The 56546-nt window shown below is 63.4% G+C and carries 53 protein-coding genes and 1 tRNA gene (2 of these 54 cut by a window edge); 25 read left to right on the top strand and 29 right to left on the bottom strand.

Features of this window, described 5'->3' with window-relative positions:
• From ACTJK4_RS07605 to ilvD, 4 genes are all read left to right on the top strand, one after another.
• A protein-coding gene (locus tag ACTJK4_RS07605; RefSeq protein WP_440817229.1) for an ABC transporter substrate-binding protein crosses the window boundary here: on the top strand, positions 1-862 show its 3' portion. 308 nt of this gene lie to the left of the window's left edge; the window shows 862 of its 1170 coding nt (coding positions 309-1170); its start codon lies off the left edge, out of view; it ends in the stop codon at positions 860-862.
• A 21-nt stretch (positions 863-883) separates the two neighbouring features.
• Positions 884-1768: an NAD(P)-dependent oxidoreductase gene (locus tag ACTJK4_RS07600; protein WP_440817227.1), complete on the top strand. Its 885-nt coding sequence runs from the start codon at positions 884-886 to the stop codon at positions 1766-1768.
• Positions 1769-1834: 66 nt separating this feature from the next.
• Positions 1835-1919: transfer RNA gene (locus ACTJK4_RS07595), tRNA-Leu, on the top strand.
• 201 nt (positions 1920-2120) lie between these two features.
• Complete coding sequence (ilvD, locus tag ACTJK4_RS07590; protein ID WP_232040779.1) at positions 2121-3980, top strand: dihydroxy-acid dehydratase; 1860 nt, start codon at positions 2121-2123, stop codon at positions 3978-3980.
• Positions 3981-4061: 81 nt separating this feature from the next.
• Here the strand turns inward: ilvD and dkgB are convergent, their stop codons facing one another.
• From dkgB to ACTJK4_RS07575, 3 genes are read right to left on the bottom strand one after another with little or no spacing between them, the layout of a single operon-like run.
• A complete protein-coding gene (dkgB, locus tag ACTJK4_RS07585; protein ID WP_440817224.1) occupies positions 4062-4868 on the bottom strand; it encodes a 2,5-didehydrogluconate reductase DkgB in 807 nt (268 codons plus the stop codon).
• Positions 4869-4892: 24 nt separating this feature from the next.
• Positions 4893-6095 carry an MFS transporter gene (locus tag ACTJK4_RS07580; protein ID WP_260802012.1) on the bottom strand — a complete coding sequence of 401 codons (1203 nt, stop codon included), beginning with the start codon at positions 6093-6095 and terminating at the stop codon, positions 4893-4895.
• Positions 6092-7036, bottom strand: coding sequence for a TIGR03571 family LLM class oxidoreductase (locus ACTJK4_RS07575; protein ID WP_440076167.1), 945 nt, complete (start codon positions 7034-7036; stop codon positions 6092-6094). The genes ACTJK4_RS07580 and ACTJK4_RS07575 overlap by 4 nt, the downstream gene beginning before the upstream one ends.
• Positions 7037-7281: 245 nt before the next feature.
• Between ACTJK4_RS07575 and ACTJK4_RS07570 the strand changes: the two genes are divergently transcribed.
• Positions 7282-7719, top strand: a complete 438-nt coding sequence (locus ACTJK4_RS07570; protein ID WP_232040783.1) for a MarR family winged helix-turn-helix transcriptional regulator — start codon at positions 7282-7284, stop codon at positions 7717-7719.
• 4 nt (positions 7720-7723) lie between these two features.
• A complete protein-coding gene (locus ACTJK4_RS07565) occupies positions 7724-9541 on the top strand; it encodes a chloride channel protein (protein ID WP_440817219.1) in 1818 nt (605 codons plus the stop codon).
• 9 nt (positions 9542-9550) lie between these two features.
• Here ACTJK4_RS07565 and ACTJK4_RS07560 read toward each other — a convergent pair whose 3' ends face one another.
• Together ACTJK4_RS07560 and ACTJK4_RS07555 are read right to left on the bottom strand one after the other, a co-directional pair.
• Positions 9551-11218 (bottom strand): GGDEF domain-containing protein, encoded by a 1668-nt coding sequence (locus tag ACTJK4_RS07560; RefSeq protein ID WP_316870030.1) that lies wholly within the window; start codon positions 11216-11218, stop codon positions 9551-9553.
• Between the two features lies 1 nt (position 11219).
• Entirely contained in the window at positions 11220-12221 is a 1002-nt protein-coding gene (locus ACTJK4_RS07555; protein ID WP_343618949.1) for an NAD-dependent epimerase/dehydratase family protein, read from the bottom strand.
• A gap of 80 nt (positions 12222-12301) precedes the next feature.
• Here ACTJK4_RS07555 and ACTJK4_RS07550 point away from each other — a divergent pair, with 80 nt between their 5' ends.
• From ACTJK4_RS07550 to ACTJK4_RS07540, 3 genes are all read left to right on the top strand, one after another.
• Complete coding sequence (locus ACTJK4_RS07550; RefSeq protein WP_232040786.1) at positions 12302-13351, top strand: CDP-6-deoxy-delta-3,4-glucoseen reductase; 1050 nt, start codon at positions 12302-12304, stop codon at positions 13349-13351.
• Between the two features lie 271 nt (positions 13352-13622).
• Positions 13623-14810 (top strand): acetylornithine transaminase, encoded by a 1188-nt coding sequence (locus ACTJK4_RS07545; RefSeq protein ID WP_232040787.1) that lies wholly within the window; start codon positions 13623-13625, stop codon positions 14808-14810.
• An 81-nt stretch (positions 14811-14891) separates the two neighbouring features.
• Positions 14892-15368 (top strand): GNAT family N-acetyltransferase, encoded by a 477-nt coding sequence (locus ACTJK4_RS07540; RefSeq protein WP_322017435.1) that lies wholly within the window; start codon positions 14892-14894, stop codon positions 15366-15368.
• A 65-nt stretch (positions 15369-15433) separates the two neighbouring features.
• Here the strand turns inward: ACTJK4_RS07540 and ACTJK4_RS07535 are convergent, their stop codons facing one another.
• The 7 genes from ACTJK4_RS07535 to ACTJK4_RS07505 form a co-directional block, all read right to left on the bottom strand.
• Positions 15434-16150, bottom strand: a complete 717-nt coding sequence (locus tag ACTJK4_RS07535; protein ID WP_009241298.1) for an ABC transporter ATP-binding protein — start codon at positions 16148-16150, stop codon at positions 15434-15436.
• Positions 16151-16166: 16 nt separating this feature from the next.
• The gene (locus ACTJK4_RS07530; protein WP_004632013.1) at positions 16167-16943 is read right to left on the bottom strand and encodes an ABC transporter ATP-binding protein; all 777 of its coding nucleotides are present in this window, start codon (positions 16941-16943) and stop codon (positions 16167-16169) included.
• A gap of 13 nt (positions 16944-16956) precedes the next feature.
• The gene (locus ACTJK4_RS07525) at positions 16957-18084 is read right to left on the bottom strand and encodes an ABC transporter permease subunit (RefSeq protein ID WP_232040790.1); all 1128 of its coding nucleotides are present in this window, start codon (positions 18082-18084) and stop codon (positions 16957-16959) included.
• Between the two features lie 13 nt (positions 18085-18097).
• The gene (locus ACTJK4_RS07520) at positions 18098-19033 is read right to left on the bottom strand and encodes a branched-chain amino acid ABC transporter permease (RefSeq protein ID WP_232040791.1); all 936 of its coding nucleotides are present in this window, start codon (positions 19031-19033) and stop codon (positions 18098-18100) included.
• A 210-nt stretch (positions 19034-19243) separates the two neighbouring features.
• Entirely contained in the window at positions 19244-20452 is a 1209-nt protein-coding gene (locus tag ACTJK4_RS07515) for a branched-chain amino acid ABC transporter substrate-binding protein (protein WP_232040792.1), read from the bottom strand.
• Positions 20453-20905: 453 nt separating this feature from the next.
• A complete protein-coding gene (gene ispH, locus ACTJK4_RS07510; protein ID WP_232040793.1) occupies positions 20906-21889 on the bottom strand; it encodes a 4-hydroxy-3-methylbut-2-enyl diphosphate reductase in 984 nt (327 codons plus the stop codon).
• 1 nt (position 21890) lies between these two features.
• Positions 21891-22328, bottom strand: coding sequence for an FKBP-type peptidyl-prolyl cis-trans isomerase (locus ACTJK4_RS07505; RefSeq protein ID WP_440817601.1), 438 nt, complete (start codon positions 22326-22328; stop codon positions 21891-21893).
• A gap of 173 nt (positions 22329-22501) precedes the next feature.
• Between ACTJK4_RS07505 and radC the strand changes: the two genes are divergently transcribed.
• From radC to nadB, 4 genes are all read left to right on the top strand, one after another.
• Positions 22502-23176 carry a RadC family protein gene (gene radC / locus ACTJK4_RS07500; protein WP_440817212.1) on the top strand — a complete coding sequence of 225 codons (675 nt, stop codon included), beginning with the start codon at positions 22502-22504 and terminating at the stop codon, positions 23174-23176.
• A 180-nt stretch (positions 23177-23356) separates the two neighbouring features.
• Positions 23357-23590 (top strand): 50S ribosomal protein L28, encoded by a 234-nt coding sequence (rpmB, locus tag ACTJK4_RS07495; protein WP_004631999.1) that lies wholly within the window; start codon positions 23357-23359, stop codon positions 23588-23590.
• Positions 23591-23603: 13 nt separating this feature from the next.
• Positions 23604-23774: a 50S ribosomal protein L33 gene (rpmG, locus tag ACTJK4_RS07490; RefSeq protein ID WP_003262397.1), complete on the top strand. Its 171-nt coding sequence runs from the start codon at positions 23604-23606 to the stop codon at positions 23772-23774.
• Positions 23775-23952: 178 nt separating this feature from the next.
• The gene (gene nadB, locus ACTJK4_RS07485; protein WP_440817207.1) at positions 23953-25554 is read left to right on the top strand and encodes an L-aspartate oxidase; all 1602 of its coding nucleotides are present in this window, start codon (positions 23953-23955) and stop codon (positions 25552-25554) included.
• Positions 25555-25557: 3 nt separating this feature from the next.
• Here the strand turns inward: nadB and nadC are convergent, their stop codons facing one another.
• The 7 genes from nadC to purN all read right to left on the bottom strand — a co-directional run bounded on the left by nadC (position 25558) and on the right by purN (position 33364).
• The gene (nadC, locus tag ACTJK4_RS07480; protein ID WP_440817204.1) at positions 25558-26457 is read right to left on the bottom strand and encodes a carboxylating nicotinate-nucleotide diphosphorylase; all 900 of its coding nucleotides are present in this window, start codon (positions 26455-26457) and stop codon (positions 25558-25560) included.
• The gene (gene nadA, locus ACTJK4_RS07475; protein WP_414560963.1) at positions 26454-27602 is read right to left on the bottom strand and encodes a quinolinate synthase NadA; all 1149 of its coding nucleotides are present in this window, start codon (positions 27600-27602) and stop codon (positions 26454-26456) included. Before nadA ends, nadC begins: the two co-directional genes overlap by 4 nt.
• 188 nt (positions 27603-27790) lie before the next feature.
• Positions 27791-28981 (bottom strand): DesA family fatty acid desaturase, encoded by a 1191-nt coding sequence (locus ACTJK4_RS07470; protein WP_232040799.1) that lies wholly within the window; start codon positions 28979-28981, stop codon positions 27791-27793.
• Positions 28982-29354: 373 nt separating this feature from the next.
• Positions 29355-30731, bottom strand: a complete 1377-nt coding sequence (locus ACTJK4_RS07465) for a mechanosensitive ion channel family protein (protein ID WP_414560965.1) — start codon at positions 30729-30731, stop codon at positions 29355-29357.
• A 25-nt stretch (positions 30732-30756) separates the two neighbouring features.
• Positions 30757-31326, bottom strand: a complete 570-nt coding sequence (locus ACTJK4_RS07460) for a phospholipase D family protein (protein ID WP_440817200.1) — start codon at positions 31324-31326, stop codon at positions 30757-30759.
• Positions 31323-32717: an RsmB/NOP family class I SAM-dependent RNA methyltransferase gene (locus ACTJK4_RS07455; RefSeq protein WP_440817197.1), complete on the bottom strand. Its 1395-nt coding sequence runs from the start codon at positions 32715-32717 to the stop codon at positions 31323-31325. The genes ACTJK4_RS07460 and ACTJK4_RS07455 overlap by 4 nt, the downstream gene beginning before the upstream one ends.
• A complete protein-coding gene (gene purN / locus ACTJK4_RS07450; RefSeq protein ID WP_440817194.1) occupies positions 32714-33364 on the bottom strand; it encodes a phosphoribosylglycinamide formyltransferase in 651 nt (216 codons plus the stop codon). Before purN ends, ACTJK4_RS07455 begins: the two co-directional genes overlap by 4 nt.
• Positions 33365-33766: 402 nt before the next feature.
• Here purN and ACTJK4_RS07445 point away from each other — a divergent pair, with 402 nt between their 5' ends.
• Entirely contained in the window at positions 33767-34432 is a 666-nt protein-coding gene (locus tag ACTJK4_RS07445) for a response regulator transcription factor (RefSeq protein ID WP_004631976.1), read from the top strand.
• 60 nt (positions 34433-34492) lie between these two features.
• On the opposite strand, the gene ACTJK4_RS07440 is transcribed toward ACTJK4_RS07445, so the two are convergent.
• Positions 34493-36325 carry an ATP-binding response regulator gene (locus ACTJK4_RS07440; protein ID WP_232040804.1) on the bottom strand — a complete coding sequence of 611 codons (1833 nt, stop codon included), beginning with the start codon at positions 36323-36325 and terminating at the stop codon, positions 34493-34495.
• A gap of 219 nt (positions 36326-36544) precedes the next feature.
• Between ACTJK4_RS07440 and ACTJK4_RS07435 the strand changes: the two genes are divergently transcribed.
• The 4 genes from ACTJK4_RS07435 (at position 36545) to ACTJK4_RS07420 (ending at position 41441) form a co-directional block, all read left to right on the top strand.
• On the top strand, positions 36545-37543 hold the full coding sequence (locus ACTJK4_RS07435) for a bifunctional riboflavin kinase/FAD synthetase (protein WP_260802025.1): 999 nt from the start codon (positions 36545-36547) through the stop codon (positions 37541-37543).
• Positions 37544-37652: 109 nt separating this feature from the next.
• Positions 37653-40532: an isoleucine--tRNA ligase gene (gene ileS / locus ACTJK4_RS07430; RefSeq protein WP_440817190.1), complete on the top strand. Its 2880-nt coding sequence runs from the start codon at positions 37653-37655 to the stop codon at positions 40530-40532.
• The gene (lspA, locus tag ACTJK4_RS07425) at positions 40532-41056 is read left to right on the top strand and encodes a signal peptidase II (protein ID WP_232040807.1); all 525 of its coding nucleotides are present in this window, start codon (positions 40532-40534) and stop codon (positions 41054-41056) included. Before ileS ends, lspA begins: the two co-directional genes overlap by 1 nt.
• 7 nt (positions 41057-41063) lie before the next feature.
• Positions 41064-41441 carry a DUF4180 domain-containing protein gene (locus tag ACTJK4_RS07420; protein ID WP_440817188.1) on the top strand — a complete coding sequence of 126 codons (378 nt, stop codon included), beginning with the start codon at positions 41064-41066 and terminating at the stop codon, positions 41439-41441.
• Positions 41442-41444: 3 nt separating this feature from the next.
• On the opposite strand, the gene ACTJK4_RS07415 is transcribed toward ACTJK4_RS07420, so the two are convergent.
• Positions 41445-42023: a YdcF family protein gene (locus ACTJK4_RS07415; protein WP_440817186.1), complete on the bottom strand. Its 579-nt coding sequence runs from the start codon at positions 42021-42023 to the stop codon at positions 41445-41447.
• Between the two features lie 149 nt (positions 42024-42172).
• Here ACTJK4_RS07415 and coaBC point away from each other — a divergent pair, with 149 nt between their 5' ends.
• The 3 genes from coaBC to dut are packed head-to-tail and all read left to right on the top strand — an operon-like array spanning position 42173 to position 44864.
• Positions 42173-43378 carry a bifunctional phosphopantothenoylcysteine decarboxylase/phosphopantothenate--cysteine ligase CoaBC gene (gene coaBC / locus ACTJK4_RS07410; protein ID WP_440817184.1) on the top strand — a complete coding sequence of 402 codons (1206 nt, stop codon included), beginning with the start codon at positions 42173-42175 and terminating at the stop codon, positions 43376-43378.
• Entirely contained in the window at positions 43375-44421 is a 1047-nt protein-coding gene (locus ACTJK4_RS07405; protein WP_440817182.1) for an LLM class flavin-dependent oxidoreductase, read from the top strand. Before coaBC ends, ACTJK4_RS07405 begins: the two co-directional genes overlap by 4 nt.
• Entirely contained in the window at positions 44418-44864 is a 447-nt protein-coding gene (dut, locus tag ACTJK4_RS07400; RefSeq protein WP_024974963.1) for a dUTP diphosphatase, read from the top strand. Before ACTJK4_RS07405 ends, dut begins: the two co-directional genes overlap by 4 nt.
• Positions 44865-44932: 68 nt before the next feature.
• Here the strand turns inward: dut and clpA are convergent, their stop codons facing one another.
• Together clpA and clpS are read right to left on the bottom strand one after the other, a co-directional pair.
• Positions 44933-47221: an ATP-dependent Clp protease ATP-binding subunit ClpA gene (gene clpA / locus ACTJK4_RS07395; protein WP_433865094.1), complete on the bottom strand. Its 2289-nt coding sequence runs from the start codon at positions 47219-47221 to the stop codon at positions 44933-44935.
• Positions 47218-47544 (bottom strand): ATP-dependent Clp protease adapter ClpS, encoded by a 327-nt coding sequence (gene clpS / locus ACTJK4_RS07390; protein WP_003261876.1) that lies wholly within the window; start codon positions 47542-47544, stop codon positions 47218-47220. The genes clpA and clpS overlap by 4 nt, the downstream gene beginning before the upstream one ends.
• 576 nt (positions 47545-48120) lie before the next feature.
• Between clpS and ACTJK4_RS07385 the strand changes: the two genes are divergently transcribed.
• From ACTJK4_RS07385 to ACTJK4_RS07375, 3 genes are all read left to right on the top strand, one after another.
• Positions 48121-48324, top strand: a complete 204-nt coding sequence (locus ACTJK4_RS07385; RefSeq protein WP_004631953.1) for a cold-shock protein — start codon at positions 48121-48123, stop codon at positions 48322-48324.
• 188 nt (positions 48325-48512) lie between these two features.
• Positions 48513-48968 (top strand): DUF2501 domain-containing protein, encoded by a 456-nt coding sequence (locus ACTJK4_RS07380; protein ID WP_440817176.1) that lies wholly within the window; start codon positions 48513-48515, stop codon positions 48966-48968.
• A 79-nt stretch (positions 48969-49047) separates the two neighbouring features.
• Positions 49048-49668, top strand: a complete 621-nt coding sequence (locus ACTJK4_RS07375; protein ID WP_316870047.1) for a DUF4126 domain-containing protein — start codon at positions 49048-49050, stop codon at positions 49666-49668.
• A gap of 17 nt (positions 49669-49685) precedes the next feature.
• Here the strand turns inward: ACTJK4_RS07375 and ACTJK4_RS07370 are convergent, their stop codons facing one another.
• From ACTJK4_RS07370 to cydP, 5 genes are read right to left on the bottom strand one after another with little or no spacing between them, the layout of a single operon-like run.
• Complete coding sequence (locus tag ACTJK4_RS07370) at positions 49686-49958, bottom strand: cyd operon YbgE family protein (RefSeq protein WP_440817173.1); 273 nt, start codon at positions 49956-49958, stop codon at positions 49686-49688.
• A gap of 11 nt (positions 49959-49969) precedes the next feature.
• The gene (gene cydX, locus ACTJK4_RS07365) at positions 49970-50098 is read right to left on the bottom strand and encodes a cytochrome bd-I oxidase subunit CydX (RefSeq protein ID WP_440817171.1); all 129 of its coding nucleotides are present in this window, start codon (positions 50096-50098) and stop codon (positions 49970-49972) included.
• A gap of 23 nt (positions 50099-50121) precedes the next feature.
• Positions 50122-51264, bottom strand: a complete 1143-nt coding sequence (gene cydB, locus ACTJK4_RS07360) for a cytochrome d ubiquinol oxidase subunit II (protein ID WP_440817168.1) — start codon at positions 51262-51264, stop codon at positions 50122-50124.
• 10 nt (positions 51265-51274) lie between these two features.
• Positions 51275-52831, bottom strand: coding sequence for a cytochrome ubiquinol oxidase subunit I (locus tag ACTJK4_RS07355; protein ID WP_232040818.1), 1557 nt, complete (start codon positions 52829-52831; stop codon positions 51275-51277).
• A complete protein-coding gene (gene cydP, locus ACTJK4_RS07350; RefSeq protein ID WP_316878730.1) occupies positions 52828-53040 on the bottom strand; it encodes a cytochrome oxidase putative small subunit CydP in 213 nt (70 codons plus the stop codon). The genes ACTJK4_RS07355 and cydP overlap by 4 nt, the downstream gene beginning before the upstream one ends.
• Before the next feature lie 1763 nt (positions 53041-54803).
• Here cydP and ACTJK4_RS07345 point away from each other — a divergent pair.
• On the top strand, positions 54804-55895 hold the full coding sequence (locus ACTJK4_RS07345; RefSeq protein ID WP_440817164.1) for a DUF6402 family protein: 1092 nt from the start codon (positions 54804-54806) through the stop codon (positions 55893-55895).
• A gap of 503 nt (positions 55896-56398) precedes the next feature.
• On the opposite strand, the gene icd is transcribed toward ACTJK4_RS07345, so the two are convergent.
• Positions 56399-56546, bottom strand: partial view of an NADP-dependent isocitrate dehydrogenase gene (gene icd, locus ACTJK4_RS07340; protein WP_260802034.1) — the final stretch only. Its footprint extends 1103 nt past the window's final position; the window shows 148 of its 1251 coding nt (coding positions 1104-1251); its start codon lies beyond the right edge, outside the window — the gene reads right to left on this strand; its stop codon occupies positions 56399-56401.

The raw sequence follows: 56546 nt of genomic DNA, 5'->3' as shown, positions 1-56546 counted from the left end.
GGCCTCGCTCGACGCGGTGGCTGAAGGTCAAACGCCGATGATCACGCTGGCCGCCTCCGCTTCCATCGTCGAGCCGCAGGACGCCAAGCGCCGCTGGGCCTTCAAGATGCCGCAGAACGATTCGCAGATGGCCACGCTCGTCACCCAGCACATGGCGGACAGCGGCGTGCACACCGTCGGCTTTATCGGCTTTACCGATGCGTATGGCGAAAGCTGGTGGCGTGAATTCTCGAAGCTGGCCGAAGTGCGCAAGCTGCACGTGGTGGCCAACGAGCGCTTTGCGCGCACAGATACCAGTGTGACTGGTCAGATTCTCAAGTTGATGGCCGCCAAGCCCGACGCCATCCTGATTGCCGGGGCAGGCACACCGGCCGCGTTACCCCAACGCACGCTGGTCGAGCGCGGCTACAAGGGCCGCATCTATCAGACGCACGGCATCGCCAGCACGGAATTCCTCAAGGTGGGCGGCAAGGACGTGGAAGGCACCCTCTTCCCGACCGGCCCCGTGGTGGTGGCGCGCGAGCTGCCGGCCAGCCATCCGGTACGCAAAGTCGCCGTGGAATTTGCCGATCGCTATGAAGCCAAGTACGGCCCCAACACCGTCACGCAATTTGCGGGCGACGCCTGGGGCGCGTGGCAGTTGCTCGACAACGCCACGGCCCGCGCGCTCAAGACCGGCGCCAAGCCTGGCACACCCGCTTTCCGCGCTGCCCTGCGCGACGCGTTGGAAACCACGCGCGATTTGACTGTGCCCAACGGCGTGCTGAACCTGAATGCCCAGGATCACCAGGGCTTCGACCAACGCTCGCGCGTGATGGGCATTATCAAGAACGGCCGCTTTGCTTACGCTGGCCCGCGCTAATCCAACACGCACAGATCTGCCATGACACGTATCGCCTTCATCGGCCTCGGCAACATGGGCACGCCGATGGTCCAGCACCTGATTGCCGCCGGGCACACCGTGCGCGCCTATGTGCGCCGTCCGGAGGCCGCCGACAATGCGCGCGCCATCGGCGCCGAGCCCTGCAGCACCCCTGCGGAAGCCGCACGCGACGCCGAAGTCATCTTCACCAACGTCACCTCCACGGCCGATGTGGAAGGCGTGCTGCTGGGCCCGGATGGCGTCGTCCATGGCGCACCGCGCGGCGCTGTGTGCATCGACCACAGCACGATCTCCGCCGTAGCCACGCGCCGCATTGCGGCCGAGCTGGAAGCAGCAGGCATCGAATTTCTCGATGCGCCGGTTTCGGGCGGCACCATGGGCGCGCAAAAGGCCACGCTGTCGATCATGGTGGGCGGCAAGCCGGAAGTGCTCGAACGCGTGCGCCCGCTGCTGCAATTGCTGGGTACCACCATCACACACATCGGCGATCACGGTGCCGGGCAGGTCGCCAAGGCGTGCAACCAGATCGTGCAGGTCATCAATATCCAGGGCATTGCCGAAGCCATGCTGTTTGCACGAGCCCAGGGCACCGACCCGTCGCGTGTTTTGGCAGCCATCGGCCCGGGCTTTGCGGGCAGCTGCATGCTCGACATGATGGGCCCCAAGATGGCAGAGCGTAACTTTGCCGCCGGCATCGAAGCCCGCCTGCATGACAAGGATTTCGGCCTCGTGCGCGAGATCGCCCAGGAACTCGGCCTGCAGATGCCGGCGATGGAGCTGGTGGCTTCGCAGCTCAATACGCTGGTCGCCAATGGCTGGGGGTATGACGATACGGCGTCGCTGCTGCGCGTGCTGGAGCAGCAGAACAATCAACAGGCGGATTGAGCATCTTCCAGCCCGCCTTGTTTGGCTGGCCAGACTTCTGGCATAATTGCCGGCTCATCAGCACCTGCCCGAGTGGTGAAATTGGTAGACGCAGGGGACTCAAAATCCCCCGCCGCAAGGCGTGCCGGTTCGATTCCGGCCTCGGGCACCAGAATTCAAGCCGCTTCTGTTCACGCAGAAGCGGCTTTTTCATTGGCACTCACTAACCCCACGACAGCCGGCAACGCGCCCCGCCAGGCGTGGGATAATGCGGGTTTTGCCCCGGGCGCGGCTCAAGAGGTTGATCGCACGGGCGCGCGAGGGCCTTTATCCGCGTGGCCCGCCCCACCATCGACTTTCTTCAGCACCCAAAATGCCCGCATACCGTTCCAAAACCTCCACCGCCGGCCGCAACATGGCGGGCGCACGCTCGCTCTGGCGCGCCACCGGCATGAAAGATGAAGACTTCCAGAAGCCGATCATCGCGGTGGTCAACTCGTTCACCCAGTTCGTTCCCGGCCACGTGCACCTGAAAGACCTCGGTCAGCTCGTCGCGCGCGAGATCGAAGCCGCGGGCGGTGTTGCCAAGGAATTCAACACGATTGCCGTGGATGACGGCATCGCCATGGGCCACGACGGCATGCTGTATTCGCTGCCCAGCCGCGACATCATTGCCGACTCGGTCGAATACATGGTCAACGCGCACTGCGCCGACGCCATGGTGTGCATCTCCAACTGCGACAAGATCACCCCGGGCATGCTGATGGCCGCCATGCGCCTGAACATTCCGGTGATCTTCGTCTCGGGCGGCCCGATGGAAGCGGGCAAGACGCGCCTGGCCAACCCGGTCACCAAGGCCATCGAGATCAAGAAGCTCGACCTGATCGACGCGATGGTGATCGCGGCCGACAGCAAGTATTCCGACGAGGAAGTGGCCGAAGTCGAGCGCTCGGCATGCCCGACCTGCGGTTCGTGCTCGGGCATGTTCACGGCCAACTCGATGAACTGCCTGACCGAGGCGCTCGGCCTGTCGCTGCCCGGCAACGGCACCGTGGTCGCCACGCACGCAGACCGCGAGCAGCTCTTCAAGCGCGCCGGCCACCGCATCGTTGAACTGGCCCGCCAGTACTACGAGCAGGACGACGAGCGCGTGCTGCCGCGTTCGGTCGGCTTCAAGGCATTTGAGAACGCCATGACGCTCGACATCGCGATGGGCGGTTCGACCAACACGATCCTGCACCTGCTGGCCATCGCACAGGAAGCCGAGATCGACTTCACGATGGCGGACATCGACCGCCTTTCGCGCGTCGTGCCGCAGCTGTGCAAGGTTGCGCCGAACACGAACAAGTACCACATCGAAGACGTGCACCGCGCCGGCGGCATCATGGCCATCCTGGGTGAGCTGGACCGCGCCGGCAAGCTGCACACCGACGCTCCCACCGTGCACGCGCCCACGATGAAGGACGCGCTGGACCAGTGGGACATCGTCCGCACGTCGGACGAAGCCGTGCAGACGTTCTACCGTGCCGGCCCCGCCGGTATCCCGACGCAGGTCGCGTTCAGTCAGAACACGCGCTGGCCGAGCCTGGACCTTGACCGCGCCGAGGGCTGCATTCGCTCGAACGAGCATGCCTTCTCGAAGGAAGGCGGCCTGGCCGTGCTCCGGGGCAACATCGCGCTGGACGGCTGCGTGGTGAAGACCGCCGGCGTGGACGAAAGCATCCTCGTGTTCGAGGGCACGGCGCACGTGACGGAATCGCAGGACGAAGCGGTCGCGAACATCCTCGCCGACAAGGTCAAGGCCGGTGACGTGGTGGTCGTGCGTTACGAAGGCCCGAAGGGTGGCCCCGGCATGCAGGAAATGCTGTACCCGACGAGCTACATCAAGTCCAAGGGCCTGGGCAAAGCCTGCGCGTTGCTGACGGACGGCCGCTTCTCGGGCGGCACGTCGGGCCTGTCGATCGGTCACTGCTCGCCGGAAGCGGCTGCAGGCGGCGCGATCGGCCTGGTGCGCAACGGCGACAAGATCCGCATCGATATCCCCAACCGGACGATCAACGTGCTGGTGTCGGACGAAGAACTCGCGCGTCGCCGCGAAGAGCAGAACGCCAAGGGCTGGAAGCCTGCGCAGCCGCGTCCGCGCAAGGTGTCGGCCGCGCTCAAGGCGTACGCCAAGCTGGTCATGTCGGCAGACAAGGGCGCGGTGCGCGACCTGTCGCAACTGGACGACTGATGCGTCACGGGCCAAGCGCTCGTCAACGTGAAAAAGCCGCTCCGAAGAGCGGCTTTTTCTATTGTGCCGACGGCGCGGCGTTCAATCCCACGCCGGCGCAAGCCCCTCGGGTGACACCTCGCGGCCGTTGCGCTCAAGCGCGGCAATCTGCGCCATGTCGTCTGCCGTCAGTTGCAACGCTTGCGCGCGCAGGTTGCTCGCAAGATTCTCGCGCTTGGTCGATGACGGGATCACCGAATAGCCGAGCTGCATCGCCCAGGCCAGCGCGACCTGCGCCGGCGTTGCCTCGTGCCGCCGCGCAATCGCGCCGATCACCGGATCGCCCAGCACCTTGCCGTAGGCGAGCGTCATGTACGACGTGACGTGAATGCCCTCACGCTGCAGGAAATCGACGAGCTTGCGGTTCTGCAGATACGGGCTCAGCTCGATCTGGTTGGTGGCGATGGCGTCTTTGCCGACCGCCGCCATCGCCTGTTGCGTCAGCGCGATGTTGAAGTTCGAGACGCCGATCTCGCGCGTCAAACCCCGGGCCTTGGCATCGGCCAGCGCGGTCATGAATTCTTCGAGTGACACGCCGTTGTTGGGCGCAGGCCAGTGGATGAGCGTGAGGTCGACGTAGTCGGTTCGCAGCTTGGCGAGGCTGTCTTCGAGGCTTGCCGCAAGCTTGCCCTTGGCGTAGTTGTCGACCCAGATCTTGGTGGTGAGGAAGAGGTCTTCGCGGCGCACGCCTGAGCCGACAATGGCCTCGCCCACGTCGCCTTCATTGCCGTAGATCTGGGCCGTGTCGATTGCGCGGTAGCCGAGTTCCAGGCCATTGCGAACCGAGCCGATGACAACCTGACCCTTCAGGCGAAACGTGCCAAGGCCAAAAGCGGGAATCTTGTTCATCTTGTGCTCCAAGGGGAAATCGAATCAGGGGTTCATGGCAAGGCGCGTCCTGCGCTGCACGACATGCAGCCCCACCAGCGCAAGGCCTGCCGCGGCAATCGCCGCGCCGACTATCGGCACCGCCGCATAGCCCAGGCCTGCAGAGATGGCAGCACCGCCCGCTGCCGCCCCCAGGGCGTTGCCGAGGTTGAAGGCACCCACATTGACCGACGAAGCGAGGCCCGGCGCTTCAGCCGCGGCGCGCATCACACGCATCTGCAACGGCGGCACAACCGCGAAGGTGGCAATGCCCCACACCAGCAGCGCGGCGGCCGCACCGACGTGTGTCTTGGCGAGCAGAGGAAACGCGAGCATCGTCACGATCAACAACAACAGAAAGCCGATCAGGCTGCCGTCGAGCGAGCGATCGGCCAGGCGGCCACCGGCAATGTTGCCGATCGAAAAACCGATGCCGATCAGCACCAGCATGGCCGTCACGAACGCCGGCGAGGCACCGGTCAACTGAGCGAGTGTCGGGGCGACGTACGTGTACAGCGTGAACATCGCGCCCGCACCGAGCACCGTGGTGGCAAGGGCGCCCAGCACGACGGGACGTGTGAGCACCGCAAGTTCCGCGCGGAGGTTGGGCATCTTGCCGGCATCGCCCTTCGGCAACGCGGTGAACAGGCCGGCGATGGCGATCAGGCCCAGGCTTGCCGTGGCGGCAAACGACATGCGCCAGCCGATCATCTGGCCAAGCCACGTCGCGGCCGGCACGCCACCGACGTTGGCGATCGTCAGGCCCATGAACATCGTCGCCACGGCGCTAGCCTGCTTCTCACGCGGCACGAGGCTAGCGGCAACCACGGAACCCAGCCCGAAGAACGCGCCGTGGTTGAGGCTGGTGACGAGCCGCGCGAGCAGCAGCGTCGTGTAATCGGGCGCGACGGCCGACAGCAGGTTGCCGATGGTGAAGATGCTCATCAGCGCGATCAGCGCCTTGCGTCGCGGCCAGCGTGCGAGCAACAGCGTCATGATCGGCGCACCGACCATCACGCCGATCGCATACGCGCTGATCAACATGCCGGCCTGGGGAATCGATACATGCACGCCGTCGGCAATCACGGGCAGCAAGCCCATCGGCGAGAACTCGGTGGTGCCAATACCGAAGGCGCCAGCGGCAAGCGCGAGCAGCGGCAGCGTCGCGCTGCTGCGCGTGGGCTCGGCAGAAGTGGGGGTGGGGTTCATGCGGTGTACTCCAAAGCAGAGGAATGGAAAGCGGGCAGAACCTCTGCCGCGATTTCCGCAAACGTTTCAGCAAGCGGGCGACGATTTCGGCGGAAGTGCAGCCCGATATGCTGCACACCGGCTTCGCGCATCGCCGCCAATTCTTCGGACAGTGCAATGCGCCCGGCACGTGCGCCAAAGCGATGACGTTGCAGCGGTTCGTGCGGGTCTTCGGCCAGATCGAGGTGGATGAAGCTCACGTAGGGCTTGTCGCCCGCAACGGCACGCCATGCGGCGGCGCGTTGCGCGTGATCGGCCGGCGCGCCCGGGTAGGCAAGGCAACCGTCCATGTGGGTGCCGATCCACGCTGGCGTCTGTTGCGCCAGGCCGGCCACCAGCAGCGGAAGCGGCGTGCGCATGGCCGGCAGAATCTCCACCCCGGCGGGCAAGCTGCCGCGCGCCCCGTCACGCAATAGCGCGACCTGGTCGCGGAAGCTTGCACCGCGCGATTCGAAGTCGCGGCCGAACAGCGGATATTCGACGGGCCGGTCTCCGCTTGCCACGCCAAGCAGCAGACGACCGCCACTCAATTCCTGGATGGTCGTGGCCGATTTGAGCGTCAGCAGCGGCTCGCGCAGCGGCAGCACAACGGCGGCCGTGCCGAGCAGAACGTTGCGCGTGATGCCAGCCAGGTAGCCGAGGTAAGAGAACACTTCGAACACCTGCGCGGCATCGCCGAATGCGGGGTCATACACCGGCACATCGCGCACCCACAGGGCACGAAAGCCGAGCGAATCCGCGAGTTTGGCGAGGGTTGCGTGGTGTTCGATATCGGGCACACCGTGGCGGCGCCCGTCACGCAGGCGCTTGGCGTCGCCGGTGGCGGACCAATCGTTGTCCAGCGGCAGTTCAATGCCAATGGTGAAGCCGCCGTGGGTCAGTTTGTCGAGTGCGGGAGGCATGGTTGTGATCGGGTCAAAAGGCGCGCTGCGGGCGATGCATTCGCTATCAGCGCAAAGGGCATGGACCGCAGTGTGCGGGCTCCACCTTTGCAGAAAAACCCGCCCGTCAACGAAACAGTCTTGATTGGCAATCAACAATCCACGCAATTCAGAACGCACTCCGGGTTGGCAATACAGCAACACGGCGGGCTTTCCCAAATATGTCACACCGTGATATATTCCGGCCCGAACCGTTTGATTCCGCCATGTCTACCCCCGCCCGACCTTTATCCAAGCAGGAGTTCGAGAGCCTCTCCGATTTCCGCTATCACCTGCGCCGCTTCCTGCGCGCGTCTGAAGATCTGATCCACGCCAAGGGCATCACGCCGCTGCAGTACCAGTTGCTGCTGCACGTGAAAGGCTATGCCGGGCGCGAATGGGCCACCGTCGGCGAGCTGGCCGAGCGGCTGCAGGCCGCGCCGCATGGCACGGCGGCACTCATCACGCGCTGCGAAGAAGCGGGCCTGGTCGAACGCCGTCAGAGCGACACCGACGCGCGCCAGGTGGAAGTGCACCTTTCCCGGAAGGGTGATCATCTCGTCGCGCTGCTGGCCGGGCTGCATCAGAGCGAGCTGTCGGCCTTCAGCCGTGCTTTCAAGATCCCCCACCTCGATCACCCCGCCGAACCCTCCGCCGAGCAGTAACCTCATGCAAACCCTTGAACACCACCAGCACCGGCGCGACTTTGCGACCGACACCACGCTGTTCCGCACCACTGCGCTGGCGGTCGTCATCGCCGCGTTTGCCACGCTGGCCGCCGTGGCGCTGCTCAACCTGATCCGCTTCTTCACCAACCTGTTCTTTTTCCAGACGCTGTCGCTGGCCGACCGCTCGCCGGCCACCAACACGCTCGGCGCATGGGTGATTGCGGTACCGCTCATCGGCGGGCTGATCGTCGGGTTGATGGCGCGCTTTGGCTCGGAAAAGATTCGCGGCCACGGCATTCCCGAGGCCATCGAGGCCATCCTGTTCGGCAAGAGCAAGATGTCGCCCAAGGTGGCGGTGCTCAAGCCCCTGTCGTCGGGCATCGTGATCGGCAGCGGCGGCCCGTTTGGCGCGGAAGGCCCGATCATCATGACGGGCGGCGCGATCGGCTCGCTGTTCGCGCAGTTCTTCAAGCTGACGGCCGCCGAGCGCAAGACCCTTCTGGTGGCCGGTGCCACGGCGGGCATGACGGCCGTGTTCGGCACGCCGGTGGCCGCGCTGCTGCTGGCGGTGGAACTGCTGCTGTTCGAATGGCGCCCGCGCAGCATGCTGCCCGTGGCGGTGGCATGTGCCGTGGCGGGCTTCCTCCGTGTGCTGGTGCTGGAGCCCGGCCCCCTCTTCCCGCTGGAAACAACTCCGGCAACGCTGCCTGCGCTGGGCTCGTGCGTGGTCGCCGGGTTGCTGTGCGGCGCGCTGGCACGCTCGCTGTCGATGGCGCTGTACAAGACCGAAGACCTGTTCGGCCGCCTGCCCATCCACTGGATGTGGTGGCCGGCCATCGGTGGCCTGGTGGTTGGCATTGGCGGCTACTTCGAGCCGCGCGCGCTGGGTGTCGGCTACGACGTCATCGGCGATTTGCTGCACAACCATCTCGCCATCCGCGTGGCGCTGGCGCTGCTGGTGGTCAAGGCCATCATCTGGGTGATCGCGCTGGGCTCCGGCACGTCGGGTGGTGTGCTCGCCCCGCTGCTGATGATGGGCGCCGGCTTGGGGGTGCTGATCGGGCCCGTGCTGCCGGGTGGTGACCCAGGCCTGTGGCCGCTGGTATGCATGGCCGCCATGCTGGCCGGCGTGCTGGGCGCCCCGCTCACCGCCATCGTCTTCGCCTTCGGGCTGACACACGATGTGAACGCCCTGCTGCCAATTCTGCTGGCCGTGGCCGTGTCCTACGGCTTTGTCGTGCTGACCATGCCGCGCTCGATCATGACCGAGAAGATCGCGCGCCGCGGCTTCCACATCTATCGCGAATACGCTGTCGACCCGCTTGAGCGCCACGCCGTGGATGAAGTCATGACGCGTTCGGTGCAGACCATCGACGCACACGCCACACTGGCCGATACACTCGCCAACCGCTTTGGGCCCAAGCAGGCGCACCGCGCGTTTCCGGTCGTGCAAGGTGGGACGAATGGCAGGCTGATCGGCATGCTCGACCGCGATGCGCTGCTGGCGGGCCAGAAGCGCGGCGCCGTCACCGTTGCCGAATTGTTTGGTGCGAATGCTCCCGTGATGGCACTGCCCGGCGAGACCTGCCGCATCGTCGCCACGCGCCTGGCAGTGCATGGGTTGGAGCGGCTGCCGGTGGTGGCCGATTCGCAATCGCGCGCGCTGGTGGGCATTGTCTCGCGCAGCGATCTGGTCAAACCCTCCCTGGCGTTCTTTGATGAGGAGCAGCGCCGCGAGCGCTTCCGCCGTGTGCCGCTGTCAGGCACGCGCACGCAGCTCGAACTTCGCCGCCGCCGCGCTGGCCGCGTCGCGCGCTAGTCGCCAGTTTCAGCCGGCGACGTGCCGGTTGCGCCCGCTTTCCTTGGCGCGATACAGCGCCAGGTCGGCGCGCTTGAGCATTTCCGACGCCGTATCGCCCGGGCGGCAGACCGTCATGCCCATGCTGACGGTCATCGACAGTCCGGTCGGGAAACTCTCGTCCGTCTCGGCCACTGCCGTACGCAGGCGCTCCGCCACCTCGGTGGCCGTCGCCAATGTGGTGCGGCCCATCACCATGGCGAATTCCTCGCCGCCCAGACGCCCGACCAGATCACTGCTGCGCAGCACGCCCGTGGCAAGCGATGCAAAGCGCTGCAGCGCCATGTCGCCCACAGCGTGGCCCCATGTGTCGTTGATGCGCTTGAAGTGATCCAGATCGGCCAGCACAAGCACGAGCGGTTCGCCGCGATTGTGGGCACGTGCGAGCACCGTATCGAACAGCGCCAGGAAGCGACGCCGCGTCAGCACACCCGTGAGATGGTCGAAATGCGCCTCGTTGGCGAGCGCGCTGTTGGTGCGCTGCAGCCGCTGGTTCAGATGGCGCGTCAAGCGGTGATGCTGCCGCTCGCGCACCAGAGACCACGCCACCAGCACGAACGTCACCAGCACGCTTACAAACAGCACGAAGCCGATCGCGCGGTTGCGCGCATGATTGGCGATCTGCTGGCCCCACGCAGGCAGCGGCTCGGCCACGACGACGGTGAGGTCCGCACTGGCATTGCGAGACACGGTGAGCGATGGCATCGCACTGCCCTCGCGCCAAGCCAGCGTATCCCGCACCTCGGCCGGCACCCAGCTGGGCACGTCGTGATGCGCCTTTGCCGTGGGCTGATAGGGCCACGGTTCGAAGTCGACGCGCTGGTAGGCGTTGTACCGGTCGCTGGCGCCCATGCGCTGCAGGCGCGCATCCGGCAGGATCTTGCCCACCAGCGACGCGTCAGTCGACAAAATGATCAGCCCGTTCGGATCGGTCACCAGCGACGTCGGGTGCGACACCCAGTGCTGCAGCCTCGCGAGGCTCACCTTGGTGCCCATCGCCGCGACCAGGTATCCACCAGCGTCATACACCGGCGCAGCGAAGAACAAGCCCGGCACGCCCGTCACCCGGCCAATCGTGAACTGTTCGCCGAGGCCGCCCAGCATCGCCTCCTTCATGTACGGCTGCATGCTCGACTGCACGCCAACGAACGAATCGGCATGACCGGCGTTATTGGCCAGCACCACGTAATTGTGTTGGTTGACGACCCAGACGTAGTCGAGCCCAAGATTGCCGGCGGTCGTGTTCAGGAATGCGTCGATATCGGCCACTTCCGGGTGCGACATCGCCTCTTGGGCACGCGAGCCCTGGTCCATCAGGTTCCAGCGCCGGGTGTCGACGCGCGCTACGGCACGCGGGATGGCATCGATCTGCGCGAGCGTCTGCGGCAGCGCCCGCAGCAAGGCCACGTCGGCCGTGATCTGGCTCGACATACCTTCCGCTACCTGCGCAGCCAACTGGCGGCGCGCATCGACCATCTGCTGCATGTCGCGCGCGCTCATCGAATCCGCCACGAAGCTGGCGGCAAACCAGGAGGCACCTACGCCCACCACCACGGCTGACAGCCAAAGCGTCAACCGCACAACGCGCAGCCGGGTGCCGTGCGACGGCGTTGCAGGGGCAGGCGCAGGCGCCTTCATGTCAGGCCTCGCTGCTCAGGAAATCCGCCACCGTCGGGTAGCGCAGCGCCATACGCAACTCCCGCACGAGCCGCGTGTTGCGCAGCCGGCGCGATTCGCTCATGAACGACAGCAACGCGGGCTCGATCTGCTGTACGGCTTCCGCTCGCGAAATGCGCGGCGGCCGCTGCAAGCCGCGCGCGTCGGCCACGGCGTCAAAGTAATCGCCCATGCGCAACTCCGATGCGTCAGTGGCATGCACAACGCGCTGCGGTTTCCCGCGGAACAGCGCGGCAACGACGGCGCGCGCCAGGTCGTCGGCGTGGATGTGGTTGGTGTAGACGTCGTCCTCGGCGCGCAAGGCGGGCGTGCCGCGTTCGAGCCGCGCGACGGGCAGCCGGTCCGCCGCGTAGATGCCGGGAATGCGCAAGATCGACGTGCGCCAACCGCCGCCCGCACCGAACCAGCGCACACGGCGCTCCGCAGCGACGCGGCGCTGGGCACGCGCCGTGGTTGGCTTCACCGGGCGGGATTCGTCGACCCAGGCGCCGCCTGCATCGCCGTAGACGCCACTGGTGCTGGCATACACGAACGCACGCGCTTGGAGGGGAGTTTTCAAGCGGCCAGTGAGGCCACGCGGCCTGCGTGCCCGCTCGGGTAAAATGCGAGGTTTTGTAGCTGGGGAAACCGGGGCTGGCTGCGCCAGCACGTGCAGTAGCGCGGCAGTACGCGGATCATCGTTGCCCGCAGCGGGCGGCGGTGCCAGATGCAGCACGCGGGCGCTTAACCCTCGCAGGCGGCGCAACGACGCGGGATCGTCCAGATTGGCGACAATCGGCACGGCACCGGCTTCGCGCAACGGAGCGCAACCTTCAAGGCGTGAGGTGACGGCAAAGACGCGAAAACGCGTGCGGAGCGTCGCCAGGCAGCGTTGCCCAACATCGCCGCAGCCGACGATCAGCACGCGGGGACGGCGCAAGCGCAGCGAAGATTTGGATGGCCGAGCGGCTGACTGATTCACCATCGGACGTGCTGCCGGATTGACCATCATTGCATGCCCAGATGGGCGACCAGACACACTTTTCAACATATTTGGATTGTAGTATGGCTTACCAGATCAACGTGCTGCCCAGCGGCCGTCAATTCCAGGCCGAAGACGGCGAGACCATCCTTGCAGCCGCGCTGCGCCAGGGCATCGGCCTGCCGTACGGCTGCAAGAACGGCGCGTGCGGCTCGTGCAAGGGCCTCGTGCGCGAGGGCTCGATCGTCCAGGGCAACCACTCGCCCAACGCGCTGAGCGCCCAGGAGGCCACCGAAGGCCGCGCGCTGTTCTGCTGCGCCACGCCTGCCACGGACGTCACCATCGAAGTGCGCGAAGTGCACGGCGCGGGCGATGTCCCCATCAAGAAGATCCCATGCCGCGTCGCGTCGCTGGAAAAGGCCGCGCCGGACGTCACCATCGTCAAGCTGCAACTGCCTGCCACCGAGCGTATGCAATTTCTGGCCGGACAGTACGTGGAATTCCTCCTGCGCGACGGCAAGCGCCGCAGCTACTCGATCGCCAACCCGCCGCACGACGACGGTCCGATCGAGCTGCACATCCGCCACATGCCGGGCGGCGCCTTTACCGACTACGTGTTCGGCGCCAAGGAAGGCGCCCCGGCCATGAAGGAGCGTGACATCCTGCGCTTCGAGGGGCCGCTCGGCAGCTTCTTCCTGCGTGAAGAATCCGACAAGCCGATCATCCTGCTGGCCTCGGGCACCGGCTTTGCGCCCATCAAGGCGATCATCGAGCACGCCCAGTTCATCGGCAGCACGCGCCCGATGACGCTGTACTGGGGCGGCCGTCGCCCGCAAGACCTGTACATGCACGCCAAGGCCGAAGAATGGGCGCGCACGCTGCCGAACTTCACTTACCTGCCGGTCGTCTCCAACGCCTTGCCGGAAGACGCGTGGACGGGCCGCACCGGCTTCGTTCACCAAGCGGTGATGGCCGATCACCCCGATCTGTCGGGCCACGAGGTCTACGCCTGCGGCGCGCCGGTGGTGATCAACTCGGCTCGCGCAGACTTCGCCGCCCAGTGCGGAATGCACCCGGACGCGTTTTTCGCCGATTCCTTCACCTCGGAGGCAGATCTCCACCCGGCCGGCTGACGTTGCACAAATCCCAAGAAGGTCAAAATTTCGTTTTGACTTGACTTGGCATCCGTCTTATTCTTGCGCCTTATGAACCAAGCCCTGCACCTCCGACGCCGCCGTACGTTGCTCCCTCCGGGAAGCCGCGCGGCTGTCTGCTGATTGCATATCGGGTTCACAGGATTCGACGATCACAAGGCCACGGGGCAACCCCCGTGGCCTTTGTCTTTTTCCAACTCGCGTTTTTTCGGTTTTTCATCTTCCTGCCGCCTTTTTCTGGAGCTTTGCCATGGCGTTTGCTGACTACCCCGTCCAGTCCCTGATGTACATCACCAACCGGCCCGAGATCGTCTTCACCGAAGGCAAGGGCTCTTGGCTGACGGACCACAACGGCAAGCGATACCTGGACTTCGTGCAAGGCTGGGCCGTCAACTGCCTCGGCCACTCCAACGACGGCATGATCGAAGCGCTGAACGCGCAGGCCAGGAAGCTGATCAACCCGAGCCCGGCGTTCTACAACGAGCCGATGGCCAAGCTGGCCGGCCTGCTGACCGCGCACAGCTGTTTCGACAAGGTGTTCTTCGCCAACAGCGGCGCCGAAGCCAACGAAGGCGCCATCAAGCTCGCCCGCAAGTGGGGCAAGAAGCATAAGAACGGCGCCTTCCAGATCATCACGTTCGACCACAGCTTCCACGGCCGCACGCTTGCCACCATGAGCGCATCGGGCAAGGCAGGCTGGGACACCATCTTCGCGCCGCAGGTGCCGGGCTTCCCGAAGGCCATCCTGAACGACATTGCCTCGGTGGAAGCGCTCATCACCGACGAGACTGTCGGCGTGATGCTGGAGCCGGTGCAAGGCGAAGGCGGCGTGCTGCCCGCCACGCCGGAATTCATGCAGCAACTGCGCGCGCTGACCAAGAAGCACAAGATCCTGTTGATCGTTGATGAAGTGCAGGCCGGTTGCGGCCGCTGCGGCACGCTCTTCGCCTATCAGCTCTCGAACATCGAGCCGGACATCATGACGCTCGGCAAGGGCATCGGCGGCGGCGTGCCGCTCTCGGCCCTGCTGTGCACGGATGAAGTTGCCAGCTTCGAGGCCGGCGACCAGGGCGGCACGTACAACGGCAACCCGCTGATGACGGCCGTGGGCTGCTCGGTGATCGAGCAACTCCTGGCCCCGGGCTTCCTGGCTGGCGTGCAAGAACGCGGCGCCTATCTGCGCACCCAACTGCTCAAGCTGAGCGAAGAGTTTGGCCTGGCTGGCGAACGCGGTAACGGCCTGCTGCGCGCCCTGCTGCTCGGCAAGGATATCGGCGGCCAACTGGTGGAAGCCGCTCGCGAGATGAACCCGACCGGCCTGCTGCTGAACGCCCCGCGCCCCAACATCCTGCGCTTCATGCCTGCGCTGAACGTGACGACCGAAGAGATCGACACGATGATCGGCATGCTGCGCACGCTGCTGAAAGCACACGCCTAAAGCGCATCGCATGACCCCGAGGGCGGCGCGCAATGCGTCGCCCTTCATCGCCCCATCGCTGCTCCCACCCTGAGGTTTGCCATGGCCGTGACGCGAGACGTTCCGGCCACGGGGATCGTGTTGTCTGATGATTCCGCGTGGCTTCCGCTGGACGACATCTACGACTTCCTGTCGCAGGAAACGTACTGGGCCCGCGGCCTGCCGCGCGACGTATTCGAACGATCGATCGCGAACTCGCTGTGCCTAGGCGCGTATCGACAAGCCGACGATGGCTCGCATGGTGACCTTGTGGGTTTTGCGCGCGTCATCACCGATCGTGCGACATTCGCTTACCTGTGCGATGTGTTCGTGCTGCCTGCGTGGCGAGGAAAAGGCGTCTCGCACGCGCTGATGGATTTCCTGCGTGACCATCCGGACCTGCAGACCCTGCGCCGCACAGTGTTAGTGACAACGGGCGCCGATTGGCTTTATCGCAAGCATGGCTTTACCGATGTGCCCGAGGGCGTCGGCTTCATGCAATTGCATCGGCCGAACATCTATACGGCAGGATCTGCCTGAAACGTTGGCCATGCGCAAAGAAAAAGCCCCGCGATTGCGGGGCTTTCTCATGGCGCTGATGGTGCTTATTCGCCCAGGTAGGCGGCGCGCACCTTCGGATCGTCGAGCATCTGCTTGGCATCGCCGCTCATGGTGATGAGACCGGAGTCCATCACGTAGCCGCGGTGCGCAGCCTGCAGCGCCAGGCGTGCGTTCTGCTCAACGAGCAGCACGGTCACGCCCTGCGCCGAGATGTCGCGCACGACCTCGAAGATCTTCTCCACCATGATCGGGGAGAGACCCATCGACGGCTCGTCCAGCAGCAGCAGCTTCGGTTGGCTCATCAGCGCACGCGCCATGGCCAGCATCTGCTGCTCGCCGCCCGACATCGTGCCGGCCAGCTGGTTTGCACGTTCCTTCAGGCGCGGGAAGATGCCGAACATGCGGTCGATGTCGGCCTTGATGTTGGCCTCGTCGTTGCGCGTGAAGGCACCCATCTGCAGGTTCTCGACGATGGTCATGCGCGCGAACACGCCGCGGCCTTCCGGCACCATCGCCAGGCCCTGCTTGAGCAGGTTGTAGCTCGGCACGCCCTTGATGGACTTGCCGAGATACTGCACGTCACCGCCGGCCCAGCCCTGCAGGCCGGTGATGGCCTTCATGGTGGTCGTCTTGCCGGCGCCGTTGGCACCGATCAGCGTGACCAGCTCACCTTCGCGAATCTCCAGATCCACGCCCTTGACCGCCTGGATGCCGCCGTACGCGACCTTCAGGCTGTCGATCTTCAACATTACTGGTTTCATATTCCGTTCCTCTGCGTCAGTGCGCTGACGCGCCGAGGTAGGCCTCGATCACGGCGGGGTTGCTCTGCACTTCCTGCGGCAGGCCTTGTGCGATCACCTTGCCGTAATCCAGCACGGTCAGGCGGTTGCACAGGCCCATCACCAGCTTCACATCGTGCTCGATCAGCAGGATGGTCTTGCCGTCGGAACGGATCTTGTCGAGCAGGCCACGGAGCTCCACTTTTTCCGTGGCGTTCATGCCGGCAGCCGGCTCGTCCAGGGCCAGCAGCTTGGGCTGCGTGGCCAGGGCACGTGCGATCTCCAGACGACGCTGGTGACCGTACGACAGGTTGCGCGCCGTGTAGTTGGCGTACTTGCCGATGCCGACGTAGTCCAGCAGGTCGTGCGCCCAGTCTTCGATGGACTGCTCTTCTTCGCGTGCCGCCTTGGTGCGGAACACCGCGCCGATCAAGCCGGCCTTGGTCCGCACGTGGCGACCGACCATGACGTTTTCCGCCGCAGTCATGTCGCCAAACAGGCGGATGTTCTGGAACGTGCGCGCAATGCCAGCCTTGGCCACTTCGTGCACGGCCGTCGGCTGGTAGGGCGTGCCGCCCAGCACGAACTCGCCCGCGTCAGGCGTATACAGGCCGGTGATGACGTTGAAGAACGTGGTCTTGCCGGCGCCGTTCGGGCCGATCAAACCGTAGATTTCGCCTTCGCGAATTTCCAGGCTCACGTCGGACAGCGCTTGCAGGCCGCCGAAACGCTTCTGGACTCCTCGGATCGAGAGGAGGACGTTGTTGTTGCTCATGTGCGTGCCTCCATCAGATACGGGACAGTCCACCAGCCCGCTGCTTTTGCGGACGGTCTTCCTTGCGCGGCGAGGGCCACAGGCCCGCAGGGCGATACAGCATCACCACCACCATCGCCAGGCCGAACAGCAGCTGACGCAGCACTTCCGCTTCCACGATCACATGGCCGAACAGCTTGTTCTGGAGCGGCTCAGCCAGGGCGCGCAGCAGTTCCTGGAAGCCCACCAGCAGAATGCCGCCCAGGATCACGCCCGGGATATGGCCCATGCCGCCCAGCACCACGATCGCCAGGATGTAGATCGACTCCCACAGCACGAACGATTCCGGCGACACGAAGCCCTGGAACGACGCGAACATCGCACCCGACACACCACCGAACGACGCACCCATCGCAAAGGCCAGCAGCTTGATGTTGCGGGTGTTGATGCCCATCGCCTTGGCGGCGATTTCATCTTCACGCAGCGCCACCCATGCACGACCGATACGCGAGTTCTGCAACCGCAGGCACACGATGATGATGATCGCGGCCAGGATCACGAACAGGTAGTAGTACATGTAGACCGAGTCGAAGCGGATGCCGAAGAAATCATGGCGCTTCGAGAAGTCGAACCCGAAGATCTTGACCGGCTCGATCAGGTTGATGCCCTTCGGACCGTTGGTGATGTTCACCGGGCGGTCGAGGTTGTTCATGAAGATCCGGATGATTTCACCAAAGCCCAGCGTCACGATGGCGAGGTAGTCACCGCGCAGCTTCAGCACCGGTGTGCCCAGCAGGATACCGAACAGCGCCGCCAACCCGGCACCCAGCGGGATCACCCACCAGACAATCAGGTGGAGCCCGTTGGGGAACATGTTGTGGATCCACTCGAACTGATTGGACAGGTGCGGCGAACCCAGCAATGCCATCATGTAGGCGCCCACCGCATAGAACGCGATGTAGCCCAGGTCAAGCAGGCCGGCAAAGCCCACCACGATGTTCAGGCCCAGGGCCAGCATGATGTACAGCAGCGCGAAGTCCAGCACGCGCACCCAGTAGTTGCCACCTGCGGCACCCACGATGAACGGCGCGAAGATCGCAAGGATCAGGAAGCCGTACAGCGCGGCGCGCGTCTTCATCGGCGCTTTGAAATTTTCTGTCATGGCGCTCCCCTTCTTATGCGCGGTCCGCAACGCGTTCGCCCATGATGCCGGACGGGCGGAAGAGCAGCACGCCAATCAGCACGATGAATGCGAACACATCCTGGTAGTTCGAACCGAACACTCCGCCAGTCAGATCACCGATATAACCGGCACCCAGTGCTTCGATCAGGCCCAGCAGCATGCCGCCAACCATGGCGCCCGCCAGGTTGCCGATGCCGCCCAGCACCGCGGCGGTAAACGCCTTCAGGCCGGGGATGAAGCCCATGTAGAAGTGGGCGTTGCCGTAGTTGGTCGCCATCATCACGCCAGCGACCGCAGCCATCGCAGCGCCGATCATGAACGTGGCGGAGATCACGAAGTTCGGGTTGACGCCCATCAGGCCTGCCACACGCTGGTTCTCGGCGGTAGCGCGCATGGCGCGGCCGAGCTTGGTGCGGTTAACCAGCAGGATCAGCCCAATCATCACCAGGATCGAGACCACGATGATGACGATCTCCTTGCCGGTGATGGTCGCCCCAGTCGAGCCGATATCGATCGGGCTCGAAGGCAAGAGCTCAGGGAAGCTCAACGGGTTGCGCGACCAGATCATCATCGCGAGCGTCTGCAGCACGATCGACACGCCGATGGCGGTGATCAGCGGCGCCAGGCGCGGCGCATTGCGCAGCGGCCGGTAAGCGACACGTTCGATGGTGTAGGCCACGATGGCGCAGACCGGCATTGCAAATAGCAGTGCAAACACCAGCGTGAGCCAGTTAGGCAGATTGGGGAAGTACTTTTGGAGGAAGTTGATGGCGGTCAGGGCAGACATTGCACCGACCATCAGAACATCGCCGTGGGCGAAGTTGATGATGCCGAGAATACCGTAGACCATGGTGTAGCCAAGTGCGATCAGCGCGTAAATGCTGCCGAGCACCAGACCGTTCACGATCTGCTGGATAAAGATATCCATGAGAACAGCTCCTGCTATGCCTTGCTTTGTTGTAGGCGACGGGATGACGCGCCCGCAAGGTATGCGATCAATCGGATGGGTAAGGTGAGGTTGCTGGTAAGCGGCCTGCCGACACGCCCATGGTGAGGGCCTTGTTTCATTGGCGAGGCTATGAAAAACGGCACCGCAGGGGTAGTCGCGGTGCCGTTTTTAGGGCGGATAACCCTTCGATTACATCTTCACAACGTCAAGAACAGTCTTCTTCTTGTCCTTGTAGTTGTACAGGGTGATGGAACCTTGCTTCAGGTCACCCTTGTCATCGAACGAGATGTTGCCGATCACGCCGTTGTAGTTGGTTGCCGGCATGGCAGCCAGGATCTTGGCCGGATCGGTCGAGTTGGCACGCTTCATCGCGTCGATGATCACGTTGACAGCGTCATACGTGAACGGAGCGTAGATCTGCACCGGCGTGTGGAAACGGTCTTGGTACTTCTTGTCGAAGTCCGCGCCCTTCTCCATCTTCGACAGCGCCAGGCCTGCTTCCGAGCAGACGATGTTGTCGATTGCGTCGCCAGCCAGTTCGGCCACCTTGTCGGTACACACGCCGTCGCCGCCAACGATCTTGGCCGTGATGCCCAGTTCCTTGGCTTGCTTGGCGAACGGGCCGCCGGTGGCGTCCATGCCGCCGTACATGATCACGTCCGGCTTCTTGCCCTTGATCTTGGTCAGAATGGCCTTGAAGTCGGTCGCCTTGTCGTTGGTCGCCTCACGCGCCACGACGTTCACGCCGTCGGCCTTCGCGGTCTTCTCGAACTCGTCGGCCAGGCCCTTACCGTAGGCGGTGGCATCGTCAACAATTGCCACGGTCTTGGCGCCCAGGGTCTTGGCGGCGTAGTTCGCCAGTGCCGGACCTTGTTGCGCGTCGGTTGCAACCACGCGGTAGGTCGTCTTGAAGCCTTGCTTGGTGTAGTCGGGGTTCGTCGACGACGGCGAGATCTGCACGATGCCTGCATCGCTGTAGATCTTCGAGGCCGGGATCGACACGCCCGAGTTCAGGTGGCCAACGACGGCAACAACGTGCTCGTCAACCAGCTTCTGCGCCACGGCGGTACCGGTCTTCGGGTCGCCTGCATCGTCTTCACCGACCAGTTCCAGCTTGATCTTCTTGCCGTCGATGGTCAGGCCTTCCTTGTTGGCTTCTTCAACGGCCAGGCGTGCACCGTTTTCGTTGTCTTTGCCAAGGTGAGCAATACCGCCCGTGAGCGGAGCCGCGTGACCGATCTTGACGACGGTCTCGCCGCCGCCGGCAGCAGCAGCCGGAGCCGACGTTGCTGCAGGTGCAGCAGCTTGGTCTGCGGGCTTTTCCTCGTTCTTACCGCAAGCTGCTACGAGTGCCACGGCAGCCGCAAGCGGCAGAACTTTGGCAAACTTAATTTGCATGAGTGATCTCCTAGATCTCGCAAGAGCAAGAAGAGCGTCCTGCCTCCCGGCCGCTCCCCCCGCGCCGATTGTTTCAATTTGAAACGCGCGAATTGTATCCCCTTTTATTGCGGATGCAATACGCGTCGCAACAACGATTTTTGCAGTAACTACGCCGCTTTACGGGCTTTCCCCAATGCCCAAACAGGCGTCATTTCGCGCAGGCATTCGCGAACGGCGGATAGCCTTATCAAGAAGCGTGCCAGACTAGGGGAAACCCCCTATTCATGCGGCTTGGCGGACGATTGCCACGGTAAATCAAGGCTTCGGCGGCATTGAAGAGGTTTTGCAACGCACAAAACAAAACGGCCACTCCGGGAAGAAGTGGCCGCTGATTCCTCAAAAGCGCTTTATGCACCGCATTAGGGCGCACAGTTTTTGTGCGCTTTTAAGTGGGTATTTACATAAAGGTATTCAATTGATTTGAAGACCCCTCGGAAGGGGGAAAGACATGTTTTCCTGGATACCGTCGAGCGGACGAACGGTGCGCGCGCCCAACGCCTTGAGGCGGTCGACGATCGACTGCGCCAGCTCTTCGGGCGCCGAAGCACCCGCTGTCAGGCCCACGCGGCGTTTGCCGGCCACCCATTCGGGCCTCACCTGTTCCGGCGTATCCACCATATAGGCAGGCACGCCCAGCTTCTCGGCCAGCTCACGCAGGCGGTTCGAGTTCGAGCTGTTCGGGCTGCCGACCACGATTACCACTTCCACTTGCGGCGCCATGAACTTCACGGCGTCCTGGCGATTCTGCGTCGCGTAGCAGATGTCCTGCTTCTTGGGCTCGTGCACGGCTGGAAAGCGTGCCTTGATGGCGGCCACGATCTCCTGGGTCTCGTCCACCGACAACGTGGTCTGAGTCACGTACGCCAGACGCGTCGGGTCTTTCACTTCGAGGTGCGCAACATCATCGACGGATTCGACCAGCAGCATGCCGTCGTTGGCTTGGCCCATGGTGCCTTCCACCTCGGGATGGCCCTTGTGCCCAATCATGATGATCTCGAAACCCTGCGCACGCATCTTCGAGACTTCCACGTGAACCTTGGTCACCAGCGGGCAGGTTGCATCGAACACACGCAGGCCGCGCGCCTCCGCCGCCTCGCGCACCGCCCGCGACACACCATGCGCGCTGAAGATGACCGTGCCGCCAACGGGCACATCGTCGAGTTCCTGCACGAACACCGCGCCCTTGTTGCGCAGATCTCCAACGACATAGGCGTTGTGCACGATCTCGTGGCGCACGTAAATGGGCGCCCCAAACAGCTCCAGCGCGCGCTCGACGATCTCGATGGCGCGATCGACGCCGGCGCAGAAACCGCGCGGCTGCGCCAACAAGACCTCGGCGTCGGCCTGGGTGACAGGATCAATGGGATCGCGCGGGGCGTTCACGGCGTTGCTCATATCAAAGAATGCCGATCAGCTGGACTTCAAACACGATCGTCTGGCCAGCGAGCGGGTGGTTGAAGTCGAACAGCGCGGAGGTTTCGCCGACTTCCTTGAGCACGCCGGCATATTTGCCGCCGCTCGGCGCATTGAACTCAACCAGGTCGCCCGGCTGGTAATCCTCTTCGAACGAAGAATTCTCGCGCAGCGTGGCCAGCGACACGCGCTGCAACAGTTCCGGATTACGCGGACCGAACGCCTGCTCGGGCGCCAGGCGGAACGTCGTGCGCTCGCCCTCGCGCATACCGAGCAGCGCCTGCTCCAGCGTTGGCGCCAACTGGCCTTGGCCCAGCAGCAGCGTGGCCGGCTTGTCATCGAAGGTCGTGACGATGTCCGTGTCGTTTTCCAGCGCGATGCGGTAATGCAGCGTCAGAAAGGAATCCGGGCCTACCACCATGCCCGCCGTGCCGCTTGGCGTCGCCGCGGACGCCTCGTTCACCAAATTTTGCACGCTTAACCTGCTTGACCAAAAAGTAACCCGTTATTGTACGTCAGCCCTCCCTGCGGCCGCAGGCGCAAAGCCTACTGCACTCTCGCTGGCAGGGCCTTTCCTGTGCTCATCCGAACCCTATGGCAATCGTCGACTGGCCCGCCCACGAGCGGCCGCGTGAAAAACTGCTCGCCCACGGCGCCGCCGCGCTCTCCGATGCGGAACTGCTGGCCATCTTCCTGCGCGTGGGTATGCCAGGCAAAAGCGCGGTCGACCTCGCCCGAGAACTGCTCACGCACTTTGGGTCGCTCGCCCGGCTGTGCCACGCCTCTCAACAAGAGTTCTCCTCGATCAACGGCATGGGCCCTGCCAAATACGCGCAGCTGCACGCGCTGCTGGAAGTCGCGCGGCGCGCACTAAAAGAGGACTTCACCCACGGCCAGACCTTTGACTCTTCACAAAGCGTGAAGGATTTTTTGCGCCTGACATTGGGGCACCGCCCGCACGAGGTGTTCGCCTGCTTCTTTCTAGATGTACGACACCGGCTCATTGCCTGGGAAGAACTCTTCCGCGGCACACTGACGGAAGCCCGCGTCTACCCGCGCGAGATCGCCAAGCGCGCACTGCATCACAATGCGGCCGCAGTGATCCTGGCGCACAACCACCCTACCGGCAACCCGGAGCCCAGCGAAGCCGACGTCATCCTGACCCGCGAGTTGTGCCGCGCACTGGCCATGCTCGACGTGATCGTCCTGGATCACATGATCGTCGGCCGCGGCCACGTCTATGGCTTCCTCGAACACGGCAAAATGTAGTGCCGATGCGGCATCGCACGGTCCCCAACGGCAATCCATCGATCTCGTTGATTTGTCAGCGGTTTTGTGTGTATAATCCGCGTTTCGCTGAAGTCCCACCTCTACAGTGGCGCTGCGCTTGGTTTTGGTCCCAGCGCCCGGTCGCAAACTGTAGCCAACGAATTTAGTTAGGAGTGCTCCATGGCACGCGTCTGTCAAGTGACCGGGAAAGCGCCGATGGTCGGCAATAACGTTTCCCACGCAAACAACAAGACCAAGCGCCGTTTTCTGCCGAACCTGCAGAATCGCCGCTTCTGGGTCGAATCCGAAAACCGCTGGGTCAGCCTGCGCGTCTCGAACGCTGGTCTGCGCCTGATCGATAAAAAAGGCATCGACGAAGTGCTCGTGGACCTGCGCGCACGCGGCGAAGTCTAATTAGGAGTTAAACATGGCCAGCAAAGGCGGACGCGACAAGATCAAGCTGGAATCGACCGCAGGTACGGGTCATTTCTACACGACCACCAAGAACAAGCGCACCAAGCCGGAAAAGATGGAGATCATGAAGTTCGATCCCGTCGCCCGCAAGCACGTCGCTTACAAGGAAACCAAGATCAAGTAGTCCTCGCGGATTGCGCATCTTGTTTCCGTCGGCATGACCGACAGCAAAAACCCGCTCTCAGGCGGGTTTTTTGTTGCCTGCTGTTTGGCGCATGCTGGGGTGTACACTGCTCTTCTTTCCGATTGACACGCGACTGTGTTACTCACCAGCCGCGCCTGCACCGCGTCCCGCGTCTTCCATGAATTTCGATGTTGCCGTTGTTGGCAGCGGCTTGGCGGGTCTGACCGTCGCCCTGCACCTAGCCGATCACCGTCGTGTGGTTGTCATCAGCAAACGCAGCCTGCCGGAAGGCGCCAGCGATTGGGCGCAGGGCGGCATTGCCGCAGTGCTCGATTCAGGCGACAGCCATGACGAGCACGTCGACGACACGCTCATCGCCGGGGCAGGACTGTGCGATGAAGCCGCCACTCGCTACATCGTCGAAAACGGGCGTTCGGCCATTGAATGGCTGATCGGCCATGGCGTGCCTTTCACCCGCGACGAGCAGGCTGAACTCGGCTTCCACCTGACGCGCGAAGGCGGCCATCGCCATCGACGCATCATCCACGCCGCCGATGCCACCGGCCATGCCGTGGTCACGACGCTGGTTGAGAAGGTACGCAACCACCCGAACATCACGCTGCTGGAAGACCATTTTGCGATCGACCTGATTACCGATGCAAAGCTGGGCCGGCCGGGCATGCGCTGCCATGGCCTGTACGCACTCGACATTGCATCGGGCCACGTCAAGACGATTACCGCGAGCCAAACCGTGATGGCCACGGGCGGCGCAGGCAAGGTCTATCTCTATACGACGAATCCGGACACGGCCAGCGGCGACGGTATTGCCATGGCTTGGCGCGCGGGCTGCCGCGTAGCGAACATGGAGTTCATCCAGTTCCACCCCACGTGTCTGTACCACCCGTTCGCGAAATCATTCCTGATTACCGAAGCCGTGCGCGGTGAAGGCGGCAAGCTAATCCTGCCCGACGGCACGCGCTTCATGCCGGCGCATGATGAGCGCGCTGAGTTGGCTCCGCGCGATATCGTCGCCCGCGCCATCGACTTCGAGATGAAGAAGCGCGGCCTGGACTGCGTCTATCTGGACATCAGCCACCAGAGCCCGACGTTCCTCAAGGAACATTTCCCGACCATCATGGCGCGTTGCCTGGAGCTGGGCATCGACATCACGCGCCAGCCGATTCCGGTGGTGCCGGCGGCGCACTACACGTGCGGCGGCGTGGTGACGGATCACCTCGGGCGCACGGATATCGCCGGCCTGTACGCCGTGGGCGAAACGGCCTACACCGGCCTGCACGGCGCCAACCGGCTGGCGAGCAATTCGCTGCTGGAATGCATGGTGATCGGGCGCGGAGCGGCGGAAGACATTCTCGCGCAACCGCCCTCAAACTCGACGCCGGTGCAGATTCCCGCATGGGATGAGAGCCGCGTGACCGACGCCGATGAAGAAGTGGTCGTCTCGCACAATTGGGACGAGCTGCGCCGCATGATGTGGAACTACGTCGGCATCGTGCGCACGAACAAGCGGCTCGAGCGGGCCCAGCACCGCATTGCGCTGTTGCGTGAGGAGATTACGGAGTACTACGCCAACTTCCGCGTGAGCCACGATCTGCTGGAGCTGCGCAACCTCGTCGAGGCCGCGTCGCTGATCGTCGACAGTGCGCTGTCAAGGCATGAGAGCCGTGGGCTGCATTTCTCGCGCGACTATCCCGAGACGCTGCCCAAGGCGCTGCCGACGGTCATGCAGCCGACCCATCGGCAAATCGCCCGGAAACGCTAAGGCTTATTCGACGATCCGCAAAGAAAAGTCGGTCGCGCGTACGTCCTTCGTCAGCGCGCCGACGGAGATACGATCCACGCCCGTTTCGGCAAACGCGCGGATCGACTCAATGTTCACGCCACCCGACACCTCCAGCAGCGCCTTGCCCGCCGTCATGCGCACAGCCTCGCGCATGGCGGGCGGCTCGAAGTTGTCGAGCAGCACGGAGGTAGCACCCGCCGCCAGCGCTTCTTCAAGCTGCGCCAGCGTTTCCACCTCGATCTGGATCGTCACGCCCGCGTTCAGCGCCTGCGCCGCACGCAGGGCCGCTGTCACACCACCTGCCGCAGCGATGTGGTTTTCCTTGATCAGGATGCCGTCGTACAACGCCAGGCGTTGATTCTCGCCACCACCGATACGCACGGCGTACTTCTGCGCAAGACGCAAGCCCGGCAGCGTCTTGCGCGTGTCGAGCACGCGGGCGCGCGTGCCGTCGATGGCTGCGGCGTAATGCGAGGTCGCCGTCGCCACACCGGAAAGCAATTGCAGGAAGTTCAACGATGGCCGTTCGGCTGTCAGCAGCGACCGTGCTGGGCCTTCGATCTCGCACACCACCGAATCGGGCGCCATGCGGTCGCCTTCGTGCTGGCGCCACGTAACGCGCAGCGTTGGATCAACGGCGTGCATACATGCATCGAACCAAGGCGTGCCGCACAGCACCGCGGTCTCGCGCACGATCACCCGCGCATGCGCATGGCGATCAGCAGGGATCAGCAAGCCGGTGCGGTCACCCGTGCCGACGTCCTCGGCAATCGCAGCAGACACGTTGGCGGACAATGCCTCGCGCAGTGCCGGCCCAAAGCTATCGAAAATTGCCTGCGCCGCCGTGGCAAAGCTCGTCGTGTTCATCTGGGTTGCCGTCATGCCGGGCCGATTCCTTGAAAGAGTTGCGCGTTGGCGGCCAGCTCACCCTGCGGGCGAACCATGGCTTTCTCCCGCGCGGCAAAATCCAGCATGCGATCGATGCAGACCACAGCTTGCTTACCGATGGCCGGATCAACGTGGATCTCGTTACGACCGGTTTCCAGCACCTCGGCCAGATTGGTCAGTGCATTCATCGCCATCCAGGGGCAATGTGCGCAGCTCTTGCAGGTCGCGGCGTTGCCAGCCGTCGGTGCCTCGATGAAGCGCTTGCCTGGGGCCGCCATGCGCATCTTGTGCAAGATGCCGTTGTCGGTCGCGACGATGAATTCCTGTGCTGACAACGACTGCGCTGCTGAAATGAGCTGCGAAGTCGACCCGACCACATCGGCCTGCGCTACCACCGATTCGGGCGATTCGGGGTGGACGAGAATCTTCGCGTTCGGGTGCTCGGCGCGCAGCAGGTCCAGCTCTACGCCCTTGAATTCGTCGTGCACCAGACAGGAGCCCTGCCACATCAGCATGTCGGCGCCGGTCTGTTTCTGAATGTAGCTGCCGAGATGACGATCGGGGGCCCACAGGATCTTCTTTCCCTGCGCGTGCAGGTGCTGCACGATCTTCAGCCCAATCGATGACGTCACCATCCAGTCGGCACGCGCCTTCACGGCGGCGCTGGTATTGGCATAGACCACCACGGTGCGATCCGGATGCGCGTCGCAGAAGGCGGCGAACTCATCCGGCGGGCAACCCAGATCCAGCGAGCAAGTCGCATCCAGATCCGGCATCAGCACAGTTTTTTCGGGGCTCAGAATCTTGGCGGTCTCGCCCATGAAGCGCACGCCCGCCACGATCAGTGTCTTGGCCGAATGGTCGCGACCAAAGCGAGCCATCTCCAGCGAATCGGACACGCAGCCACCGGTCTCCTCGGCCAGGTCCTGCAGGTCAGCGTCGACGTAATAGTGCGCGACCAGCACGGCCTCGCGCTCCTTGAGCAGGCGCTTGATGCGAGCCTTCAGTTCATCGCGTTCCTCGCGCGACAGCACCGGCGGCACCTTGGCCCAGGCGTGGGCCACGCAGCTTGCGCCGGATTGCGCCTCGGAAAGCATATCCGGGCGCTCGAATTCAACCGTCTTGATTTGGGTTTCCATGGTGGTCTCCGCGTCCATTCGCGCTGTTAGGGCGCCGAGAAGCTGGCGCGGCAATGAAACGGACGGCGTGTGAGGAGGACTGGCACCGCGATACATTGTCGCGGCCTGTTAAAAATGTGAGTTGGGGGCAGTTTACCCAAAAGAAAAGCCCCGCTGCGGAGCGGGGCTTCACCTATGAAACAAGAAACTCAGGCGTAGCGGCGCAGGCGAACAGCAAATTCCTGCAGCGCGTGGATGCCGCTTTCCTCGGCACGCTTGCACCACTCTTGCAATTGATGCAGCAGTTGCTCGCGCGTGGCGTTCGAGCGGCCCCACAGTGCGCCAAGTTCGCGGCGCATCTCAACGAAGGTGTGCAACGCCGAATGGTCCGACACGATCTGCGAGAGTTGCTCACGCTGCGGCGCGCCCAGCTTGGTTTCGTCGCGGTGGAACCACTTGCGAGCGGGCTTCAGCGCACGGTATTCAACAGCGCGCGAGTCCTTCAGCTTGGCCAGCTCTTGGCGGTAAGCCGTCTTGACCGTCTTCGCGTAACGAGCCATCACGTCGTAGCGGTTGGCGATGATGGCTTCCAGCGTGTTCTGGTCGACCGGCTTCACGTCGCCAAAACGAGCCTTAGGCGCCACTTTCTTGACCTTTGCCAAACCCACGATTTCCAGCGCGCGGATGTAGCCCCAGCCGATATCGAACTCGTACCACTTGACCGAAAACTTGGCCGACGTGGCGTACGTGTGGTGATTGTTGTGCAGTTCTTCGCCGCCGATGATGATGCCCCACGGCGACACGTTGGTCGAAGCGTCTTCGCAGTCGAAGTTGCGGTAACCCCAGAAGTGGCCCAGACCATTGATGATGCCGGCAGCGTGGATCGGGATCCACAGCATCTGCACCGCCCACACCGTCAGGCCCAGCGCGCCGAACATCAGCACGTCCAGGATCAGCATCAAACCGACGCCCTGCCACGTGAACTTGGAATACACGTTCTTCTCGACCCAATCATCCGGCGTACCGTGGCCGAACTTCTGGATCGTTTCCTTATTCTTGGCCTCGGCGCGATAGAGCTCAGCACCTTCCATCAACACCTTGCGGATGCCACGGGTCTGCGGGCTGTGCGGATCCTCTTCGGTTTCGCACTTGGCGTGGTGCTTGCGGTGAATGGCGGTCCATTCCTTGGTGACCATGCCGGTGGTCAGCCACAGCCAGAAGCGGAAGAAGTGTCCGGCAATGGGATGCACGTCCAGCGCACGGTGCGCCTGGCAACGGTGCAGAAAAATCGTGACGCTGGCGATGGTGATGTGCGTCATCACCAGCGTGAAAATCAGGATCTGCCACCAGGCCCAATTCAGGGTGCCGTTGGCGAGGAAAGTCAGAAAGGAGTCGATCAAAGTGTTCTCCGTGGTCAACTCGGGTGATCAAAGCAGCCTTTGGTCCGTCAAATCAATCCGGACGGTGCTGCCTCTTAAGGCCATCCGCTGTCGCAGCGTTACGACAACGGGGTCGTGTTGGCGGGGATTCGGGTGTTGGCACCCGGTTTGCGCGTCACATCGGCGAGCTTGCGGCTGCTACCCATATGACCTCCGCCCCAGCGCAATACAAGGTGTTTGCGGTGCTTTGTCGCAAGTGCTATGCCCTTTGCGACGGCCCGTCTGATCCTTTGTGGGAGCACTCGGCATTTTAACCGAATACCCCCTCTATTCCATGGGGGAAAACCGCTGATTTGACCTCAGACAAGTGGGCACCGTTCCGCCTATAGATGTGTTAGGTCGGCACGGATGCGCTGGATGAGGCTGTAGCGTCACCCGAAGTGCTCGAAGCGCCCTGCTGCTGCGCCAACGGCCCGAGCACACGCACTTCCCGTTGCGGATATGGAATGTCGATGCCGGCCTCTTTGAAGCGGCGATAGATGGCGCGGTTCAGGTCAGACTGCACGCCCAGCTTGCCGTTGTGCGGATCGCCGATCCACACGCCGAGTTCGTACTCGATGCCGCTGTCGGCAAACAGGGCCATGAAGGCGGCGGGTGCGGGCTCGGGAAGAATGCGCGGAATGCCCTCGGCGCATTGCAGCAGCAACGCCAGCACCGCTTCCGGATCGGCGGCATACGATGCCTGCACGCGCACCGCCACGCGCACGGTGCCGCGTTCGTTGTGGTTCTGCACGGCCTGCGCGACCATCAGTTCGTTCGGCACGAGCGTATCGCCATCGCCGTTGCGCACCACGGTGTAGCGCGTGCGGATCTGCGTGACGATGCCGGTGTATGTGCTGACCGTAATCTGATCGCCAAGCTTGAGCGAGCGCTCAAGCAGGATGATGAAGCCCGAGACGTAATTGCTGGCGATCTTCTGCAAGCCAAAGCCCAGCCCCACGCCGAGCGCCCCGCCAAACACCGACAACACCGTCAAATCGATGCCTACCAGCGACAGGCTCAGCAGCAGCGACACCAGCAGCAGCGCTGCCTTGGTCACCCGCGACAGCACCACCTTCAGGTTGGCATCGATGGCCGAAGCACGCGTAATACGGCTGTCCAGCCACGAGCCGAACCACATCGCCACGAGCACGGTGACGAGAATCCACACCACGCCCATCAGCATGGCGGCGAGGCTCACCTTCTGCTTGCCGCCGAGCGCAAAGCGAATGCCGTCGAGGTAATCCACCACATCGCCCAGCACACCCAGCACGTAGAGCACCATGCCGATCCACATCAGCGTGGTCAGCACACGCTCGGCGACGACAAGCATGCCGTGCAGCTCGCCATTGGCCGACAGCACGCGGCGCAGCACGTAGAAGCCGAGATAGAGAATCGCCAGGCCAAACAGCGGCACCGCAGCCAGGCGGAATACGCTGATCGGCATGGTGCCGATCAAGGCATAGCGCGCACCAAGCACCAGCAGCCAGCCAATCAACGGGAACATCGCCCGCTCCAGGCTCGACCAGGCAAAACGCAGTGCGAACGTGTCGTTCGCATGGGCCGTATGCAAGCGCCGCGAAATCGGCCGCGCGATCAACCACGCGGCAACAAGCACCAGCACCAGCACGCCCAATTGCCAGATAAAGCGAGGCCCACCCAGATCGGAGACGATGTCGTCGATCATGTGACCCAGCGCGATATGGTTGAGGTTCAGCGGCAATCCGTTCATTGGCGTGACCGGTTATTACACACCCTTATTGGGTCCGATAGGGCAACGCATCGCCCACATGCTTCTGCCAATTGGCGGCATAGCGCTGGGCGAGATCGGCGTCGCCGCGCACGATCAGTACGTTCTCGGCATTGCCGCGCTGCGCGGTCTGCGTAAAGTTGAAGCTGCCGGTAACCAGCACCGGATGCGCGCCGCGCGGGTCGATCACGATGACCTTGTTGTGCGCGTTCTTGTAGCGCACCTCAAGCCACACGGGGATGCCCGCATTGGCGACCTCGGGCACGCGGCTGCCGCCGGAGCGCATCATCTGCTCGCGATCGGCCAGCACACGCACATCCACGCCGCGCTGGTGCGCTGCCACCAGCGCACGCGTAATCGCCCTGTTCGACAGCAGGTACGCCTGCACCAGCACCTGCTCGCGCGCCTGATCGATGGCGTCGGCCAACAACCCTTCGATGTCATCGTCGGGCGTGAACGCTGCCTGCACCGTACCCTTGGCCGGCAGCACCGGCGGCGTGCTGCGGGCCTGAGCCACGCCACCTGCGGCAAACACCAGCCATGCGGCCAGCAGCCAACCCAAGCGGCGCAACATCATGCGCGGCGCTCCAGCACGGCTGCGAAGAAGCCGTCAGTCTGGTGCGTGTGCGGATACAGCTCCAGGTAGGGCCCCATTTCGAGGGCGATCTTCTGCGCGGCCAGCACCTCACCCGCGGGCACGAGCACGAAGTCTTCATGGGCGGCCAGAAACTGCTCGACCACGTGCTGATTCTCGCGTGCCAGCACGCTGCAGGTCGCGTAGACGAGGCGGCCACCCGGCTTCAGCAGCCGCGCCGCCGATGTCAGGATCGACAGCTGCTTGGCCGACATTTCTTCCACGGCCTGCGCAGATTGGCGCCACTTCAGGTCCGGATTGCGGCGCAGCGTGCCCAAGCCGCTGCACGGGGCGTCGACCAGCACGCGATCGATCTTGCCCGCCAGGCGCTTGACCTTGGCATCGTGCTCGCTGTCGATCCGGCCGGGGTGCACGTTTGACAGGCCGCTGCGCGCCAGGCGCGGGCCCAGGTTCGACAAGCGCTTTTCCGATACGTCGAAGGCATACAGGCGCCCGGTCGAGCGCATCGCCGCGCCGATCGCCAAGGTCTTGCCACCGGCGCCGGCACAGAAATCAACCACCATCTCGCCGCGCTTGGGTGCCAGCAATTGGCAGAGCAGTTGGCTGCCCTCGTCCTGTACCTCGACCGTGCCGTTGGTGAAGATATCGAGCTTGTTCAACGCCGGCTTGCCCGCCAGGCGAATGCCCACCGGCGACAGCGGTGCCGCAGCGCCCTCGATACCGGCTTCGGCCAGTGTTGCGAGCACGGCTTCGCGCTCGCCCTTGAGCGTATTCACACGCAAGTCCAGAGGCGCAGGCGTGAGCCACGCTTGCGCCAGTGCCTCGGTGAAGTCCGCACCGTGCTGTGCGACCAGCGCGTCGAACAGCCAGTCGGGCAGATTGGCGCGCACGCGGGCCGCCAGCGCGGCGCGGTCACGGTTTTCCCATCGATCCAGCCATTCTGCTTCGGCCGGGTTCAGGAATGGCGCAATGGCCTCGCGTCCGGCAGTCTGCAGCAAGCCGAGCAGCACCAGTCGACGGCGCGCCGGGCCGGTGCCGCTCTCGGCAAACTGGCCGAATTCCACCTTGCGGCGCAGCACGGCAAAGGCCGCTTCAGCGATGATGCCGCGCTCGCGGTGGCCAAGTTCGTGATGCTCACGGAAGTATTGGCTGACCACCATGTCGGCGGGCGCCGCAAAGTGCAGCAGGCGCGCAAGCACCTTGTCCAGGTGCTCCAGGTGGCTGCCATGCACGCCCGTGCGCGGGCGCGGAGCACTGCGCGGCGCGGGCTTGCCCTGCGGTGCCCGATACCAGCCACCGCCACCGGAACCCGCGCGCTTGTTGCCCGCCCCGCCACTTCCATTGCCGCCCGAACGCTGACGATTCTGGCTCATGCTGCCTCCCGGGCGTAGACGCCAATAACAAGCTGCGACTCGTCCGGCGAGACGCGCACAACACCGTCTTCGATCGACAACCGCCCTTCCACGAACCAGCGCACGGCACGCGGGTAAATCGTGTGTTCCTGTGCCAGAAGCCGCCCGGCCAGCGAGTCCGGCGTGTCGTCCTGACGTACGTCGATGATGGCTTGCAGCACGATCGGGCCGTGGTCCAGGTCAGCGGTGACGAAATGCACCGTCGCGCCATGCACCTTCACGCCCATGGCCAGCGCGGCCTCGTGCGTGTGCAAACCGGGAAAGCACGGCAGCAGCGACGGATGAATGTTCAGCATGCGCCCGGCATAGCGTTTGACAAAGCCCGGCGTAAGGATGCGCATGAAGCCGGCCAGCACCACCAGATCCGGCGAAAAGCCGTCGATCACCTGCGCCAGGGCGGCGTCAAAGCTGTCGCGATCGGGGAACGCCTTGTGGTCGACCACCGCGGTGGCGATGCCGTGTGACGCGGCAAATTTAAGTCCTGCCGCATCGGGCCGATTAGAAATGACGGCGGCAATGCGTCCCGACCAACCTTCGGCCTGACAGGCGCGGACAATGGCTTCCATATTGGAACCGCGTCCGGAAATGAGAATGACGATGTTTTTCATCGCGGCATTTTATCAAGTGCGCCGGAGTTCCCCGAGAAAATCGGGTGTGACGCCTGCACAGCCATGCCGCGGGCGCTTTTGCAGTCACCGTGGCATTTTGCCGACGCATGCCGGCGAAAACGCTGTCATGGCGGCAAAAGGAAGGGGCAACCGTTGGCGCGCTTTGGCGCGCTCTGATAATCTCAGCGCCATAATTGTCCGCGCTCCCGAGGGGTCGGGTGGGCTGCCAGCGATGATCCGACGCGTATCAAACGCCTGTTCATCCTGCGCTGCAACATCGTGCGGGCAATACCGTGACGGTCGATCGGCACAGGGTAAGACACCCGGCTCGTCGACCATCGCCCGCGCCGGGTCGACACGCGTACAACAACAAGAGGGCATTGCCCTCACCGGGGAATAAGAATGACGAGCTCGCTGCGTAGCCTGCTGGTGGTCGACGACCACCCTCTCGCCTTATCTGGCACGACCACGTTTCTTGCACACGCCTTGCCTGAAGTTCAGGTGCACGCGGCTATTGGCCGGCGCCAGGCGCTTGCGCTGGTGGAAGAAGGCGTCCGACCGGACGTCGTGCTGCTGGACGTGTGGCTGTCCGATTGCACCGGCTTCGACGCCATGCGCGAGCTGCGCGGCAAATTGCCGGAAGCGCGCTTTGCCTTCATGTCTGCCGAGAACACACCGGAAATCGTTGCCAAGGCCCAAGCGCTCGGCGCCATCGGCTTCATCGGCAAGCACGCCGATGCCCATGCTTTCTCCAAGGCAGTGGCCGGCATTTTCGGCGGCGATGCCTCCTTCCCGTCGGAAGACGACATGGGAGGCATCAACGGCAAGGGCGGTGCCTCGCACGGCATCCCCATCACGCCGGCAGAACTGGGACTGACGCCGCGCCAGGGCTCGGTGCTGGCGCTGCTGCTCGAGGGCCTGCCCAACAAATCGATCGCGCGCCAGTTGGGCCTGACGGAAAACACCGTCAAAGAGCACGTCTCGGCGATTCTGCAGCGGCTGGGCGTGCGCACGCGCATCCAGATCATCTCGCGCATGGAACGCTTTCGCCTGACGGGCGCTGCCTGATCCGGCCGCCCCATCTGAGCATTCTGACGGCGCCCTTCACGGCGCCGTTTCACATGACCGTCAATAAGCGACCTGCGGCTCGGCGGAGCGGCCGCGCAGCCAGCGCTTGAGCAGCACGCGCAGCATGTTCGGGTCCATCGGCTTGGCCAGCAGCAGATAGCCGGCTTCTTCGGCGCGCGCCAGGGCGGCGGAGTTGCGATCGCCAGTCAGCAGCACGGCATGGGCATCGGGGTGGCTGACTTGCCAGCGCTCGAGCAGTTGCAGGCCATCCTCCTCGCCGGGCAGGCGCAGGTCGCAGAAGATGATCTGCGGGCGGATGCCGCGCGCCAGCAGTTGCTCGGCGGAGCGGCCATCGGCGGCGCTGTGGACTTCCACGCCCCACGCTTCGAGCAGCGCGTGCCACGCCTTGCGAATCTGCGGATCGTCGTCTACCACCAGCACCACGCCCGAGAACCGCGGCTGATCGAGCACGGCGCGCTTCTGCTCGGCGCGTGGCTGCGTGGCCAGCGGTGCCTTGATTTCGGCGGGCACCGGCCGGAGCGCCATCCAGAACATCGAACCGCGCCCCGGCACCGAGCGCACGCCAAACGTGCCGCGCAGCAGCCGCACACATTCCTTGTAGATCGACAGGCCCAAACCCAGGCCCTGACTCGGATCGCGCTCGGGGTTTTCAACCTGGTAATACGTCGAGAAGATGTCTTTCTGGTGCTCAGGCGCGATGCCGATGCCGGTATCCCACACCTCAATCCGCAGATGTTTCTGCCGCACGCGCAGCGCCACCATCACGCCGCCGCGCTCGGTGTAGCGCAGCGCGTTCTGCAGCAGGTTGAACAGCGCCCGGCGCAGCAGCACCGGCTCGGCCATACCGAACACCGGCAACGGCGGAATACGCGCCGCGAGCGTCAGGCCCTTGGCGCGCGCATCCGGCATGAACTGCTGGACCACTTCGGTGATGACCTCGCCCAGATCGACCGGCTCCAGCGTGGGCGACGTCTTGCGGCTCTCCAGCTTGGACAGGTCCAGCAGCGAGCGGAACAGCAAGTCGATAGTCGCCGCGCCCGAGGCCAGCTGCTCCACCAGCGGCGCCAAGGATTCCGACTGGTTGCGCGCCCGCAGCGCCTCCACCAGGAGCACGATCGCATGCACCGGCTGACGCAAGTCGTGGCTGGCGGCTGCCAGGAAGCGCGATTTTTCTTCCGATGCAGACAACGCGCGCTGCTTTTCGTCCTGATAGCGGCGCGCAAGCTGGCGGCTCTCGTTCTCAAGCTGGATTTCGCGCACCAGCGTGTTGTGGATGTTGACGGCATGCCGCGTCAGCAGGGCCGCAAAGAACAGCAGCACGCCGCGCAAATACAGCCCGTGCCCCGGAAATGCCTGATCGGCCAGCACAAAGTGCGGCGCCAGGATGCCAGTCCCGAGGATCAGCAGGCTGGACGGCACCGGCGCCTGCGACAACACCGCTGCCGCCGCCACACCGATGATCACGATCATCAGCAGACTGCTGAACTCCAGCGACGGCGACATCAGATACAGCCCGGCCGAACAGCCCCACGCCACCCCGCCCACCGCCGACATCACGTGCATGCCCGTCCACCACTTGCGGGTGTGCGGGGCCAGCGTCATGCGGGTCAGGTCGTAGCGATAGCCAAAATAGAAGCGCAGACCTGACGCCGTCAGGCACAGCATGATCAGACACCAGCCCAGCAACACCGGGCGGTTGGAGGCGTCCCAGAACGCGGCGACCGTCAAGGCGGGCAGCACGACCGAGGCGGCAATCCCCATGGGCGCCCCGCGATGCACGGCGGCGAGCAGCTTGGCTCGGGCGTCCAGTTCAAGCGGCGCGCGGCTGGCAAGCCCGAACTTGGCGAAGAAAAGGCGCAGCGAGGCGTTCAAGGAAATATCGGGAAGAAACGGGATACCGGATTGTGCCGCAAGCATGCGCCGCGCGGGCGCAACGTTCGGACGATTGTGCAACACCCCGACACCCCGCCGCATGCGCGCCGGGGATGGGGCAATCCCTTATATAATGTGCGTTTTGCTGGATTTTGGCGGCTGTCACGCCAATCCGGCACGAAAACGCACTTCTCCTTTCCTCGACCACCGACGCTTCTCGTGAAAGTCTTTCGCGGCTTGCCCAACGCCGAAAGTCGCGCGCCCTGCGCGTTGACCATCGGCAACTTCGACGGCGTACATCGCGGGCACCAGTCTTTGCTGGCCCGCGCACGCGCGGCGGCCGACGCACGCGGATTGCCGCTCACGGTGATGACGTTCGAGCCGCATCCGCGCGAATTCTTCATGCCGGACCGCGCGCCAACCCGCATTGCACTGCTGCGCGACAAGCTGGAAAGCCTGCGCCGTCAGGGCGTCGACCGCGTGGTCGTGGAGCATTTCAACGCGCATTTCGCCGGGCAGACGCCGGACGAGTTCGTGCGCAATGTTCTGGTCGATGGCCTGCACACGCGCTGGCTGCTGGTGGGCGATGATTTCCGCTTCGGCGCCAAGCGCGCTGGCGATTTCGCTTATCTGCAGGCGGCCGGTGCCCAGTTCGGCTTCGAAGTCGAGCAGATGGGTTCGGTGTCGGAGTCTGGCGTGCGCATCTCCAGCTCGGCCGTGCGCGAGGCGCTGGCCGCCGGCGACCTGGAACACGCTCGCCGCCTGTTGGGGCACGGTTATGCCATCAGCGGACACGTGGTGCACGGGCAAAAGCTCGGCCGCTCGCTGGGCTTCCCGACGCTGAATTTGCGCATCTCGCATCGCAAGCCGGCAGTGGCCGGCATCTTTGTCGTGCAGGTGCACGGGCTGGCCGAAAAACCGTTGCCTGCCGTCGCCAGCATCGGTGTACGCCCAACGGTGGATGACTCCGGCCGCGTGCTGCTGGAAGTGCACATCTTCGATTACCACGCGAGCGTCTACGGCAAGCTGGTGCGTGTGGAATTCATGAAGAAGCTGCGCGACGAGGCTCGTTACGATTCGCTCGATGCCCTCAAGGACGCCATCGCGCAGGACTGCGTTCACGCACGGCAGTTCTTCGGCCTGCCCATTCCGCCAGCCGGCGAGTCGCCAACGCTTCGGCGCGACTTCGCCACCTCCGCCACCGATCGAATTCAGTAGGCGGCCGACCCGTTCGCCGCCCAGAAGCCACACGCTGCGCACGCGCGCCCTGCACTGTCAGCCGCGCCTGCACCGATCCGATTTGCCCGAATCTGCCCCACATCACACCATGTCCGATTCCAAGAAGCCCACGCCGGAGAAGAGCAAGTACCCGGTCAACCTGCTGGACACCCCGTTCCCCATGCGCGGCGACCTGCCCAAGCGCGAACCGCTGTGGGTCAAGCAATGGCAGGACAAGCAGCTCTACAAGAAGATCCGCGCCGCACGCAAGGGCGCGAAGAAGTTCATCCTCCACGACGGCCCGCCGTATGCCAACGGCGATCTGCACATCGGCCACGCGGTCAACAAGATCCTCAAGGACATGGTGATCAAGGCGCGCGGCCTGACTGGCCTGGACGCCGTCTACGTGCCGGGCTGGGATTGCCACGGCATGCCGATCGAGATCCAGATCGAGAAGCAGTTCGGCAAGGGCCTGCCCGTCCAGGAAGTGCAAGAAAAGGCGCGTGCGTACGCCACGGGCCAGATCGCACGCCAGAAGGCGGATTTCGAGCGACTGGGGGTGCTGGGCGACTGGGCCGATCCGTACCTCACCATGAACTTCCGCAACGAAGCGGATGAAGTGCGTGCGCTCGGCAAGATCCTGGAGAAGGGCTACGTCTTCCGCGGCCTGAAGCCGGTCAACTGGTGTTTCGATTGCGGCTCGGCATTGGCTGAAGCCGAAGTGGAATACGCGGACCGCACCGACCTGTCGATCGACGTCGGCTTCCCGTTTGCCGATATCGACGCACTGGCGAGCGCCTTCCACGTGGGCGCCGACGTGCTCAAGGCCAAGCCAGGCTGGATCGTGATCTGGACCACCACGCCGTGGACGATCCCCTCCAACCAGGCGCTGAACCTGCACCCGGAAATCGAATACGCGCTGGTCGACACGCCGCGCGGCCTGCTGATCGTCGCCAAGGAGCGCGTCGAGGCCTGCCTGCAAAGCTGGAAGCTCGAAGGCACGGTGCTGGCCACGTGCGAAGGCGCGGCGCTCTCGGGCGTGCGCTTCCACCATCCGCTCGCCAAGATGGACGCGGGCTACGATCGCACCTCGCCCGTCTACCTGGGCGACTACGTGACCATCGACACCGGCACCGGCATCGTCCACTCCGCGCCGGCGTATGGCGTGGAAGACTTCCAGTCCTGCAAATCGCACGGCATGCCGGACTCGGAAATCATCAACCCGGTGATGGGCAACGGCGTATACGCATCGACGCTGCCGCTGTTCGGCGGCCAGATGATCTGGGACGCCAACCCGAAGATCGTCGAGGTGCTGCGCGAATCCGGCAACCTGTTCGATGCGCACAAGCACCCGCACAGCTATATGCACTGCTGGCGCCACAAGACGCCGATCATCTATCGCGCCACGTCGCAGTGGTTCGCGGGGATGGACGTGCAGCCCAACGACGGCAACGCCACGCTGCGCGAAACGGCACTCGCCGGCATCGACGCCACCGCGTTCTACCCGTCGTGGGGCAAGCAGCGCCTGCACAACATGATCGCCAACCGCCCGGACTGGACGCTGTCGCGCCAGCGCCAATGGGGCGTGCCGATGGCCTTCTTCGTGCACAAGGAAACCGGCGCGCTGCACCCGCGCACGCCTGAGCTGCTGGAGCAGGTCGCCCAGCGCATCGAAAAGAGCGGCATCGAAGCCTGGCAGACGCTGGACCCGCGCGAACTGCTCGGCGATGAGGCCGACATGTATGAGAAGAACCGCGACACGCTCGACGTGTGGTTCGACTCGGGCACGACGCACTGGCACGTCATCCGCGGCTCGCACGCGGCGGATCTGTACGACGCTTCGGCCGACCTGCCGGACGGCCGCCTGGCTGATCTGTATCTGGAAGGCTCTGACCAGCACCGCGGCTGGTTCCACTCGTCGCTGCTGACGGCTTCGATGCTGTACGGCAAGCCGCCGTACAAGGGCCTGCTGACGCACGGCTTCACGGTGGATGGCGAAGGCCGCAAGATGTCCAAGTCGATCGGTAACACGATCGCGCCGCAGGAAATCGCCAACAAGATGGGCGCCGAGATCATCCGCCTGTGGGTGGCCTCGACCGATTACTCGGGCGAACTGGCCATCTCGGATGAGATCCTGAAGCGCGTGGTGGAAGGCTATCGCCGCATCCGCAACACGCTGCGCTTCCTGCTCGCCAACCTGACGGATTACGACCACGCCAAGCACGCGCTGCCGACCGAGCAATGGCTGGAGATCGACCGCTACGCCGTGGCGATGACGGATGCGTTGCAGAAGGAAGTCCTGTCGCACTACGACGTGTACGAATTCCACCCGGTGGTCGCCAAGCTGCAGACGTTCTGCTCGGAAGACCTGGGCGGCTTCTACCTCGACGTGCTGAAGGACCGCCTGTACACGACGGCGTCCGATTCCGTGGCGCGCCGCTCGGCACAGAACGCGCTGTACCACATCACCCAGGCCATGCTGCACTGGATGGCGCCGTTCCTGTCGTTCACGGCAGAAGAAGCGTGGCAAGTGTTTGCGCACGGCACGGAGCACACCGACACCATCTTCACCAGCACGTACTACAACGCTCCGGTACCGCAAGGCGCCAGCGCGCTGCTCGAGAAGTGGGCCGCCATCCGCAACGTGCGCGGCGAAGTGACCAAGCAACTGGAGGCGCTGCGCATCGACGGCAAGATCGGCTCGTCGCTGCAGGCGGAGGTGACGGTGTCGGCGGGTGAATCGGTGCATGACGCGCTGGCCAGCCTCGGCGACGACCTGCGCTTCGTGCTGATCACGTCCGCAGCCAAGCTGGAGCGCGCGCCGGAAGGCGGCGATCTGCTCATCACCGTGGTGCCGTCCACGCACGCCAAGTGCGAGCGCTGCTGGCACTACCGCGCCGATGTCGGCCACGACCACGCCCACCCGACCCTCTGCAAGCGCTGCACCGACAACCTGTTCGGCGCCGGTGAACAACGGAGCGCTGCCTGATGGCCACTCGCAACAACGGCAAGAGCAAGTCGATCGGATTGAAGAAGAACGGCGGCGGTCATGGCGTGGGCCCGTGGCTCGGCCTGGCCGTCATCTGGATCCTGCTGGACCAGTTGACCAAGATCGCCGTCCTCAAGACTTTCACTTACGGCGAGTCGCGCCCGATCACCGGGTTCTTCAACCTGGTGCTCGCCTATAACAAGGGGGCCGCGTTTTCATTCCTGGCGGCGGCGGGTGGCTGGCAGCGGTGGTTCTTCACGGGCCTGGGCGTAGCAGCTGCGCTGTTCATCGTGTGGCTGCTCAAGCGCCATAGCGGGCAGAAGCTGTTCTGCTTTGCGCTGGCGCTCATTCTGGGCGGCGCGCTTGGCAACGTGATCGACCGCGTCATCTACGGTCACGTGGTGGACTTCCTCGACTTCTACCTGCACAACTACCACTGGCCGGCCTTCAACGTGGCGGACTGCGGCATCACCATCGGCGCGGTGCTGCTGATCGTCGACGAACTGCGGCGCGTTCGTCGCTAAGGCTGCCGTGTCAGAACTCCAGCATTGGAACGGTGAAGCGGTGCTGTGCCTCGACGGGGCCGGCCCGCTCATCGCCACCGAGCAAGATGCGCTGGATCATCTGATCGGTGAAGCGCTGGGGCATGGCGCATCGATGGTTGCCGTGCCGGTCAGCCGCCTCGATCCAGCATTCTTCGCGCTGCGCACCGGCCTGGCCGGCAGCATCGCGCAGAAGATCACGAACTACCGATTGAAACTCGCCGTGATCGGAGACATCTCGGTGCATCTCCACGCCAGCAGCGCGCTACGCGACTGGGTGCGGGAATCCAACAAGCGTGACACGATCCGCTTCGTGCCCTCGCTTGACGAACTGGCCGCCGATGCGCGGCCCATGCCTGCTGAATGAGGCTCAGGCCCAGTAGCGCACTGCGTACCACGCCCGTTTGACGTATTCGGCAAGAATCGACCCGGCTTCGTAGATCGGAACCGACTTGGCCAGCGTGTCGCCCGGAAATACGCCGTGCGCGCCCCACGCGACTTCTGGCCACACCTTGCGGAACACCGCCAGCGCCCGGCCGGTGTGATACCAGCTCGTGACCAGCATTGCGCTTTGCACCTGCTGGCCCGCCAGTGTCTCGCGCGTCATCCGCGCATTTTCCATCGTGCTGCCGGACACACATTCGTGGCCGATGCGCTCTGCCGGCACACCGGCCATCACCAAGCGGCGTTCAATGAGCAGGCAATCGCCCTGCCCGCTGACGAACACGCGAGGCGCGACGCCTGCGTGATACAGCTCTGCAGCGCCGATCACGCGCTGGCCCGATTCGCCGCCCAGCACGACGATCACGTCTGCGTGCGCAAGCCCCGGCTCCTCGCGCAGCCATGCTTTCGCCCCACATACGAGCGTAGCGCCGACCACCACCGCCACGAGGGCGCCACCGCCCATCCAGGCGAGGACATCGCGAACTGCTGAACGACCGAAAACCATATCGGGAATGCGCGTTTGAGGAAAAACCCGGGCGCCAGACGCGCCGTGGGGCAAGCCGGTATCATCGCCACTGTTCAGCAGGAAGCCCGGGCACCGGGTTGTATCCTGCCCGCGCATATCGCGTCAATCGGATTTCCAAGCGGGTTGTTATGGAACTGCAAGGCAAACATTTCGTGCTCGGCCTGACGGGCGGCATCGCGTGCTACAAGTCCGCCGAGCTGGTACGGCTGTTGACCAAGGCCGGCGCGACGGTGCAGGTGGTGATGACCGAGGCTGCCGGGCACTTCATCACCCCGGTGACGATGCAGGCGCTTTCCGGTCGTCCGGTCTTCACGTCGCAGTGGGACGGCCGCATCGGCAACAACATGCCGCACATCGACCTCTCGCGCGAGGCGGATGCCATCATCATCGCGCCAGCGTCCACAGACTTTCTCGCCAAGCTCGCGCATGGCATGGCCGACGATCTGCTCTCCACGCTGTGCATCGCGCGCGATTGCCCGCTGCTCGTGGCCCCCGCGATGAACCGCCAGATGTGGGCCGCGCCCGCCACGCAACGCAATGCCGCCCAGTTGCGCGCGGATGACGTCACGCTGCTTGGCCCCGATGCCGGCGACCAGGCCTGCGGCGAAGTCGGCGACGGCCGCATGCTGGAGCCGGAGGACATCGTCGAGCAGCTCATCGGCTTCTTCCAGCCCAAGCTGCTGCGCGGCCACCGTGTGCTGCTGACAGCGGGGCCAACCTTCGAGCCAATCGACCCGGTGCGCGGCATCACGAACCGGTCCAGCGGCAAGATGGGGTTCGCTTTGGCACGGGCGGCAGCTCAGGCCGGTGCCGAAGTCACGCTCGTCGCCGGGCCGTGCCATCAGGACACACCCGCAGGCGTGCTACGCATCGATGTGCAAACCGCCCAGCAGATGCACGACGCCGTCATGCACGAGCTGGATGCTGCCAAGAGCGACATCTTCATCGCCGTTGCGGCGGTGGCCGACTGGCGCGTGGCACAAGCCGCGGAGCAAAAGCTCAAGAAGCAGAACGACACCGACGTACCGGCACTGACGTTCACGCAGAACCCGGACATCCTGGCCGATGTGGCGCGCCGGGCGAATGCGCCTTTCTGCGTCGGCTTTGCGGCCGAAACCGAACGGCTGGAAGAGTTCGGCGAGGCCAAGCGCCAGAAGAAGGGCATTCCGCTGCTGGTCGGCAATCTTGGTCAGCAGACCTTCGGCCGCGACGACAACGAAGTCGCGCTCTTCGATGCCAAGGGCATCACGCGGCTGCCGCGCGCCGACAAGCTGACGCTCGCACGCCAGATCGTCGCCGCCATCGCCGACCGCGTGCACGGAGCACGATCATGAGCGCCGCGCCGATCCGCCTGTCAGTCCTCGACCAAAGCCCCGTCATCTACGGCCACAGCGCACGCGATGCCATCGCCGCCACGGTCGACCTGGCGCAACTCGCGGATTCGCTCGGCTACACGCGCTACTGGTGCGCCGAGCACCACGGCCTGCGCGGCGTGAGCAACCCCGCACCGGAAGTGATGATTGCCCGTGTGGCGAGCGCCACGAAGCACATGCGCGTGGGGTCCGGCGGCGTGATGCTGCCGTACTACAGCCCCTTCAAGCTGGCCGAGCAATTCCGCCTGCTGGAGGCCCTGTTCCCCAACCGCATCGACCTGGGTGTCGGCCGGGCACCCGGCGGCGACATGCGTACCGCACAGGCCGTTGCCATGGGCGACTACAACCGCGGCGACATCTTCCCGCAGCAGGTGCAGGAACTGATCTGGCACCTGACAGGCACCCTGCCGCCGGACCACCCGGCAGCCGGCGTTCTGCTGCAACCCGAGATCGATACCAAACCCGAGCTGTGGATGCTCGGCTCCAGCGATTTTGGTGGGGCACTGGCCGCGCGCCTGGGCATCCGTTTCGCGTTCGCGCACTTCATCAACCCCCACGTCGGGCACATCGTCGCGCAGCAGTACCGCACGGACTTCGAGCCCGGCTACGATGCGCGCCCATATAGCGCCGCCGCCGTCTTCGTGATCGCGGCAGACACCGAAGCCGAGGCGCGCCGCTATGAAGCCGCTGTGGACTTGCGCCGCGTGCAGATGGCGCTTGGCGTGAATGGCCCGATCCCCACCGTCGAACAAGGCGAAGCGCACGTCTACACCGAGCGCGACCAGGCCATCGCCATGCGCGAGCGGCCGCGCAGCATCATCGGCACACCGGAATCCGTGGCCGAGCAGATGCATGCGCTCAAGGAGCGCTTCGTCGCCGATGAATTGATCGTGCTGACCGTCGCGCCCAGCTACAAGGCGCGCCTGCGCTCGTACGAGTTGCTGGCCGAGGCGTTTGCGCTAACATCTCCGGCTTCTGCAACTTCTTCGGCCCGCCCCGCATGAAACTCGACGTCAAGATCCTCGACGCCCGCCTGCATGAACAGCTCCCGCAGTACGCCACCACCGGCAGCGCCGGGCTGGACCTGCGCGCCTGCATCGACGCCCCGCTCACCATCGAGCCCGGCACCACGCATCTGGTCCCGACCGGCATGGCCATCCACCTGGCCGACCCGGGCTATGCCGCACTGATCCTGCCGCGCTCGGGCATGGGCCACAAGCACGGCATCGTGCTTGGCAACCTGGTCGGCCTGATCGATTCGGACTACCAGGGCCAGCTCATGGTCAGTACGTGGAACCGTGGCAGCACGGCGTTCGTGCTCAACCCGATGGAGCGCCTTGCGCAACTCGTGATCGTGCCGGTGGTGCAGGCCGAGCTGAACATCGTCGATGACTTTGCCGAGAGCGAGCGCGGCGCCGGTGGATTCGGCAGCACAGGGCGCCACTGACAACATCGCCCGCGCATAAGAAAAAAGGCCCGGAACAACCGGGCCGTTTCTTTGGTGCGACAAACGCGTCAAGCTTCCGCTTCTTCCTGGGCGGGTGCCGGCGGCGCTTCGTTCTCGGAGAACTCCAGCTTCACCGCATCGGCGTCGTCCAAGTCCACGATCACCTTGCCACCGTTCACCAGCTTGCCGAACAGCAGCTCGTCGGCCAGCGCCTTGCGGATGAGATCCTGAATCAGGCGCTGCATCGGGCGTGCACCCATCAGCGGGTCGAAGCCCTTCTTGGCCAGGAAGCGACGCAGCTTCTCGGTAAAGACGGCATCCACCTTCTTCTCGTGCAGTTGCTCTTCCAGCTGCATGAGGAACTTGTCGACCACGCGCATGATGATTTCCTCATCGAGCGAGCGGAAGCTGATGGTCGCATCCAGACGGTTGCGGAACTCCGGCGTGAACATGCGCTTGATGTCGGCCATCTCGTCGCCCTGTTCGCGCGCCGTGGTGAAACCGATCGTCGCCTTGTTCATCGTCTCGGCGCCCGCATTGGTCGTCATGATGATGATCACGTTGCGGAAATCCGCCTTGCGGCCGTTGTTGTCCGTCAGCGCGCCGTGGTCCATCACCTGCAGCAGGATATTGAAGATGTCCGGGTGCGCTTTTTCAATCTCGTCCAGCAGCAGCACGCAGTGCGGCTTCTTGGTCACGGCTTCCGTCAGCAAGCCGCCCTGGTCGAAGCCCACGTAGCCCGGGGGCGCGCCGATCAACCGGCTCACCGCATGACGCTCCATGTACTCCGACATGTCGAAGCGGATCAGCTCGATGCCGAGGATGAACGCGAGCTGCTTGGCGACTTCCGTCTTGCCCACGCCTGTCGGGCCGCTGAACAGGAACGAGCCGATCGGCTTGTCCGTCTTGCCCAGCCCTGCACGCGACATCTTGATCGCCGAAGCCAGCGCATCGATGGCCGGATCTTGCCCGAACACGACCGACTTCAGGTCGCGCTCCAGCGTCTGCAGCTTGCTGCGATCGTCCTGCGACACGCTTTGCGGCGGGACGCGGGCGATGCGCGAGACGATGTCCTCGATCTCGCCCTTGCCGATCGTCTTCTTCTGCTTCGACTTCGGCAGGATGCGTTGCGCCGCACCCGCTTCATCGATCACGTCGATCGCCTTGTCCGGCAAATGACGGTCGGTGATGAAGCGTGCCGACAATTCAGCCGCAGCCGTGAGCGCCGACGACGCGTACTTCACGCCGTGGTGCTCTTCGAAGCGCGACTTCAGGCCACGCAAAATCTGCACGGTCTGATCGACCGTCGGTTCGACCACGTCGATCTTCTGGAAGCGGCGGGACAGCGCTGCGTCCTTCTCGAAGATGCCTCGGTATTCCGTGAACGTCGTCGCGCCGATGCACTTGAGCGCGCCCGACGACAGCGCCGGCTTGAGCAGGTTGCTTGCGTCCAGCGTGCCGCCCGACGCAGCGCCTGCGCCGATCAGCGTATGGATTTCGTCGATGAACAGGATCGCGTTCGGATTGTCCTTGAGCGACTTCAGCACGCCCTTCAGGCGTTGCTCAAAGTCGCCGCGGTACTTGGTGCCGGCCAGCAGCGCGCCCATGTCGAGCGAATAGACGACGGACTTCGCGAGGATGTCCGGCACTTCGCCCTTGGTGATGCGCCATGCCAGGCCTTCGGCGATGGCCGTCTTGCCGACACCGGCCTCGCCGACCAGCAGCGGATTGTTCTTGCGGCGGCGGCACAGCACCTGCACCACGCGCTCGACTTCCTGCTCGCGGCCGATCAGCGGATCGATCTTGCCGGCCTTGGCCAGCGCGTTCAGGTTCTGGGTGAACTGCTCCAGCGGGCTTTCCTTGCCGTCGCCGCCTTCGCCTTCGGGGTTGCCTTCACCCTGTTTGGCCGGTTCAGCCTGGTCCTTGCGGATGCCGTGGCTGATGAAGTTGACGACGTCCAGCCGGGTCACGCCCTGTTGCTGGAGGTAGTACACCGCGTGCGAATCCTTCTCGCCGAAGATGGCCACCAGCACATTCGCGCCCGTGACTTCCTTCTTGCCGTTGGATGTGGACTGCACGTGCATGATGGCGCGCTGGATCACGCGCTGGAAACCCAGCGTGGGCTGCGTGTCCACCTCGTCCGTGCCGGGCACCACAGGCGTGTTGTCGGCGATGAAGTTCTTCAGATGCGTGCGAAGGTCTTCGATGTTGGCAGCGCAGGCGCGCAGCACCTCGGCGGCCGTCGGGTTGTCCAGCAGCGCAAGCAGCAGATGCTCCACCGTAATGAATTCGTGGCGAGCCTGCCGGGCTTCGACAAACGCCATGTGCAGGCTGACTTCCAGTTCTTGCGCGATCATGCTTCCTCCATCACGCACTGCAGCGGATGCCCCGCTTGCCGTGCATGGGTTGACACTAATTCCACTTTCGTCGCGGCGATATCCCGTGTGTAGATACCGCACACGCCCTTACCTTCCCGATGCACAGTCAGCATGATCTGTGTGGCGGTCTCCCGGTCTTTGCTGAAATACTGCTGAAGAATCATCACGACGAATTCCATCGGGGTGTAGTCGTCGTTGAGCAGCAGCACCTTGTACATCGCGGGCGGTTTGAGCGCTTGCTCTTTCCGCTCGAGGACGGTGCCTGCATCGTGTTGTGGAGTGGTCGCTTGCCGGATTGCCATGGTCTTATTCTAACCACTCCTTTCGAGTTCGCAATTTGGGGAAATAACGCCGACTTCAAGGTCTACAAACGGTTTGGCCCGTGCAGCGTGCGTTCGTCAGCCCTCGGGCGCGAAGGGTTTTACCGCCTCCGCGCTGGCTGAAACGGGCGCAAGCTCCGCGCCTGAGATGCCAATCGTTTTCCGTACTTGGAGGCGATCGGCTGGATTTCGAGCAAAACCTCTTCGGAAACTGACCGTTTTTCGCCACAAACCCACCCTTTGTGGCCTTGACAGTCTCTTACAATCCTCGAACAATCGAATTCAGCATGTGCGCCCTACTGCCCCGCAAACCGTTGGCAGCGAGCCGCATGAATGGTGAGCCCGGGAGGCCTCACACCAGTCGACAACAGATCGACAACCGCTTCAGGCTGTGGTGTTTGCCACAAGAAGACCGATCGCTTGCGGCGCGGTTCCACCCGCGCCATTCGTCGTGCCGTGCAGGCCGGCGGCCGGGCGATGACTGCGCGGTACCGCTCTGCACTGCCCCGACAGGCACACCCTCCCGGCTCGGACTTGTGTTTTAACGGAGGGGTTTTCATGGCACTCGGTACGGTCAAATGGTTTAACGACGCCAAGGGTTTCGGTTTCATCTCGCCTGACGAAGGCGGCGAAGAGCTGTTCGCACATTTCTCGGCCATCCAGATGGCTGGCTTCAAGACGCTCAAGGAAAATCAGCGCGTCTCGTTTGAAGTGACGCAAGGCCCGAAGGGCAAGCAGGCCACCAACATCCAGGCTGCCTGATTGGCGTTGCGCGGCACCCCGCCGGATGGCGACGGTGTCCAAATGCAAAAAACCCGGCGACATGCCGGGTTTTTTGTTGCCGCGGCGCCAGACAATGACGGACATACCTCGTCGCGCGCAACACGTCATTTCAGCGGTTTGTGCACTACGGTATGGATGATCCCCGTGCCGTTTCAAGGAGCCTGCGCATGAAACCCCATCTGACCCGCACCGCCGCCACGGCAACGCTGTTGATTGTCGCGCTACTTCCTGCTGCCGCCCACGCCCAGATCGGAGACCTCATCAAAGGGGCCACGCAGGACAACAGCCAGGGCCCCACAAGTGGCCTTGGCAGCATCGGCGGCCTGGGCGGTGTGCCGTCGCTCGGGTCATTGACGTCGGGTAGCACCGGCAATGTGGCCGGCGTGCTGGAATTCTGCATAAAGAACAACTACCTTGGCGGCGCCACCGACGCGGCCTCGGTCAAAGACAAGCTGCTCGGCAAGCTGGGCGGTGCGCCGGCGTCCAGCCCGGGCTACACCGACGGCACAAAGGGCATCCTGACGAATTCGGATGGCAACAAGTTCGACCTGAGCAGCATCAAGTCGCAAATCACCCGGCAGGCGTGCGACAAGATCCTGTCGCAGGGCAAATCGCTGCTTTGAGCCGCGGCGCAGGCGAGCGCGCACTACACTGCAATATCGATTGACCGTTCGCCTGTCTTCCACGCCCCGAGGAAGCCACATGCTGGAAACTGCCGCGCTGGCCGCCGGGCTGTCCTGGACCAGCGGATTCCGCCTCTATCTGGCCGTATTTGCTGCCGGCGTGCTCGGCCGCACGGGTTGGCTGCATTTGCCGCCCGGGCTGCAGATGCTGGAATCGTGGTGGGTGATTGGCTTGGCCGGCGTGCTGGCCGTGGCGGAATTTCTCGCCGACAAGATTCCCGGTTTCGATTCCGTGTGGGATGGCATTCAGACCTTCATCCGCGTACCTGCGGGCGCGATTCTGGCTGCGGCCGCATTCGGGCAGCTCGATCCGCAATGGATGGTGGCCGCCGGATTGATTGGCGGGACGCTGGCCGGCACGGCACATGCCACCAAAGCTGGCACGCGCGCGCTGATCAACACGTCGCCGGAGCCGTTCTCGAACTGGGTGGCGTCGTTCAGTGAAGACGTAGCCGCCAGCGGCGGTTTGCTGATGGCGTTCTTCCTGCCGATTGCGTTTCTGGTGGTGCTGGCGCTGCTGCTGTTGGTGTCGGTGTGGTTACTGCCCAAGCTGTGGCGCGGCGTGCGGCGCCTGCGTGATGCGCTGCGCGGGCGATCACCTGAGCCGCCACCGGCTGGTACCACCCGGCTGCCGCGCTAAGGCGCTACCCAAAGGCGCTACCCAAAGGCGCGCAGCAGCCCGAACAGCGTGAGCGCCAGCGTGCACGCCCATCCCGAAAGCAGCACGCGCGAAACCTTGTTGCGCGGAACAAACCCCACACCGCGCACGAGCCCCGCACTCATCGCCCAGAACAGCAATACGGCGAGACCGTGGTCAGTATGCCCGTCGCGATTGGCGAGGATGTACGGATACACCGTCCCCACCGCCATCACGAGCAAACCGGCTGCCAGGCTGGCGGCGTGGATGCGCGGCTTGTCGGTGGCGTTCACGTTTGCTGCGCTCACTCGCGGTTCGGGTTTGCACTGCTTGCATTGGCGGCGCGGTCGTCGCTCACCTCACCCCACATTGCATTGAGCACAGCCAGCAGCACGGCAAAGCCGACACCCAGAACCCAACTGAAGTACCACATGGATTTGCTCTCCTGTGCCGTCGTTAGTAGGCCGAGTGCTCGTTGGCGCGGATGTGCTCGACCGTCACCTTGCCGCGCATCACGCGGTAGCACCAGCTCGTGTAGGCAATGATGATGGGCGTAAAGATGATCGCCGCCCAGAACATCAGGCCAAGCGTGAAGTGGCTGGAAACGCTGTCCCAGACCGTGAGGCTGGCGCCGGGCATGCTGGACGAAGGCAGCACGAACGGAAACATCGCTGCCCCGGCCGTCGTGATGATGCCCGCCAGCCCCAGCGACGACAGCACGAACGCGGTAAGCGTGCGCCCCGCCCGCGACAGCAGCACGGCCAGCAGCGGGCCGATCACGCCAATAGCCGGCAACGCCCACAGCAACGGCTGCTTCTGATAGTTGCCCCACCATGCATCGGCCGCGCGTGCCACGGTCTTCGCCATCGGATTGGCAAGCCCGGCGGGGTCGATGGCCGAGGTGATGACGTAGCCTTCGATGCTGCCTGCGTGCAACCACACGCCGGCCGCAATAAACGCCACCACGGCGATGATGCCTGCGCCGGTGGCCGCGTTGGTGGCGCGCTGCTGGATGGCGCCTTCCGTCCGGTGGGCGAGGTAGATGCCGCCATGCATGGTGATCATCGCGCTCGACACCACGCCCGTCAGGATGGCAAACGGATTGAGCAGTTGCCAGAACGTGCCGGTGTACGTCACCACCATGAAATTGTCGAAGTGGAACGGCACGCCCTGCAGCAGGTTGCCGAACGCCACGCCAAAGATGAGCGGCGGCACCGCGCCCCCGACGAAAAGACCCACGTCCCACACCTTGCGCCACGTGGCGTTGTGGATCTTGCTCCGGTAATCAAACCCAACCGGCCGGAAGAACAGCGCCCACAGCACCGCCAGCATCGCCCAGTAGAACCCGCTGAACGCGGTGGCATACACCAGCGGCCACGCGGCAAAGATGGCGCCGCCGCCCGTGATGAACCAGACCTGATTGCCGTCCCAGTGCGGGCCGATGGTGTTGATCATCACACGGCGCTCGTCGTCGGTCTTGCCGACAAAGGGCAGCAGCGTGCCGACGCCCATGTCGTGTCCGTCCATGATGGCAAAGCCGATCAGCAATACGCCAATGAGCAGCCACCAGATGACCTTGAGGGTTGGGTAGTCGAACATGGCGTTCTCCTCAAGCGTGGGCGGCTTCGAAATCGTAGCGACCAGTGCCGAGGCTGCCCGGCCCCTGACGCGCGAACCGGATCATCAGATACATCTCGACGATCAGCAGCAGCGTGTAGAAACCGATGAAGCCCGCTAGCGACCCATACAGACTGGCCTCGCTCAACGTCGACACACTCAGATGCGTGGGCAGCACGCCGTAGATGGTCCACGGCTGGCGGCCGTATTCCGCCACCACCCAGCCCAGCTCGATGGCGATCCACGGTGCCGGAAGCATCCACAGCGCCCAGCGCAGCAGCCATGCCGGCGCCTTGCGCTGCGGCCGCAACGTGCTCCAGAACGACAGGCCAAACAGCGCCAACATCAGGAAGCCCAACCCGACCATCACGCGGAAGCCCCAGAACATCGGCCACACGCGCGGCACGGTATCGTCGACCGCCTTGTCGATCATCTCGGGCGTGGCCTGCCGCACGTCGGCCACGTATTTCTTGAGCAGCAGGCCAAAGCCCAGGTCTTGCTGATGGATCTGCAGGGTCTGGAGCGCCGCTGCGTCGCCGGGGTGCTGGCGCACCGTCTCCAGTGCGGCCACCGCCTCGATACCGCTCATGATTCGTCCGCGGTTGCGCGCCTTGATCTCATGGATGCCCGGAATCTGCTTGGACACCGAGCGCGTGCCGATCAGCCCCATCACCCATGGAATCTCGACCGCCCAGTCGTTCTTCTGCTCGCGCTGGTTGATCGACGCAACCACAGTGAAGCTGGCCGGCGCCGGCTCGGTCTCCCACATGGCCTCGATGGCGGCCATCTTGGTTTGCTGCGCCTCGCCGACGGTGTAGCCGGACTCATCGCCCAGCACGATCACCGAGCAGACGCTGGCCAGGCCAAACGCAGCCGCCACGCGAAAGCTGCGCCGCGCGAATTCCACATCGCGGCCGCGCAGCAGGTACCAGCTTGAAATCGACAGCACGAACATCGCGCCCGTCACGTAGCCCGCCGACACCGTATGCACGAACTTGGCCTGCGCGATGGGGTTGAAGACCACGGCCCAGAAGTCGTGCATCTCCATGCGCATGGTCTGCCAGTTGAATTCGGCGCCCACGGGGTTCTGCATCCAGCCGTTGGCGATGAGAATCCACAGCGCGGAAAGATTGGTGCCGATCGCCATCAGCGTCGTCACCAGCAAGTGCTGCGTCTTGGAAAGACGATCCCACCCGAAGAAGAACAGCCCGATGAAGGTGGATTCCAGAAAGAACGCCATCAGCCCTTCAATGGCCAGCGGCGCACCAAAGACGTCGCCCACGTAGTGCGAGTAGTACGCCCAGTTGGTGCCGAACTGGAATTCGAGCGTAATGCCCGTCGTCACGCCCAGCGCAAAGTTGATGCCGAACAGCTTGCCCCAGAAACGCGTCATGTCTTTCCAGATGACCTTGTTGGTCATGACATAGACGCTTTCCATGATGACCAGCAGCCAGACCATGCCCAGCGTGAGCGGCACGAACAGGAAGTGGTACATCGCGGTGGCCGCGAACTGCAGCCGGGACAGATCGACGAGATGCTCGGAAATCACGGTTGCCCTCCCTGCGCTGCTGACGGTGTGACGATCAGGCGATCAGCGGCCCGCTCGGCATCGACCGGCACCCGGTGGTCTCGCACAAACACCCACCACAGCGCGCTCAGCGCCACCAGCTTGATGGCGACGACGATGAGCAAATGGCGGACGAGTCGGCGGTCGTTGGGGTTCACAGGCGGACGAGACTTGGCGCGCGTCGGTGCCATGGGCGGTGATGCCGCCAGTGGCACAGAAAGTCACATGTGATCCAGTCTAGTCATGGATAGAGGGAGTGACAAACCGTTGCTGTTATTTCTTGATGGTCATCAAGCGCCGCCCGCAAGCCAAAACCGTAAAGATTCGTGGACTGGGCTCCGGTGAACCACCGCAGAGCCGCATCACCACGGGGTTGGCGCCAGTCGTCAGCAAATTCTGATTTATAGTTTCGCCCCTGCTCAGACGAAGCGGCCATCAGTACACTCTGCGCCATCGCTTTCGGTGCCATAGGGAAAGCGATCGAGGTGTGGAAACCTCGTGCGTAACGGGTGAGAACCGAGCATAGGTTCTTGCCCTCGATCGCTATGGCTTGGCTTCGTCTCCCCTCCTGGGGCGAGCCAGGCATGAGCGGCTTCGGCCGCGCCGACTGTTACGCATCGGTTTTCCACCTTGCCTGTGCTCGCCCACCCCTCCCCAGGGTTGGGCGCGGTTCCGTTCATCACTTGAAGAGGAATGCCGTGACCCGCTCGACCTCCCAATCCGTCGATTCCCCGCCTGGCGACTCGCTCACCGAATATCAGAAAGGTGTTGGCGCTGCGCGTGAGTTTTTGCGTGCCGTGTCCGCACGCGCTGCAGCCCCCAAGCATTCCGCAACGAGCACGACGGACTCGCCAGAGCATCCCGAGCAACCCCGCTGATCCATGGGCGAGGCCCAGCGCGTAGGCCGCGGCGCCCTTGTTGCAGCATCGGCGTTGGGGCTTGTTGGGGCTCGCCCGCCCCCTTTTCGAGTACGAACCGGTCAGGACTGCGAGCATCTGCAGATGGTCGGTTGCGCTTGAAACAAAAAACCCCGGCGAGCCGAAGCTGCCGGGGTTGCTTCATATCCATCGCGGCCGGAGCCGCGAGTCGATCATTCTGCGTACTTCTTCCGCAAAGCCTTGCAATGGTCGCTCATTGTGAGCGGTCCATTTAGCCTCGTACTTGGCCTCACTTTTCGTCGGCTGCCCCACTCGTCCACAGGCCTAAGCGCATGAAGCGCCCATAAAAAACCGGGCTTGCCGGGAGGGCGTCCGCGGTCGCTATCGAGTTTGGTCGCGGGTGCCCTAACGCGTGCTGCGAAGCGCCCTAACCCGGATACCTGCATGGGCGTTTAGCGCGTGCGAGCATGAAATAAAAAAGGCGCCCGAAGGCGCCTTTAGCTAATGCGCCAACCGGGCCAGCTGGTCGAGATTGCAATTGCAGGGGGAGATTAATCGCACGATGGGGGAATCGTAGTGAACTGTTCCCGAGCGCCAAGAACGTCCGCGAAACGCGTGAGCGTGAGACTGTACTGGCGTTCCTCTACGTTGACGTGAATCAAATAAGCAGGCGAAAGCGGCGGCAATACGTTTTAATTTTCTTTCCCCGGGCTCGCGTTGGCGGCAGATACAAACATTGACAATTTTCGTCTCAAATCGTGATATCCGTATACACCGCATTTTTCGGATATCAGGAATGCCATAACAAGGTGCAGTAATCGATTGATTCAGGCCGTGTTCGATTGCGCGGGCTGATCACATACCCTTATGGGACCGCTCTCGTCGTGGTGATTTCTATTTTTGCCGAGTGACGCATTAACTCCCACCTTCATTAAAAGACTCACGAACCATAGTAGATTGGTCGTGAAGGTAAGTTTTTTATGAGAAAAATTCGCTTCTTAGATAAATCGGTCATTCGCCCACTATGGCAACTGTCAGAGAACACTTGCACAGCTGTCGATGTGGATGAATTGTCCATGGACAAGACCCCGCCTAAACTGAGTTATCAGGAACTGCCGCCGCCAGCCCCCAAACCGCCGCCCAGGCCCAAACGGGACGCCATGGATACGCTCATCGCCCTAGAAAACGCCTTCTTTCGTTACAAGGCGTGGCTAAATGCGCCACCGGCACCCAAACCAGCCCCGGCACCAGTTCCAGCGCCCAGGCGGTCTCACGTGAAGCCGTTTGACCTGCTTGACATTCCCGGTGCAATGGACGCAATCGGCTGGCCGGTCGCGGCTAAAATTCAACGCCGGTGGTTTGCCGGGACGCTCAATTTCGCGAATACCGATGAGGGCGCGGTACATGGCATCAATCAAAACGGTCAACCGTTCCCGTCGAGCATGATCGACACTACGACGTGCACTCTGGATTGGATTTTGCGGTTTCCTCGCGCAAAAGAGGCATTTGAACTGCTGCAAAGACCTGAATGGATGTTTAGCGGCAAGGCGATAAATGCGCTAAATAGTACGTTTCGGAAGGTGGCACCTACTAGCCAATGCTTGAGTACGTGGAAAGTATGCAGCGGGAACATCGATGAATATCACAGAAGATTTCATTTTCAACATATCACAGTTGATACCACTTTTATTAGCAAATCTAAAATGGCGATTAAAGGATCAATCGATCCGCTATGGATGGATGATTTGTATGGGGCGCTGGGGGCTTTTTCATTCTACGTTGCAGTGGATAGCTTTTCATGGTTGTTCTACCGCAACGGGCGAGCACGATTGGAAATTTATGGATTATCTATATATGCCCGCGATGTCTTCACATTCCTTGACCGCTCCGATCAAAAGGGAACCCAATATCTCCGCCATTGGAACAAAACCGGCTTCATCGTCATTCCGGAGGCAACTGTCGCTGGTGAATTGGCGAAGTCGGACGGATACATGTATCCCGTCGCCGTAAACAACTTGATCACGGAAAGGAAAGTCTACTATCCAGTTAGAAATAGAGACTATCGAAAATGGCAGATTAAACACCAGCAGGGCGGAGATTTTATTATTTATTCTGACAGGGTGAATGTTCCACTATCTAAAACTGCTGTCTTTGAGTTTGACGCATGAGGCCCCGCTGTCCTTATTTGATAGCATTTGTGCTTGCCGCTGTTGGTCTCGCATATGCTTTTGCGGCTATGCAACGGATAAATCCAAGCGAGTGCCGAAGGCGGGAGACCGAAGGCGTATCAAATAAATCTCGGCAAATGGGGGGTGCCCCGCTTTACGAGGGGCAGATTTGCGCCATCGGCATGAGACCGAAATATCTATTTAGGCTTTACGATAAGAATACTGGGAGTCTAGTAGCAGAGCGATCCTTTTATGACAACGATCCGGGAATAATATGGGGTGACCGCAAAGTTTGGTATGGAGGGGACGAGGAATTTGTCGAATTGCCCCCCACTTTTTGGGATCGCTTTACGGCGAAATTGCCGTAAATCATGATGATCGGTAGTGGCGGTAGGCGGCCACTCTTGCCATGATGCTGCCCGGCACGACCTGAAAACAAAAAACCCCGGAGATCGTTGATCTACCGGGGTTTCTGGTTCGCCGTGAATCCAGGCGAAACGAGCTTACATATTGTCGATCATCACTTGACCGAAGCCCGAGCACGACACTTGGGTCGCGCCTTCCAGCAGGCGGGCGAAGTCATAGGTGACCTTCTTCGACAGGATCGACTTCTCGATCGACGAGATGATCAGGTCAGCGGCTTCCGTCCAG

It is taken from the genome of Ralstonia sp. 22111 (assembly GCF_052045895.1).
GTDB lineage: Bacteria > Pseudomonadota > Gammaproteobacteria > Burkholderiales > Burkholderiaceae > Ralstonia > Ralstonia wenshanensis.
This window is presented reverse-complemented; position numbering and strand designations above follow the sequence as displayed.

Coding starts and splice junctions, on each gene's coding strand:
- ACTJK4_RS07600 (WP_440817227.1), top strand. CDS start 884: ATGACACGTATCGCCTTCATCGGCCTCGGCAACATGGGCACGCCGATG.
- ilvD (WP_232040779.1), top strand. CDS start 2,121: ATGCCCGCATACCGTTCCAAAACCTCCACCGCCGGCCGCAACATGGCG.
- dkgB (WP_440817224.1), bottom strand. CDS start 4,868: ATGAACAAGATTCCCGCTTTTGGCCTTGGCACGTTTCGCCTGAAGGGT.
- ACTJK4_RS07580 (WP_260802012.1), bottom strand. CDS start 6,095: ATGAACCCCACCCCCACTTCTGCCGAGCCCACGCGCAGCAGCGCGACG.
- ACTJK4_RS07575 (WP_440076167.1), bottom strand. CDS start 7,036: ATGCCTCCCGCACTCGACAAACTGACCCACGGCGGCTTCACCATTGGC.
- ACTJK4_RS07570 (WP_232040783.1), top strand. CDS start 7,282: ATGTCTACCCCCGCCCGACCTTTATCCAAGCAGGAGTTCGAGAGCCTC.
- ACTJK4_RS07565 (WP_440817219.1), top strand. CDS start 7,724: ATGCAAACCCTTGAACACCACCAGCACCGGCGCGACTTTGCGACCGAC.
- ACTJK4_RS07560 (WP_316870030.1), bottom strand. CDS start 11,218: ATGAAGGCGCCTGCGCCTGCCCCTGCAACGCCGTCGCACGGCACCCGG.
- ACTJK4_RS07555 (WP_343618949.1), bottom strand. CDS start 12,221: ATGGTGAATCAGTCAGCCGCTCGGCCATCCAAATCTTCGCTGCGCTTG.
- ACTJK4_RS07550 (WP_232040786.1), top strand. CDS start 12,302: ATGGCTTACCAGATCAACGTGCTGCCCAGCGGCCGTCAATTCCAGGCC.
- ACTJK4_RS07545 (WP_232040787.1), top strand. CDS start 13,623: ATGGCGTTTGCTGACTACCCCGTCCAGTCCCTGATGTACATCACCAAC.
- ACTJK4_RS07540 (WP_322017435.1), top strand. CDS start 14,892: ATGGCCGTGACGCGAGACGTTCCGGCCACGGGGATCGTGTTGTCTGAT.
- ACTJK4_RS07535 (WP_009241298.1), bottom strand. CDS start 16,150: ATGAAACCAGTAATGTTGAAGATCGACAGCCTGAAGGTCGCGTACGGC.
- ACTJK4_RS07530 (WP_004632013.1), bottom strand. CDS start 16,943: ATGAGCAACAACAACGTCCTCCTCTCGATCCGAGGAGTCCAGAAGCGT.
- ACTJK4_RS07525 (WP_232040790.1), bottom strand. CDS start 18,084: ATGACAGAAAATTTCAAAGCGCCGATGAAGACGCGCGCCGCGCTGTAC.
- ACTJK4_RS07520 (WP_232040791.1), bottom strand. CDS start 19,033: ATGGATATCTTTATCCAGCAGATCGTGAACGGTCTGGTGCTCGGCAGC.
- ACTJK4_RS07515 (WP_232040792.1), bottom strand. CDS start 20,452: ATGCAAATTAAGTTTGCCAAAGTTCTGCCGCTTGCGGCTGCCGTGGCA.
- ispH (WP_232040793.1), bottom strand. CDS start 21,889: ATGAGCAACGCCGTGAACGCCCCGCGCGATCCCATTGATCCTGTCACC.
- ACTJK4_RS07505 (WP_440817601.1), bottom strand. CDS start 22,328: ATGGTGGTAGGCCCGGATTCCTTTCTGACGCTGCATTACCGCATCGCG.
- radC (WP_440817212.1), top strand. CDS start 22,502: ATGGCAATCGTCGACTGGCCCGCCCACGAGCGGCCGCGTGAAAAACTG.
- rpmB (WP_004631999.1), top strand. CDS start 23,357: ATGGCACGCGTCTGTCAAGTGACCGGGAAAGCGCCGATGGTCGGCAAT.
- rpmG (WP_003262397.1), top strand. CDS start 23,604: ATGGCCAGCAAAGGCGGACGCGACAAGATCAAGCTGGAATCGACCGCA.
- nadB (WP_440817207.1), top strand. CDS start 23,953: ATGAATTTCGATGTTGCCGTTGTTGGCAGCGGCTTGGCGGGTCTGACC.
- nadC (WP_440817204.1), bottom strand. CDS start 26,457: ATGACGGCAACCCAGATGAACACGACGAGCTTTGCCACGGCGGCGCAG.
- nadA (WP_414560963.1), bottom strand. CDS start 27,602: ATGGAAACCCAAATCAAGACGGTTGAATTCGAGCGCCCGGATATGCTT.
- ACTJK4_RS07465 (WP_414560965.1), bottom strand. CDS start 30,731: ATGAACGGATTGCCGCTGAACCTCAACCATATCGCGCTGGGTCACATG.
- ACTJK4_RS07460 (WP_440817200.1), bottom strand. CDS start 31,326: ATGATGTTGCGCCGCTTGGGTTGGCTGCTGGCCGCATGGCTGGTGTTT.
- ACTJK4_RS07455 (WP_440817197.1), bottom strand. CDS start 32,717: ATGAGCCAGAATCGTCAGCGTTCGGGCGGCAATGGAAGTGGCGGGGCG.
- purN (WP_440817194.1), bottom strand. CDS start 33,364: ATGAAAAACATCGTCATTCTCATTTCCGGACGCGGTTCCAATATGGAA.
- ACTJK4_RS07445 (WP_004631976.1), top strand. CDS start 33,767: ATGACGAGCTCGCTGCGTAGCCTGCTGGTGGTCGACGACCACCCTCTC.
- ileS (WP_440817190.1), top strand. CDS start 37,653: ATGTCCGATTCCAAGAAGCCCACGCCGGAGAAGAGCAAGTACCCGGTC.
- lspA (WP_232040807.1), top strand. CDS start 40,532: ATGGCCACTCGCAACAACGGCAAGAGCAAGTCGATCGGATTGAAGAAG.
- ACTJK4_RS07415 (WP_440817186.1), bottom strand. CDS start 42,023: ATGGTTTTCGGTCGTTCAGCAGTTCGCGATGTCCTCGCCTGGATGGGC.
- coaBC (WP_440817184.1), top strand. CDS start 42,173: ATGGAACTGCAAGGCAAACATTTCGTGCTCGGCCTGACGGGCGGCATC.
- ACTJK4_RS07405 (WP_440817182.1), top strand. CDS start 43,375: ATGAGCGCCGCGCCGATCCGCCTGTCAGTCCTCGACCAAAGCCCCGTC.
- dut (WP_024974963.1), top strand. CDS start 44,418: ATGAAACTCGACGTCAAGATCCTCGACGCCCGCCTGCATGAACAGCTC.
- clpA (WP_433865094.1), bottom strand. CDS start 47,221: ATGATCGCGCAAGAACTGGAAGTCAGCCTGCACATGGCGTTTGTCGAA.
- clpS (WP_003261876.1), bottom strand. CDS start 47,544: ATGGCAATCCGGCAAGCGACCACTCCACAACACGATGCAGGCACCGTC.
- ACTJK4_RS07385 (WP_004631953.1), top strand. CDS start 48,121: ATGGCACTCGGTACGGTCAAATGGTTTAACGACGCCAAGGGTTTCGGT.
- ACTJK4_RS07380 (WP_440817176.1), top strand. CDS start 48,513: ATGAAACCCCATCTGACCCGCACCGCCGCCACGGCAACGCTGTTGATT.
- ACTJK4_RS07375 (WP_316870047.1), top strand. CDS start 49,048: ATGCTGGAAACTGCCGCGCTGGCCGCCGGGCTGTCCTGGACCAGCGGA.
- cydX (WP_440817171.1), bottom strand. CDS start 50,098: ATGTGGTACTTCAGTTGGGTTCTGGGTGTCGGCTTTGCCGTGCTGCTG.
- cydB (WP_440817168.1), bottom strand. CDS start 51,264: ATGTTCGACTACCCAACCCTCAAGGTCATCTGGTGGCTGCTCATTGGC.
- cydP (WP_316878730.1), bottom strand. CDS start 53,040: ATGGCACCGACGCGCGCCAAGTCTCGTCCGCCTGTGAACCCCAACGAC.
- ACTJK4_RS07345 (WP_440817164.1), top strand. CDS start 54,804: ATGGACAAGACCCCGCCTAAACTGAGTTATCAGGAACTGCCGCCGCCA.